At 32.7% G+C, this 57,671-nt stretch carries 51 protein-coding genes (2 of these 51 running past the window's edge); 18 read left to right on the top strand and 33 right to left on the bottom strand.

What is annotated here, in order from left to right; genetic code table 11:
• The 3 genes in view from BZARG_RS01445 to BZARG_RS01435 are tightly spaced (at most 1 nt apart) and all read left to right on the top strand, a layout consistent with a single transcriptional unit that may run on beyond the window.
• Positions 1 to 1,011, top strand: partial view of a YfhO family protein gene (locus BZARG_RS01445; RefSeq protein ID WP_008634545.1) — the 3' end only. 1,401 nt of this gene lie to the left of the window's left edge; only the last 1,011 of its 2,412 coding nucleotides appear in the window; its start codon lies beyond the left edge, outside the window; the stop codon is at positions 1,009 to 1,011.
• A gap of 1 nt (position 1,012) precedes the next feature.
• Positions 1,013 to 2,290 carry a glycosyltransferase family 4 protein gene (locus tag BZARG_RS01440; protein ID WP_008634264.1) on the top strand — a complete coding sequence of 426 codons (1,278 nt, stop codon included), beginning with the start codon at positions 1,013 to 1,015 and terminating at the stop codon, positions 2,288 to 2,290.
• Complete coding sequence (locus BZARG_RS01435; RefSeq protein WP_008634381.1) at positions 2,291 to 3,751, top strand: lipopolysaccharide biosynthesis protein; 1,461 nt, start codon at positions 2,291 to 2,293, stop codon at positions 3,749 to 3,751.
• Positions 3,752 to 3,817: 66 nt separating this feature from the next.
• Here BZARG_RS01435 and BZARG_RS01430 read toward each other — a convergent pair whose 3' ends face one another.
• Positions 3,818 to 4,960 carry a hypothetical protein gene (locus BZARG_RS01430; protein WP_008634228.1) on the bottom strand — a complete coding sequence of 381 codons (1,143 nt, stop codon included), beginning with the start codon at positions 4,958 to 4,960 and terminating at the stop codon, positions 3,818 to 3,820.
• A 600-nt stretch (positions 4,961 to 5,560) separates the two neighbouring features.
• On the opposite strand from BZARG_RS01430, the gene BZARG_RS01425 reads away from it, so the two are divergent.
• Positions 5,561 to 6,634: a DUF3667 domain-containing protein gene (locus tag BZARG_RS01425; protein WP_008634246.1), complete on the top strand. Its 1,074-nt coding sequence runs from the start codon at positions 5,561 to 5,563 to the stop codon at positions 6,632 to 6,634.
• Here BZARG_RS01425 and uvrA read toward each other — a convergent pair.
• A complete protein-coding gene (gene uvrA / locus BZARG_RS01420; protein ID WP_008634432.1) occupies positions 6,631 to 9,417 on the bottom strand; it encodes an excinuclease ABC subunit UvrA in 2,787 nt (928 codons plus the stop codon). The two genes, BZARG_RS01425 and uvrA, sit on opposite strands and share 4 nt — an antisense overlap.
• A 240-nt stretch (positions 9,418 to 9,657) precedes the next feature.
• On the opposite strand from uvrA, the gene BZARG_RS01415 reads away from it, so the two are divergent.
• Both BZARG_RS01415 and BZARG_RS15835 read left to right on the top strand, forming a co-directional pair.
• Positions 9,658 to 10,242: an RNA polymerase sigma factor gene (locus tag BZARG_RS01415; protein WP_008634462.1), complete on the top strand. Its 585-nt coding sequence runs from the start codon at positions 9,658 to 9,660 to the stop codon at positions 10,240 to 10,242.
• A 57-nt stretch (positions 10,243 to 10,299) separates the two neighbouring features.
• The gene (locus BZARG_RS15835) at positions 10,300 to 10,446 is read left to right on the top strand and encodes a hypothetical protein (RefSeq protein ID WP_008634224.1); all 147 of its coding nucleotides are present in this window, start codon (positions 10,300 to 10,302) and stop codon (positions 10,444 to 10,446) included.
• Positions 10,447 to 11,383: 937 nt separating this feature from the next.
• On the opposite strand, the gene BZARG_RS01410 is transcribed toward BZARG_RS15835, so the two are convergent.
• Entirely contained in the window at positions 11,384 to 12,040 is a 657-nt protein-coding gene (locus BZARG_RS01410; RefSeq protein WP_008634250.1) for an endonuclease III domain-containing protein, read from the bottom strand.
• A 41-nt stretch (positions 12,041 to 12,081) separates the two neighbouring features.
• Between BZARG_RS01410 and bcp the strand changes: the two genes are divergently transcribed.
• A complete protein-coding gene (bcp, locus tag BZARG_RS01405) occupies positions 12,082 to 12,534 on the top strand; it encodes a thioredoxin-dependent thiol peroxidase (protein ID WP_008634563.1) in 453 nt (150 codons plus the stop codon).
• A gap of 42 nt (positions 12,535 to 12,576) precedes the next feature.
• Here the strand turns inward: bcp and BZARG_RS01400 are convergent, their stop codons facing one another.
• The 5 genes from BZARG_RS01400 to BZARG_RS01380 form a co-directional block, all read right to left on the bottom strand.
• Positions 12,577 to 15,219: a peptidase associated domain and porin domain-containing protein gene (locus BZARG_RS01400; RefSeq protein WP_008634727.1), complete on the bottom strand. Its 2,643-nt coding sequence runs from the start codon at positions 15,217 to 15,219 to the stop codon at positions 12,577 to 12,579.
• 21 nt (positions 15,220 to 15,240) lie between these two features.
• On the bottom strand, positions 15,241 to 15,942 hold the full coding sequence (locus tag BZARG_RS15145; protein ID WP_008634354.1) for a GLPGLI family protein: 702 nt from the start codon (positions 15,940 to 15,942) through the stop codon (positions 15,241 to 15,243).
• Between the two features lie 464 nt (positions 15,943 to 16,406).
• Positions 16,407 to 17,108, bottom strand: a complete 702-nt coding sequence (locus BZARG_RS01390; protein ID WP_123766846.1) for a hypothetical protein — start codon at positions 17,106 to 17,108, stop codon at positions 16,407 to 16,409.
• 79 nt (positions 17,109 to 17,187) lie between these two features.
• Positions 17,188 to 17,769 carry a thioredoxin family protein gene (locus tag BZARG_RS01385; RefSeq protein WP_008634537.1) on the bottom strand — a complete coding sequence of 194 codons (582 nt, stop codon included), beginning with the start codon at positions 17,767 to 17,769 and terminating at the stop codon, positions 17,188 to 17,190.
• Positions 17,770 to 17,782: 13 nt separating this feature from the next.
• A complete protein-coding gene (locus BZARG_RS01380) occupies positions 17,783 to 19,240 on the bottom strand; it encodes a hypothetical protein (RefSeq protein ID WP_008634158.1) in 1,458 nt (485 codons plus the stop codon).
• Positions 19,241 to 19,331: 91 nt separating this feature from the next.
• Here BZARG_RS01380 and BZARG_RS01375 point away from each other — a divergent pair, with 91 nt between their 5' ends.
• Together BZARG_RS01375 and BZARG_RS01370 are read left to right on the top strand one after the other, a co-directional pair.
• Positions 19,332 to 20,093, top strand: a complete 762-nt coding sequence (locus BZARG_RS01375; protein WP_008634785.1) for an MBL fold metallo-hydrolase — start codon at positions 19,332 to 19,334, stop codon at positions 20,091 to 20,093.
• Positions 20,093 to 20,608 (top strand): hypothetical protein, encoded by a 516-nt coding sequence (locus BZARG_RS01370; protein WP_040287877.1) that lies wholly within the window; start codon positions 20,093 to 20,095, stop codon positions 20,606 to 20,608. Before BZARG_RS01375 ends, BZARG_RS01370 begins: the two co-directional genes overlap by 1 nt.
• On the opposite strand, the gene BZARG_RS01365 is transcribed toward BZARG_RS01370, so the two are convergent.
• From BZARG_RS01365 to BZARG_RS01345, 5 genes are all read right to left on the bottom strand, one after another.
• The gene (locus BZARG_RS01365; RefSeq protein ID WP_008634419.1) at positions 20,591 to 21,241 is read right to left on the bottom strand and encodes an alpha/beta hydrolase; all 651 of its coding nucleotides are present in this window, start codon (positions 21,239 to 21,241) and stop codon (positions 20,591 to 20,593) included. The genes BZARG_RS01370 and BZARG_RS01365 overlap by 18 nt on opposite strands.
• Before the next feature lie 2 nt (positions 21,242 to 21,243).
• Entirely contained in the window at positions 21,244 to 21,576 is a 333-nt protein-coding gene (locus BZARG_RS01360) for a DUF4870 domain-containing protein (protein WP_008634446.1), read from the bottom strand.
• Complete coding sequence (locus tag BZARG_RS01355; protein WP_008634248.1) at positions 21,576 to 22,829, bottom strand: dihydroorotase; 1,254 nt, start codon at positions 22,827 to 22,829, stop codon at positions 21,576 to 21,578. The genes BZARG_RS01360 and BZARG_RS01355 overlap by 1 nt, the downstream gene beginning before the upstream one ends.
• A complete protein-coding gene (locus tag BZARG_RS01350; protein ID WP_008634783.1) occupies positions 22,826 to 24,751 on the bottom strand; it encodes a vWA domain-containing protein in 1,926 nt (641 codons plus the stop codon). The genes BZARG_RS01355 and BZARG_RS01350 overlap by 4 nt, the downstream gene beginning before the upstream one ends.
• A 72-nt stretch (positions 24,752 to 24,823) precedes the next feature.
• Positions 24,824 to 25,831, bottom strand: coding sequence for a glycosyltransferase family 2 protein (locus tag BZARG_RS01345; RefSeq protein WP_040287876.1), 1,008 nt, complete (start codon positions 25,829 to 25,831; stop codon positions 24,824 to 24,826).
• A gap of 100 nt (positions 25,832 to 25,931) precedes the next feature.
• Here BZARG_RS01345 and BZARG_RS01340 point away from each other — a divergent pair, with 100 nt between their 5' ends.
• Positions 25,932 to 27,824 carry a M61 family metallopeptidase gene (locus tag BZARG_RS01340; protein WP_008634388.1) on the top strand — a complete coding sequence of 631 codons (1,893 nt, stop codon included), beginning with the start codon at positions 25,932 to 25,934 and terminating at the stop codon, positions 27,822 to 27,824.
• A gap of 104 nt (positions 27,825 to 27,928) precedes the next feature.
• Here the strand turns inward: BZARG_RS01340 and BZARG_RS01335 are convergent, their stop codons facing one another.
• From BZARG_RS01335 to BZARG_RS01310, 6 genes are all read right to left on the bottom strand, one after another.
• Complete coding sequence (locus BZARG_RS01335) at positions 27,929 to 29,413, bottom strand: S10 family peptidase (RefSeq protein WP_008634685.1); 1,485 nt, start codon at positions 29,411 to 29,413, stop codon at positions 27,929 to 27,931.
• 44 nt (positions 29,414 to 29,457) lie between these two features.
• A complete protein-coding gene (locus BZARG_RS01330) occupies positions 29,458 to 30,234 on the bottom strand; it encodes a TIGR02757 family protein (protein ID WP_008634772.1) in 777 nt (258 codons plus the stop codon).
• Positions 30,235 to 30,508: 274 nt separating this feature from the next.
• The gene (locus BZARG_RS01325; RefSeq protein WP_008634637.1) at positions 30,509 to 31,420 is read right to left on the bottom strand and encodes an EamA family transporter; all 912 of its coding nucleotides are present in this window, start codon (positions 31,418 to 31,420) and stop codon (positions 30,509 to 30,511) included.
• A gap of 139 nt (positions 31,421 to 31,559) precedes the next feature.
• Positions 31,560 to 32,231: a hypothetical protein gene (locus tag BZARG_RS01320; RefSeq protein WP_008634180.1), complete on the bottom strand. Its 672-nt coding sequence runs from the start codon at positions 32,229 to 32,231 to the stop codon at positions 31,560 to 31,562.
• A gap of 29 nt (positions 32,232 to 32,260) precedes the next feature.
• Complete coding sequence (locus tag BZARG_RS01315; RefSeq protein WP_008634186.1) at positions 32,261 to 32,680, bottom strand: thiol-disulfide oxidoreductase DCC family protein; 420 nt, start codon at positions 32,678 to 32,680, stop codon at positions 32,261 to 32,263.
• 65 nt (positions 32,681 to 32,745) lie between these two features.
• The gene (locus tag BZARG_RS01310; protein WP_008634804.1) at positions 32,746 to 34,917 is read right to left on the bottom strand and encodes an endonuclease MutS2; all 2,172 of its coding nucleotides are present in this window, start codon (positions 34,915 to 34,917) and stop codon (positions 32,746 to 32,748) included.
• 132 nt (positions 34,918 to 35,049) lie between these two features.
• Here BZARG_RS01310 and BZARG_RS01305 point away from each other — a divergent pair, with 132 nt between their 5' ends.
• Positions 35,050 to 36,015: an alpha/beta fold hydrolase gene (locus BZARG_RS01305; protein WP_008634621.1), complete on the top strand. Its 966-nt coding sequence runs from the start codon at positions 35,050 to 35,052 to the stop codon at positions 36,013 to 36,015.
• On the opposite strand, the gene BZARG_RS01300 is transcribed toward BZARG_RS01305, so the two are convergent.
• Positions 36,016 to 37,509, bottom strand: a complete 1,494-nt coding sequence (locus BZARG_RS01300) for a YfcC family protein (RefSeq protein ID WP_008634632.1) — start codon at positions 37,507 to 37,509, stop codon at positions 36,016 to 36,018.
• Positions 37,510 to 37,574: 65 nt separating this feature from the next.
• On the opposite strand from BZARG_RS01300, the gene BZARG_RS01295 reads away from it, so the two are divergent.
• On the top strand, positions 37,575 to 38,240 hold the full coding sequence (locus tag BZARG_RS01295) for a uracil-DNA glycosylase (protein WP_008634640.1): 666 nt from the start codon (positions 37,575 to 37,577) through the stop codon (positions 38,238 to 38,240).
• Positions 38,241 to 38,931: 691 nt separating this feature from the next.
• Here BZARG_RS01295 and BZARG_RS01285 read toward each other — a convergent pair.
• From BZARG_RS01285 to BZARG_RS01260, 6 genes are all read right to left on the bottom strand, one after another.
• Positions 38,932 to 39,120 (bottom strand): hypothetical protein, encoded by a 189-nt coding sequence (locus BZARG_RS01285; protein ID WP_008634806.1) that lies wholly within the window; start codon positions 39,118 to 39,120, stop codon positions 38,932 to 38,934.
• A gap of 61 nt (positions 39,121 to 39,181) precedes the next feature.
• A complete protein-coding gene (locus tag BZARG_RS01280; RefSeq protein ID WP_008634808.1) occupies positions 39,182 to 40,036 on the bottom strand; it encodes a substrate-binding domain-containing protein in 855 nt (284 codons plus the stop codon).
• A complete protein-coding gene (locus tag BZARG_RS01275; protein ID WP_008634410.1) occupies positions 40,033 to 40,905 on the bottom strand; it encodes a nucleoside phosphorylase in 873 nt (290 codons plus the stop codon). Before BZARG_RS01275 ends, BZARG_RS01280 begins: the two co-directional genes overlap by 4 nt.
• 3 nt (positions 40,906 to 40,908) lie before the next feature.
• Entirely contained in the window at positions 40,909 to 41,835 is a 927-nt protein-coding gene (locus tag BZARG_RS01270) for a hypothetical protein (RefSeq protein WP_008634171.1), read from the bottom strand.
• Positions 41,835 to 42,164: a translation initiation factor gene (locus BZARG_RS01265; protein WP_008634625.1), complete on the bottom strand. Its 330-nt coding sequence runs from the start codon at positions 42,162 to 42,164 to the stop codon at positions 41,835 to 41,837. Before BZARG_RS01265 ends, BZARG_RS01270 begins: the two co-directional genes overlap by 1 nt.
• A 2-nt stretch (positions 42,165 to 42,166) precedes the next feature.
• Positions 42,167 to 43,117 (bottom strand): isopenicillin N synthase family dioxygenase, encoded by a 951-nt coding sequence (locus BZARG_RS01260; RefSeq protein WP_008634505.1) that lies wholly within the window; start codon positions 43,115 to 43,117, stop codon positions 42,167 to 42,169.
• Positions 43,118 to 43,243: 126 nt separating this feature from the next.
• Here BZARG_RS01260 and BZARG_RS01255 point away from each other — a divergent pair, with 126 nt between their 5' ends.
• Positions 43,244 to 45,250, top strand: coding sequence for an alpha-ketoacid dehydrogenase subunit alpha/beta (locus tag BZARG_RS01255; protein ID WP_008634510.1), 2,007 nt, complete (start codon positions 43,244 to 43,246; stop codon positions 45,248 to 45,250).
• An 89-nt stretch (positions 45,251 to 45,339) separates the two neighbouring features.
• Here BZARG_RS01255 and BZARG_RS01250 read toward each other — a convergent pair whose 3' ends face one another.
• Positions 45,340 to 46,680, bottom strand: coding sequence for a dipeptidase (locus BZARG_RS01250; RefSeq protein WP_008634801.1), 1,341 nt, complete (start codon positions 46,678 to 46,680; stop codon positions 45,340 to 45,342).
• Between the two features lie 96 nt (positions 46,681 to 46,776).
• On the opposite strand from BZARG_RS01250, the gene BZARG_RS01245 reads away from it, so the two are divergent.
• Both BZARG_RS01245 and BZARG_RS01240 read left to right on the top strand, forming a co-directional pair.
• Positions 46,777 to 47,202 (top strand): 3D domain-containing protein, encoded by a 426-nt coding sequence (locus tag BZARG_RS01245; protein WP_008634556.1) that lies wholly within the window; start codon positions 46,777 to 46,779, stop codon positions 47,200 to 47,202.
• Positions 47,203 to 47,395: 193 nt separating this feature from the next.
• The gene (locus tag BZARG_RS01240; protein ID WP_123766852.1) at positions 47,396 to 48,079 is read left to right on the top strand and encodes a hypothetical protein; all 684 of its coding nucleotides are present in this window, start codon (positions 47,396 to 47,398) and stop codon (positions 48,077 to 48,079) included.
• 2 nt (positions 48,080 to 48,081) lie between these two features.
• Here the strand turns inward: BZARG_RS01240 and BZARG_RS01235 are convergent, their stop codons facing one another.
• Complete coding sequence (locus BZARG_RS01235) at positions 48,082 to 48,663, bottom strand: pseudouridine synthase (protein WP_008634528.1); 582 nt, start codon at positions 48,661 to 48,663, stop codon at positions 48,082 to 48,084.
• A 139-nt stretch (positions 48,664 to 48,802) separates the two neighbouring features.
• On the opposite strand from BZARG_RS01235, the gene BZARG_RS01230 reads away from it, so the two are divergent.
• Positions 48,803 to 50,359 carry a DEAD/DEAH box helicase gene (locus BZARG_RS01230; protein ID WP_008634645.1) on the top strand — a complete coding sequence of 519 codons (1,557 nt, stop codon included), beginning with the start codon at positions 48,803 to 48,805 and terminating at the stop codon, positions 50,357 to 50,359.
• Between the two features lie 5 nt (positions 50,360 to 50,364).
• On the opposite strand, the gene BZARG_RS01225 is transcribed toward BZARG_RS01230, so the two are convergent.
• The 5 genes from BZARG_RS01225 to BZARG_RS01205 form a co-directional block, all read right to left on the bottom strand.
• Positions 50,365 to 51,177 (bottom strand): DUF1853 family protein, encoded by an 813-nt coding sequence (locus BZARG_RS01225; protein WP_008634494.1) that lies wholly within the window; start codon positions 51,175 to 51,177, stop codon positions 50,365 to 50,367.
• On the bottom strand, positions 51,177 to 51,620 hold the full coding sequence (locus BZARG_RS01220; RefSeq protein ID WP_008634789.1) for a GNAT family N-acetyltransferase: 444 nt from the start codon (positions 51,618 to 51,620) through the stop codon (positions 51,177 to 51,179). The genes BZARG_RS01225 and BZARG_RS01220 overlap by 1 nt, the downstream gene beginning before the upstream one ends.
• Before the next feature lie 115 nt (positions 51,621 to 51,735).
• Positions 51,736 to 52,569, bottom strand: coding sequence for an OmpA/MotB family protein (locus tag BZARG_RS01215; protein WP_040287902.1), 834 nt, complete (start codon positions 52,567 to 52,569; stop codon positions 51,736 to 51,738).
• A gap of 91 nt (positions 52,570 to 52,660) precedes the next feature.
• Positions 52,661 to 53,911 carry a mechanosensitive ion channel family protein gene (locus tag BZARG_RS01210; protein ID WP_008634787.1) on the bottom strand — a complete coding sequence of 417 codons (1,251 nt, stop codon included), beginning with the start codon at positions 53,909 to 53,911 and terminating at the stop codon, positions 52,661 to 52,663.
• The gene (locus BZARG_RS01205) at positions 53,911 to 54,195 is read right to left on the bottom strand and encodes a DUF3817 domain-containing protein (protein ID WP_008634655.1); all 285 of its coding nucleotides are present in this window, start codon (positions 54,193 to 54,195) and stop codon (positions 53,911 to 53,913) included. Before BZARG_RS01205 ends, BZARG_RS01210 begins: the two co-directional genes overlap by 1 nt.
• A 205-nt stretch (positions 54,196 to 54,400) precedes the next feature.
• Here BZARG_RS01205 and BZARG_RS01200 point away from each other — a divergent pair, with 205 nt between their 5' ends.
• Both BZARG_RS01200 and BZARG_RS01195 read left to right on the top strand, forming a co-directional pair.
• Positions 54,401 to 55,756 carry a T9SS type A sorting domain-containing protein gene (locus tag BZARG_RS01200; RefSeq protein ID WP_008634781.1) on the top strand — a complete coding sequence of 452 codons (1,356 nt, stop codon included), beginning with the start codon at positions 54,401 to 54,403 and terminating at the stop codon, positions 55,754 to 55,756.
• Between the two features lie 114 nt (positions 55,757 to 55,870).
• Positions 55,871 to 57,671, top strand: partial view of a M16 family metallopeptidase gene (locus tag BZARG_RS01195; RefSeq protein WP_040287874.1) — the 5' portion only. 1,031 nt of this gene lie beyond the right edge of the window; the window shows 1,801 of its 2,832 coding nt (coding positions 1–1,801); the start codon lies at positions 55,871 to 55,873; its stop codon lies off the right edge, out of view.

The following is a 57,671-nucleotide window of genomic DNA, read 5'->3' as shown; positions in this document are numbered from 1 at the left end:
GTGGGTGTAAATGATGGTTATTACCGTCAAAATTACGGCCCACCATTTATTGATGCTGTCATTAAAGATAGAAAGGCATTTTTCACGCAAGATACCTTACGAACATTGATTTTAGTAGTGCTTTCTGCTGGAACTATATTTATGTTCCTTAAAGAGAAACTATCCGAAAAATTGGTGATTATCATTTTTGCTGGTTTAATAGTTTTCGATTTAGTGGGCGTAGACAGACGTTATGTGAATAATGATAATTTCGTATCGTCTATTGAAGTTAATAAGCCATACAAGGCCAATTCAGCCGATTTGGAAATTCAGAAGGACAAAGGTCACTTCCGTGTATTCGATTTAGCTTCTGGTGGTGCCCGCGCATCGTACTTTCACAATTCTATTTCTGGTTATCATGCAGCCAAGTTGAAGCGTTTTAATGAATTATTTGATTTTCATATTTCGCAAAATAACATCAACGTATTGAATATGTTGAACACCAAATACATAATCGCTCAAGAAGAGGATGGTACCATTTTCCCTTATACCAATACTGATGCGAATGGCAATGCTTGGTTTATTAGTAGTTTAGAGCAGGTGAATGATGCAAATAATGAAATACTAAAACTCGATAGTTTAAACACCAAACAAAATGCTATAACATCCATGAAAGGTGTGAATAGTAAAAAATTTCCAAAAGATTCAACAGCAAGTATTAACGTTGAAGTGTATAAGCCAAATTATCTAAAATACCAATCGGAATCTTCTGTTGATGGTTTTGCAGTATTCTCTGAAATATATTATAGCAAGGGTTGGAATGCTTATATAGATGGAGAATTAACACCGCATACACGTGTAAATTATGTGTTGCGAGCCATGAATATTCCAGCAGGAAAACATACCATTGAATTTAAGTTTGAACCGCAAGTCATTCAAAAAGGCGGGAATATTGCGTTGGCGAGTTCCGTTATTTTTGGATTACTATGTTTAGGAGGTTTGTATTTTGTATTTAAACGTAAAACTGACTAGTGTGCGTAAAAAGGTACTTATTGTTTCGTATTACTGGCCACCAGCGGGTGGGCCTGGTGTTCAACGTTGGTTGAAATTTATAAAATATTTACCTGATTTTAATATAGAACCTATTGTTTATATTCCTGAAAATCCGAATTATCCCATTGTTGACGAGAGTTTACTTTCCGAAGTATCGGAATCATTAACCATTATTAAACAACCCATTTCAGAACCTTATAAATTAGCAGGTTTGTTTTCGAAAAAGAAAACCGACACTATTAGTAAAGGCATTATTACAAGTGACGAAAAACAGTCGGCTTTAGAGAAGTCACTGCTTTTTATTCGCGGTAATTTTTTTATTCCTGATGCGCGTAAAAGTTGGGTGAAACCTTCTGTAGTTTTTTTGGAAAATTATATTAAAAATGAAGGTATAGATACGGTTATAACTACAGGGCCGCCTCATAGTTTGCATTTAATTGGCTTACAACTTAAAAAGAAACTTAATGTAAATTGGTTAGCAGATTTTAGAGACCCCTGGACAACTATTGGGTACCACAAACAATTAAAGCTCACGAAAAGTGCTAAAAATAAGCATCTGCAATTAGAACGCGATGTCCTGAATACAGCGGATAGAATATTAGTAACTAGTCATGTTACGAAAGCGGAATTTAAAACGAAAACAGATAAACCTATTTCTGTTATTACCAATGGTTATGATGTAAATCATATAGCTAAACCAGCATTAGATTCATCTTTTACTTTAGCACATATAGGTTCCTTATTGTCTAAACGTAATCCAGTAATATTATGGCAAGTTTTAAGTGATTTGATTGCTGAAAACATGGACTTTGCAAAAGATTTTAAACTCAATTTAATAGGTTTTGTGAGTGAAGATATTCTGAAATCTATTGAGAAATATAATTTAAGTAATTATTTAAATAAAATAGGTTATGTGTCACATGAAGAGGCTATTATATTTCAAAAAAAATCACAAGTGTTATTGTTAATTGAAATAAATTCACCAGATACACGCTGTATTATTCCTGGGAAGTTATTTGAATATATGGTTTCTGAAAGACCAATTATAGCGCTCGGCCCTGACGGGTCGGATGTGGCTGAAATTTTAAAAGAAACAAACACAGGTACTTACTTTAAATATGCCGATTACGATGCTCTAAAACTTCAGATACAAGCACATTTTGATGCTTATAAAAAAGGGGCTTTAGAATCTCACGGGATAGGACTGCAAAAATACAGTCGGAAAGCATTAACTAAAACACTAGCGGAATTATTATAAATGGGAGTCGTTGCCAACCAATCCATAAAAAACACGATTATCACCTATCTAGGTTTCGGATTGGGTGCGATAAATGTATTATTTTTATTTACTGAATTTATTAGTGACGAATACTTCGGATTGATAACTTATATTTTTTCTACTGCTAATGTTATGATGCCTATTCTGGCATTTGGTGTTCATAATACAATTATCAAATTCTATTCAACTTATAAAACACGTCAATCACAAAACAGCTTTTTAATATTGATGCTATTTTTACCTTTAGCAATTATTATTCCCGCAACTATAATTGGCTATTTTGCTTTTGATTTAATTAGTTCGTGGCTGGTTGGTAATAATCCCATTGTAGAAGATTATGTGTGGCTCATATTTATTTCAGCGGTGTCATTCTCATATTTCGAAGTGTTTTATGCTTGGTCACGCGTACAAATGCAGAGTGTTTTTGGCAATTTCATGAAAGAGGTTTTCCACAGAGTTGGAACCATGATTCTGTTATTTTTTCTGTATTTAGATTATATTGATGTACAGCAGCTAATTTATGGATTGACTGGTGTTTACGTTGTTCGAATGGTTATCATGAAATTATACGCTTACAGCTTGCGATTTCCGTCTTTTAATACAACTAAAATCACCAATCTTTCATCAGTTTTAAAATATACATCATTAATTATAATAGCGGGATCGGTTGCCAATGTAATTTTAGAAGTCGACAAAATTATGTTGAATCGTTACTTGACTATGGAATATGTGGCTTATTATGGTGTGGCTATTTATATTGCGTCTGTTATTGGTGTTCCTAGTCGCTCTATGCATCAAATTATTAGTCCACTAACAGCTAAATTACTAAACGAAAAGGATAGAATAGGCTTGAAAGATCTTTATAAGAAAAGTTCTTTAAATTTATTCATTATCAGCGGTTTTATTTTTCTGATGATTATTTTGAATATCAATGAATTGTACGAAGTTATCAATGAGAATTATGCCGATGGACTTGTCGTGGTTTTTATAATTAGTTTATCTAAACTTACCGATAGTTTATTGGGGAATAATAATGCTATTTTATTTAATAGTGATTATTACCGAATGGTGTTAGTTTTAGGTGTGCTTCTGGCGGTAACAACCATCGTTTTAAATATGGTATTTATTCCGCTATATGGTATAAATGGCGCTGCTTTTGCTACTTTTTTAGCTATTTCTACTTACAATATAGCTAAATTATGGTTTGTAAAAACCAAATTAAAAATGCAGCCATTTACATCTACAACCGTTAAGGTTTTACTACTTATTTTAGTTAGTTTAGGAGCGTTTTATTTTTGGGACTTCCCTTGGCATCCAATTATAAATATTGGACTAAAAGCTTTACTAGTTGCCATTTTTTATGGGACAGTGGTATATGTATTAGATTTTTCTGAAGACATATCGCATCTTATCAATAAGATTCTAAAACATTTAAAATGAGAAAATCCCACGGTGTAGCTTTTAGGCATACAATTCATGGGACTTTCTAACTAACCAACCAAAATTTTAATTTCTTCTTCTACCAGAGTTATTCTCTCTAGAATTACTGGTAGTATTTCTTTCTTTGCTATATGTACGAGAATTAACCACATTTGGATTTCTATTTCTCAAATTATTTTGAATTCTTTTTTCAGAGGGCTTTCTTACTGAACTACTTCGTGTGTTTTTTCTTTCCTTATTGCGCGTTGATACTTCTCTTTTAGAGTTTCTAGAACCTATCGTATTCTCAATTCGCTTTGGTCTTGACTCTTGTGTAGCGGTTGAAGATCTAGGCGTCGTATTTCTTGTTACACTGTTGGTTCTATTTCGCGTTTGTGGTGCTCTAGAAGCATTACTATTTCTATTAGAACGTGGTGTTTGCGTCGTATTTGCACGTTTAGATGTTGTGTTTCTACTTACATTATCCATTGAATTTCTTCTAGAAGTTTGCTGGGATACACCTTTCCCTCGTCTGTTTGGAGTACGCGTTGCCAACTCTTGGTTTCTTGAAACGGTGTTTCCTCTGCGATTTGCCACGGCTGTTGAACGTCTGTTATTATTCGTATACGCATTGGTATATCTATGTCTAACAGGTGCATAATGTTGTCTGTATGGTGTTGTGTAAACCACACGGTATTTATGCACAGGAACAACATAATACTGGTGCCATGGTCTGTAAACATATCCGCGGTTATACGGGTTTATGTATCCAGTATAATGACTAAAATGGTTATGACGGTTATAGTGTACATATAATCCACCAATACGGGTTAAATAACCAAAGTTATTATAACTGATGCGTACATCCCCAACACGCACTACGCGACCGTAATAATCGTAATAAACAGGTACATGCTCAATTTGAACAATGGCACCAAATTCATCATATTGAACATAAGCATTGTAATCATATCCAGTGTTAAAACTAATATTCACGTTAGATCTGTTTACCGATATGTTCATATTATTCGTGTAATTGGCCATATGAAAATCAAACTGACCATCTGGGAATACGGAAAATTCAATTCCACCTTCAACAAAAATAAAATTATTACCATAACCTCTATAATTGTTTGCATGGGATTCCGCACTAGGTGTTTCACTTGTGCTTGCCATGACTGCTGTACTCGATAAAAATAGTACCGAAAGAAAATATGCTAACTGTTTCATAATTGTAGTGTATTAAATTAAACTCATTTGTTATAAACAAACAACGTGCCAAAAACAGACAGAGACATCTAATGTGTTGACAGTCAGTTTTAAATAATTATATCTCAAAAGAAAATTGCGGAAAATCTAATTTTATTATTTACGATTTTGAACAAAGCTAATAAGATTTAAAAATTTAAACTTTACTTCTTAAACCTTATTAAGGCGTTGATTTGCACTTTTTTAGTCTCATTTAATTTGTCGGAATAAAAGTCTTCTGAATTATTAATATTATGGTGATTTCCTGATATATGATGTATACAAAAGCAAAGTGTATCACAAATTTGACACATATTATCAAACGGTTTAACTAAATCTTTTTAACTGATAATTTGGTTTACAGTTATAGTTTTCAATCCTATTTACCATTTTTTAAATAAAGGCACGTGTTTTCTATCTTATTAGGGTTTATATTTTACTTATTCATGAACATATCGGCTTACGCTTTGATGTTTGATTTAATAAATTGTTTAGTCGAAAACATAAATCATTGATTTTGAATACTTAATAGTTCTGATAAAACGGTTTCTTTTTTATAGATTTAGAAATCAATAAAACCTCATGACGAATAGTAAGTATACTTGTAAAAATTGTGAAGTAAATTTCAATAAATCATTTGCTTTTTGTCCGCATTGTGGTCAGAAACGAAATGATAAGCTTACAATTAAGGTTTTATTTTACAATACAATAAGTAATTATTTTTCTTTTGATGCGCGCTTTTTTAAAAGTTTTTTTCCGCTCATATTTAGGCCGGGATTTCTAGCCATAAAATTCATAGAAGGTAAGCGCTTGTTGTGTTTACATCCTGCACAAATGTATCTTTTTGTCTCCTTGGTCTTTTTCTTTTTGTTCTCTTTTGTGGAGCAGGACCAAGCGGAACGATTAGATGCTAATTTAATTGAAGCGTTTCAAAAAAACCATTCAGAAAATTCGACCAAACGACCATCTCAAATTGTGGAAGTTTTTAAAGACTCCTTAAATAAAGGTGAACTACGAGAGTCTAATAATAGAAAACAAATTAGATCTAATCTAAAGCGTATTGAAACAGATTCTAGTTTAGCTAATGCGGAATTGGAGAATTTTGACATTAACAACTTTTTATCATTAGAACGTAAACTTGACTCTTTAATTGAAATCGACGCGCCAAATGAACTAATATATAAAAAAATGGGAATGACCGATGCAGATGGTTATTTTACAAAACGCGCTTATGCACAATCGTTGAAGTTTTATAAATCTAAAAAAGCTTCTAGTATTTTGATGTCATTTTATAGTATGATACCAATAGTTATGTTTTTTCTTCTGCCTATTTTCGCCCTTATTTTGAAAATCTTACACTTAAAGCGTGGAACTTATACGCATCATCTTGTGTTTAGCTTTTATTACTTTTCGTTTTTATTCACATTACTAAGCGCCGTAATTGGAATTAGCTTTATTTGGAGAATCCCTAACTGGATAGATTGGCTTCTGGTATTATGTTCAGTGTTGTATCTATTATTCGCCCTGAAAAATTTTTATGAACAAGGCTGGGGCAAAAGCATTCTGAAATGGGGAATTACCATATTTGTATTTTTAGCTTTTATTATACCTGTAACTATGAGCTTTTTAATGATATATTCATTTTTATATCATTAAAGTTTTTCCTTCAAGTATTTACCTGTAATAGATTTTTTATTCTTGACAAGTTCTTCTGGCGTACCTTCGGCAATTAGGTAACCACCGCGTTCGCCACCTTCAGGTCCTAAATCTATTATATAATCGGCACACTTTATCAGTTCTAGATTATGTTCAATCACAATTATAGAATGTCCTTTTTCAATTAAAGCGTAAAAGGATTTTAATAACTTCTGAATATCATGAAAATGTAATCCAGTTGTAGGTTCATCAAATATGAATAAAGCCTGATCACTTTTACTACCTTTTCCTAAAAAAGTAGCCAGTTTAATACGTTGTGCTTCACCACCAGAAAGGGTAGAGGAGCTTTGGCCTAAAGTAACATAGCCAAGCCCAACATCTTGTAAAGGTTGTAGTTTAATTTGAATTTTTTTCTGTTCGTGTTGGGTGAAAAATGCAATAGCGTCATCAATGGTTAGATTTAAAACATCGTCGATAGATTTTCCTTCAAAAGTAACTTCTAATACCTCTTTTTTAAATCGTTTACCATTACAGGTTTCGCAGGTTAAATGCACATCGGCCATAAATTGCATTTCAATAGTCACTTCACCTTCACCTTTACAGGTTTCACAGCGACCACCATCCACATTAAAACTAAAATGCTTCGGTTGAAAATTTCGAATTTTACTTAATTTCTGACCTGCAAAAAGTGCGCGAATATCATCATAAGCTTTAATATAAGTAACGGGATTGGAACGTGAAGATCGTCCAATAGGATTTTGATCTACAAACTCAATATGTTTCACGTTGCTAAAATTTCCTTTCAATTCAGAAAACTGTCCTGGTTTATCACCTAAATCTGTTATTTTCTTTTGTAAGGCAGGATAGACAATCTTTTTAATTAAGGTACTTTTTCCACTTCCAGAAACTCCAGTAACCACGGTTAACATGCCTAGCGGCAAGGTAACATCAATGTTTTTTAAATTATTTTCTTTAGCACCGATAATTTCAACAGCATATTTGGACGTGCGTCTTTTTTCAGGAACTTTAATTTCTAAATCGCCATTTAAATATTTAGCAGTCAAAGATGATGATTTCAAAATATCTTGAAACGTACCTGTTGCTACTACGTGTCCACCAAGTGTTCCAGCTTCAGGTCCAATATCTATGATTTCGTCGGCCGCCATCATAATATCTTCATCATGTTCGACCACAATCACCGTGTTTCCAAGATCACGTAAAGCTTTTAAAACGTCAATTAATCTTTCGGTATCTTTTGGGTGTAAACCAATACTAGGTTCATCTAAAATATACATAGAACCAACTAAACTACTCCCTAAAGAAGTTGCTAAATTTATTCGCTGACTTTCACCACCTGAAAGGGTATTGGACTTTCTGTTAAGCGTTAAATAACTTAATCCTACATTATCTAAAAAGCTTAAACGGTTGTTTATTTCTTTTAATAAACGTTTAGCAATTTGATTGTCGTGTTCGTTTAATTCAAGGTTTTTAAAGAATTCTGCCAGTTTATCCAATGGCATATCCACCAAATCGGTGATAGTGGCATCCGTGATTTTTATGTAGTCTGCTTCTGGACGTAAACGTTTCCCGTTACAGGTTTTACACTTGGTTTTTCCACGATATCTAGAAAGCATTACACGATTCTGAATCTTATATGCTTTCGATTCTAGTTCGGCAAAAAAGCTATTCAATCCTTCAAAATATTGGTTACCGTCCCAAACTAATTGTTTTTGAGCAACCGTTAAATCATAAAAAGGTTTATGTATTGGAAAGTCAAATTTATGAGAATTATTAACCAGCTGATCACGAAACCAGCTCATACTATCGCCACGCCAAGCAAAAACGGCATTTTCATAAATGGATAATCCGGTATTTGGAATCACTAAATCTTCATCAATTCCAATAACGTCACCGTATCCTTCACAAGTTGGACAGGCGCCATACGGATTATTAAAACTAAATAAATGAACGTTTGGTTCTAAAAAATCGATACCATCCAATTCAAATTTATTACTAAAATGTTCTTGTTTATTATCGGAGAGCGATTCGATATAGCAATTGCCTTTTCCTTCAAAAAAAGCGGTTTCAATGGCATCTGCTAATCGGTTATAAAAATCTTCTTCATCTTTTGTAATTACGCGATCGACAACCAAAAAGATATTCTCTGGTTTTTCGTCAATGTCCATGGCATCATCAATTCTAACAACGGAGTCTTTTACTTTAATTCTGGCATAACCTTGCTGATTTAAAACCTTTAGTTTGTCTTCTAACGTTCTGCCTTCTTCTAAAAAAATAGGAGCGAGGAGAAGGAGTTTTTCACCTTCAGGAAAAGCTTTTACCGATTTTAGTACATCGGCAACGGTGTCTTTTTTAACCTCTTTACCTGATTTTGGTGAATAGGTTTTACCAATTCTAGCAAATAGTAATTTTAGGTAATCGTAAATCTCGGTAGTAGTTCCAACGGTAGATCGTGGGTTTGTAGAGTTTACTTTCTGCTCTATGGCAATGGCAGGTGCGATACCCTTTATATAGTCGACTTTTGGTTTATTCAATCTGCCTAAAAATTGTCGGGCATAACTAGATAAGCTTTCTACATAACGTCTCTGACCTTCAGCATAAAGCGTATCAAAAGCTAAACTTGACTTACCAGAACCCGATAACCCTGTAATAACAACGAGTTTATTCCTAGGAATAACAACATCTATATTTTTTAAATTGTGCAATTTCGCACCTTTTATAATGATGTTTTCTTTCGGATTGACTTCAGAAATATTAGTGTACATAAGCTATTAGCAGAATTAATCTTGCAAAGATACTACAACTAAATTCCATTAAAAAATAGAATGGTTTACAAATTATTCAACTTAAAAGTAATAATAGTTTGTTTTTATGAGGGTTTTGTTGTTATCTTTGAATTCTATAAACCTAAAAACCATTGGAGTAGCCTATACGTTTAACATTACTTTATAAATTATACCCTATTTAACCCAATCCAGACATAGTCTGGTATAAAAGTAATGATTATGCAGGACGATCTTATCACAGACGCTACCTTGGTCACCAAATATATTCACGGAAACGAGCAAGCTATTGAATCTTTAATCAATAGACACAAGCAACGTATATTTAGTTTTATTTATTCAAAAGTTTATGATCGGGATGTTGCCGATGATATTTTTCAAGACACCTTTATTAAGGTTATTCGGACTTTAAAAGCCGGGAAATACAACGAAGAAGGTAAATTTTTACCTTGGACTATGCGTATTGCCCATAATTTGGTTATAGATCATTTCCGAAGAAACAACCGTATGCCTAAATTCAGTAATACGGGCGATTTTAATATTTTTTCTGTTTTGAGCGATAGTACTTTAGATGCCGAAAGACGCCTTATTAAAGATCAAGTAGAGCATGATGTTCGTCGCGTTATTGAAGAGTTACCTGAAGATCAAAAAGAAGTTCTCATGATGCGTATGTACAACGACATGAGTTTTAAGGAAATATCGGAAAAAACAGGCGTTAGTATTAATACAGCTTTAGGTAGAATGCGCTATGCTTTAATTAATATGAGAAAGATTATAGATAGACACAATATTGTTTTAACTAATTGATACAATATAATTTAACTTGTTGCGTTAAGTAAGTATAACCATAAAATTTGAAAATAAATGGCAAAACTTTACTCTCAAAAAACAAACCAACGACAAGTTGATTTAAACCCAAAAGAGGAAACCATAAAATTTCTTCTTGATTACTCGAAGGCTTTAAGTGTTATAAATTGTAATAAGATGAAGTTTGAAGCACTTCTCAACTAAACTTTGAAAAAGTCCTGATTTATTAGTCTCAGGACTTTTTTTTATTCCTGTATAGACAGGAATCTCATTTATATTGTCGCTTAATACAAAATTTATATGGTTATATTGAAGCGAGAAGAATTATCCCATTCACTAATGTTTATTTCCCGCTGAATTCGTAGATTTTCGCTGATCAAGTCTATATTCTAAATTCTAAAATTTTCGATAGCATTGTTGCAACGGTTTATCCTCTTTAATACCTACTTCTTCTTTTTAGCATAATAATCATTCAACACAATTCCTGCGAAGGCAGGAATCTCATAAATGAAGTTCTTTATTACAACGATACTGATAAATTACAACGAAGCGTATTTCCTCATTCGCTAATGTTTATTTCCCGCTGATTACGCAGATGTTCGCAGATGTTCGCAGATTAAGTATTAATTATATATTCTTAAAGTTCCGATAGCTTTCGAACGATCTATTCCTTTTAAATACTCACTTCTTTTTAGCATAATAATCATTCAACACAATTCCTGCGAAGGCAGGAATCTCATAAATGAAGTTCTTTATTACAACGATACTGATAAATTACAACGAAGCGTATTTCCCCATTCGCTAATGTTTATTTCCCGCTGATTACGCAGATGTTCGCAGATCAAGTATTAAATATATATTCTTAAAGTTCCGATAGCTTTCGAACGATCTATACCTCTTAAATACTTACTTCTTTTTAGCATAATAATCATTCAACACAATTCCTGCGTAGGCAGGAATCTCATAAATGAAGTTCTTTATTACAACGATACTGATAAATTACAACGAAGCGTATTTCCCCATTCGCTAATGTTTATTTCCCGCTGATTACGCAGATGTTCGCAGATGTTCGCAGATCAAGTATTAATTATATATTCTTAAAGTTCCGATAGCTTTCGAACGATCTATTCCTTTTAAATACTCACTTCTTTTTAGCATAATAATCATTCAACACTGTTTTGCGACCAATAGTTCTAGTAATAATGTCCTTTTCCATATCCCAACCACGCGCTGGCGAATATTGACGGGCATACCAGATTATTTGTAAATGTAAGTCGTTCCAGATGTCTTCCGGAAATAGTCGTTTAGCATCTTTCTCTGTTTGAACCACATTTTTACCATTTGTAAATCCCCAACGATACATTAATCTATGGATATGCGTATCTACTGGGAAAGCAGGTATTCCAAAGGCTTGCGATAAAACTACAGCTGCTGTTTTATGTCCAACAGCTGGTAACGCTTCTAAATCTTCATAAGTTTTAGGAACTTGACCGTCGTGTTTATCAATAAGTATATGTGATAAACCATGAATACCTTTACTTTTCATCGGTGATAATCCAACAGGTCTAATAATATCTCGTATTTCATCAACCGTTAGTTTTATCATATCATAAGGATTGTCGGCCTTTGCAAAGAGTAGCGGCGTTATTTTATTTACGCGAACATCGGTGCTTTGAGCGGACATTAAAACGGCAATTAGTAAGGTGTATGGATCTTTATGATCTAAAGGCACGGGAATAGTTGGATATATTTCCTTTAACGTTTTTATAACGAATTCTACCTTTTCTTGCTTGGTCATAATTTGTATGTTTACAGAAATTGAATTTAAACAAAGATACTATGACAAATTTGAAACCAGGAGATAAAGCACCAGATTTTACGGCTAAAGACCAAGATGGAAATGCTATTTCTTTAAGCGATTATAAAGGAAAAAAATTAGTGTTGTTTTTTTATCCTAAAGCCAGTACGCCAGGGTGTACGGCTGAAGCTTGTAATTTAAGTGATAATTACAGCCGTTTTCAAAAAGAAGGTTATGATATTTTAGGTGTCAGTGCTGATAGTGAAAAAAGACAAAGTAATTTTAGAAATAAATACGATTTTCCATATCCACTTTTAGCCGATGAAGATAAAGCAGTTATTGAGGCCTATGGTATTTGGGGACCGAAAAAATTTATGGGCAAGGAATACGATGGGATTCACAGAACTAGCTTTGTTATTGATGAAAATGGATTGATTGAAGAGGTTATTTCAAAAGTAAAAACCAAAGCGCATACGGATCAGATCTTGGATTAAAATCAAGCTTTAGATTACTATTGGTATTATATTTAAACAGTTTTATAATCTGTAGCTAATACCAAACAAAATGTAACGCGGAAACAAAACAGTAGCCTGTTCATTTACTGTGGTAATATCATAGTTAGTAATGACTCTAGTCTTACTATCTAGTAGGTTGTTTGCTTTAAGTAAAAAAGTCCAAGCACTTTCTGCTTTATTATAAGTTATTTCAGCGTTTAATGAATTATAACTAGAACTTGTTTTCGTTATGTTTTTGTTTTTAAAAAATGTTTGATCAAAACTGGTGTTTATTTTCCAATTTTCTGGCTCATAGCGCAGGCCAAAGTACATATCAGTGGTTACACTAGTATTATTAAAGCTATCGAATTTGTTTTTATCTAGTCGATGTTTGAAAGCGATATCATAATTTAAAGGATGGTTAAAATAACTTTCAAAACTTAAATCGATTCCGTAACTATCTCGTTTATTTTCAACTTCTATGTTGTTTATAATCGAGTGGAAACTGGCGATTTCGAAAGTAGGTGTCAATCTAATTCTATAGTATTTATGACTGTACGCTGTTCTAAAATTTAGAAGATAATTATCATTCGGATTTATACCATTTAGGGGCTTTGTTTCAGAATAAATACTATTAAGAGAGCGGTTATAAATTAGGGGATTATTTGTTTTTTTATAATAAAAAGAAGGAAAGTAGCTAATACCATAAGATTTAAAGTTTCTATAATTTATAGAAAATCGATTGGAAACGCTCAAAGTTAAGTCTGAATTTCCATAAAAAATAGAATTGAATGATTTTATCTGGTTTCTCAGTAAAATGTTGTCAAAATCAAAAAACCGGCTAGTACTTTTATAAGATACTTTGAGATCCTTTTTAGTATCAAACTCCCACGTAGCATTTATTTCAGGTAACCAATAAGTTTCAGAGTTTTTGGCTTTACTATCTATTTGAGTGCTTTTCCAGTTATGACTTTCTAGGTTTAGTTTGGCTTCTATCAATATATCGCCAAGATAGCTGCGAACTTCTAAATAGGCGTTTGATTTTAAGTATTTGTTTTCTGTATCATTACTAAAATTTGAAAAGCTATTAATACTGTTGTCGGATAAATTCTGATAATTATTGAATTTTATATCGCTACTTTGATAATCTAGTTCTAAAAAAGTATTTAAATGAAGCAGATTATTTACAATCCAATATAATTTTACATTATTAGTAAGGAGATTTTTATCGACATCAATAATTTTATTTATGTTATAATTTTCGTCTATATCTAAAGGAATAGAGCTATTAAATAAATTAGTAGGACTTATCCATTGTGTTAATCCTGAATTATCCTGGTAATTATATTTAGAGAAAAATGTTAAGGTATGCTTTTTTGATAGCTTGGACTTTAAAGAAGCTGAAACAAGAACTTCAGTGTTTTTTGATTTTAAATAGCTGTTATATGTCGTGTTGGTGGTGTCAAATTTTACGGCATTAAACATATCAGAATTTAAATCGGATCTATTTAATTTACTAATAATCTTGATTTCTGTGTTTGAATTGGGCTGATATTTATAATGCGTCTTGGCTAATAAACCTTTTAAATCATTGTTTGTGATGTTGGTTTTATTCTCGGTAATGTTTTCTGTTTGGTAGAACTTGGCGTTTCTAGTTTCATAATTAGAAACATCGTCAAATGCAATTGCAAAAACTCTAAACTCATTTTTTGTGTTTGGATTAAATTGCATGTTTAAAGCGTTAAATAAATGTTGATTATTGTAATATTCCGAATTTCTTAAAAATCTATTCAAATCAGAATTTAAGATGTCTGAAATATTATTATCAGACAAACCACCTTCAAAATCAATATAATCTTTAAGTGTGAAAGATTTTTCAGCCGTATTATTTAAATCACCAATATAATTATAGGTTGCTTTTTCACCGTATTTAAAAATAGTAGGATTAACTTTATATTTGTTTTCTATACCAGCATTACCCTCCAAGTCCCCAAAAATAAAATTCTTTTTGTCCTCTTTAAGGTTTATATTCATAGCAACTTCCTCACTGGTTTCTAGACCTTTCATAAAAGCCGTTTCATGATAGTCATCAATAATTTCAATTTCTAATACGGCATCTGCTGGAATATTATTTACTGCCAATTTAGATTTTCCATTAAAAAAGGGTTTGTTTTCCACCAAAACGTTAGTTACCTTTTTCCCTTGAGATGTAACATTGCCATCGCGATCCACAGTTAGACCTGGCAGTTTTTTTAATATTTCACGCAATTTACGCTCATTTCCATCTGTAAACGCGTCCACTTGGTAAGTTGTTGTGTCTTTTTTTACGGTAATAGGTGGTGTATAATTTAAAACAACTTCTGTTAAGATGTTTTTATCAAGTTGCAAAATAAAATTTTTGGGAATAGAATTAGATTGAACTAATAATGTATCATTTAAGGTTATATAACCTATATGACTTAAAGTTAACTTATAAGTCATATTTTTCTTTAGTTCAAGGGAAAATTCACCCTTTTCACTACTTGTTGCATAACTCATGCTCACGTCCTTATCTTGCGGAAAAGCCAAGATGTTTACCTGTTCTAAAAGTGTACTATCCGATCCGTTTATAACGCCGTGCAAGTTCACCTGTGCACAAATACCAGAAGTAAATAACACTAATAAGAGTAAGATTCTGTAGGTCATTAACTATAAATTAAAGTCTAATTAATCATCGGTTTCTGTACGGTTTTTACGCATTAGTATAACCTTTTCTCTTGGAGAAATTTCAGGACCATCTTTTAATTTTGGAAGTTCAAGGTTTTCTTGCTCATTTAGTGAGATTTTAGAAACGTAATAGACAAAACCTTTTCTAATTTCAATTTCTAAAATTAATCCTGGCAAGCCACCATAGCCGGCAGGGCCATATGGAACTGGAATATCGGGAGCATACCAAGCCTCTCTTAAATAATTAGTTTGATTTCTTTCATTAAACTCATTTTTAGATGCTTTATAACATGTAAATCCTTCAATATTTTTGGTTTCATTGGAAAGCGTCCAGGAATTCATTTTAGTACTATCCACAACAATATATTCTTTATTCCCTATTTTATAATTGTAATAAATATTTTTAGATTCTAAATTTTGGAAATATGAGCTTTTACTTAATGTTATTATGGCTGCCATAGTTGCCAAATATTTATTTTGAGGCACATTTCTTTTCTTTTCAAAAAAAGAACCTTTTTCATTAAATATCAATGAGAAACTCATTAACGTTGTTTCATTGTTTACTTGTTTCATTTCATCATCTGTATCATCATGCTCCTCTGGATGGGTTATTTTATATGTTATTTCCCCAGTTTGTCCATAAACTGAAAAGTTAAATAAAAGTAATAGTACTATTAATTTGTAAATGTTGTTAATTGTCATATTGTAAAAAATAAAATAACTGGTAACTACAAAGTAATAACCAATTGTTAGTAAAATTATCCAACGTAATCGCATACTAAACAGAGATTCACGGTCATATTTCTATAGTATAATTTTTAGAAAAACAAAGCTCTTGCATTAGATTAGTATTTATGTTAAATACATGATTTTGAAGACTGTAAATAAACAAAAGATGATTTGATAATTCGAATGTATACATATATATGACAAAAAAGAAAGTTTTTTTAGACAAATATGTACCGTTTAACGAAAAACGAAAATACCGTTACGGTTTTACCGTAAAACGACCTAGTTTGAGCACTTTGACAAAATGTCTGATTTTAATTTTGTTGGTTTTTTAGAGAATTTTGATAGGATTGTTCAAATTCCTATTTATACCAAAAAGCGTATAAAAGAATTACATACCTGTTGTTTTTTGCTTAAAAACTGTCTATGTTATTTAGCTATAATTCAGAACAAGGCACACATTTTAGTTTGCAAGGCCCTTCACTAACCAAACAAAAGTCTGGTTTGTTGGCGCAGTTTTCAGCCACTAATTTATTTTGTTGTTCACAAAGCTCTTTATTACTTCCTCTGGAATCACCAACAACAGTTGTTGCAAAAATAGTGATTACTACCACGCATACGGGACATGATTTATTATTTAACTTCTCCTTTATAATATCATCATTTAACCGAAAACCAGACTCCAGGGTATCATAAAAATCAGATTTAGTAATGTTTTCTGACACTATAATTGTGTTCTCTTTAAGTAAAATGTCATCCTTATATTCATCAAACCTAATGGTTTTATCATCAAAGTTTATATTACGAATATCCATTTTATAATCAGTACCATAAAAGGCATTAAGACGATTATTTTTGGCATCTGGAACGAAAGTAACTTCCTTGGTGAATTCAAAAAATATGTGAGTTTTTCCGTAGCTAGTGGTTAGAAAAACAGCTAAAGTATCTGTATCATAACTGAAGTCGTATTTCTTATTATCTATTTCTACATAAATGTGTTTAAAAGTCTTTGTATCTACCGCTTTACTAACTTCAATGTCAGGCTGAACTTGGTTAGAAACAGATTCTCTTTTTTCTTTACAATTAAAAAACATGACAGTACATAATACAATACTTGTAATATAAAGTGTTTTATTCATGACTAAAATATTAGAATTTAGAAGCGCCATTATGATAAATAAAAGAAAAAGAATAAACACAGAAATTTAAATGCTATTACTAATCTGCATAAACATTTTTATAGTCGTTTGTAGTTAGAATAGTAGCCAAGTCCTCTTCTAAAGTGCGAACCGACATCTCTACAATTCGGTTAAGTTCCACACCGTTTTTGTAAACTATAAAGGTTGGTACTTGAATAATATTATACGTGTTTTCTATACCTTCTGGAGATAGTTTATTAACATCTAGAGCGTAATATTCTATAACATTTTCTTGGATATTTATAGCATCCAAAATTTTCGTAAACCTTGGAACATCACGATGACTATCACTACACCAAGTTCCCAATATTATTTTGAAGCTTATATTTTCTGTCGATACACTTTTTAAAGTCTCCATAGCTAGAGCATTAAATTGATAGGCTTCATAATTAGTGGAAAACCATTGGTTAAAAGTTGAATTATTAACTAATTCTGCTCTCGAAATTTCACCTATTAAATCACAGCTAGCACATTCAGCTATTTCCGTTTCAATAAATTCAGCTTCAGATTCTTCTGTGTTTACGACTTTATTGCCAGCGGTTTTACAAGATTGTATTAAAACAAAGTAAAACAGTACTACAAATGCTAATTTATAATTCATGATAATTTAATTTTTAAAAATTTCTAGGACGCATCATTTCTTCGGCTTCATAACCAAATAAGCTTTTCTCTTTAATTAATTTAGAAACGCCTTCTGGTAACATAGTTTCCCAACTATTATCGCCATCTGCTATTTTTTTAAGAACATCTCTAGAAAAAACGTCTAAAATAGTGTTGTCATAGTCTGTAATGTCAACTACTTTCCCATTGTATTTAAAAAACTTATAAAGTTCTTTCATACGTGGATGAACTTTTAAATTTTCACTCGTAATTACCTCACCATCCTCATCATGCATCGGGTAAAGGTACACGCGTAAATCTTTAAAGAATAATTTACCAAAAGCCTCTAGAATACCACCACTTAAATGTCTGTAATATTTCTCATCAAAAATATCTACTAGATTATTAACACCCATGGCAAGTCCCATACGACTTTTTGTATATTGTGATAAATACTCCACCAGCTTATAATACTCCTGAAAATTCGAAATTAAGACGGTATGCCCAAGTGAACAGAGCAGTTTGGCACGATCCATAAAATCTTGTTCGTCAATTTCGCCTTCTGCGCGTAAATTAGATAAGGTAATTTCAAAAACTACTTGGGTTTTATTTTTATCAACCTTATTTTCTTTAAGAAACATTTCGTGCGATTTCTCAAACATATCTATATTCACTTTAGTAACCGGACGGAAACTTCCTCTTAAAGCTAGAATGTTCTTTTTATAAAGCACACGAGCCGGAAGTACGTTATTACCATCTGGCGCAAACATAACGGCATCTGTCATACCATTCTTAACCAATTGCAAACTCATTAATCGGTTATCAACGTCTTTAAAAGCAGGTCCAGAAAAGTTAATCGTGTCTATTTCTAATTGATCTTTATCTAAATGATCGTATAAATAGCGTAGTAATTTTTTTGGTTGGTTATATTTATAGAAAGCACCGTAAATAAGGTTAGTACCTAAAACACCTAACGTTTCTTGTTGTAAACGCGCATCATTTTCCTTAAAACGTAAGTGTAAAGAAATTTCATTATAAGGCTGACCGGCTTCAATTTGATAGCGTAATCCAACCCAACCGTGACCTTTATACTGTTTTGCAAAGTCAATTGTTGTTACCGTGTTGGCATAAGAAAAGAATAATTTATTAGGGTGTTTATCTCTGGTTAAACGTCTTTCCATGATATCAATCTCATGGTTTAGCATTTTTAACAAACGGGTTTCCGTAACATACCGGCCATCTGCTTCAATGCCGTAAATAGCATCACTAAAATCCTTATCGTAAGCAGACATAGCTTTAGCAATGGTCCCAGAAGCGCCACCAGCTCTAAAAAACTGCCGAACGGTTTCTTGTCCTGCACCAATTTCGGAAAATGTTCCGTAAATATTTTCGTTTAAATTAATACGAAGTGCTTTAGTGTTTAATGATGGAATTTCATCAAACTCTTTATCACCTTTTAAGCTAATTTCCATTGTAAACTCCGATTATTTCTAATGAACAAAGGTATCAAATCGGGTGGTCAAACAAAAAAATAACCTTATTTTTGTTTCAAAATTAATACCATTGAAAATTACATTTTTAGGCACAGGTACATCGCAAGGAATTCCCGTTATTGGTAGTAAGCATCCCGTGTGTTTAAGCCCGAACCCAAAGGACAAAAGACTGCGTGTTTCCGTACTTGTAGAATGGGATCAATATACGTATGTAATTGATTGCGGACCTGATTTTAGACAGCAAATGTTGCGTGCCAATTGCACGAAAATAGATGCTGTTATTTTTACCCACGAACATGCCGATCATACGGCTGGATTGGATGACATCCGACCTTACTTTTTTAACCAAGGCCCAATTCCTGTTTATGCGCACAAACGTGTTTTAGGTGAATTGTCGCGGCGTTTTGATTATATTTTTACAACCGAAAACAAATATCCAGGTGCGCCAAGTGTGGTGCAGCATGAAGTTAAAAATGAACCATTTCCTTTGGCTGATATTCATGTAGTACCTATAGATGGCATGCATTACAACATTCAAGTTTTTGGTTATCGCTTTAAAAACTTCGCCTATTTAACAGACATGAAAACCATTAAAGATGTTGAATTACAGAAATTAAAAGGCTTAGATGTTTTAGTTATTAATGCGTTGCGTGAAAGCGAACACCCATCACATTTAAATTTAGAACAAGCGTTAGAAATTATTGCAATAGTTAAGCCTAAACGTGCTTATTTAACGCATATTAGCCATTTACTAGGGTTTCATGATGTTGTTCAAGAAACCTTACCAGAAAACGTTTTTTTAGCTTACGATAACTTACAAATTACCATATAATGAAGAGTAGAATATTTATGTACCTGTTTATTTTTTCCATGCTTTTAGTAGTATTTCAATACGTAAACTCAAAACGTATTTTAGAATCTTACGAAGAGAAAATTGTAAAGAAAGAAGCGCATAGGGTACGCGATGGCGTAAAATTTACCGATTCAATCTCTGATATGCGTGATGAAATTTCAAAATTATCGGAATTTTCTGTTATGAACACAGAATCGGCGTTAAGCTATTTTGAAGAAAAAGGCTATAGTGTAAGTGAGTTAATACCATTTATAAAAGACCAACTTTACGAACTGAATTTAGTAAAAGGGGATGAGCACCCATTAATTCCTTTTCCAGCACTAAACGGAGGGAAAATGATGATTGATCAAATTCGTGTTTTAAATCATAAATGGATTATAACCAATTTTACTGATGGAAAATATTGGGGTGAAATGTTTCTTAGTTATGAATTAAGTGAAGACAAGAAATTAACTTTTAAGGTTGAAAAGTCTTTCTTATATCCGTTCAATTAACCACTTATTGAAATCATAAAAGTTTTGTGGCGCTACACCATGACCAACAGGGAATTCCGCATATTGGTTTTTAATATTCAGGCTGTCTAAAAATTTAGGCGCCTGTCTAGCCCAATCCACTGGAATAACTTGATCCACACTTCCATGAGAGCAGTAAAAATCTAAATTAGAATAATCTTTTTCCGAAGGATTCTCTGGAATAATATTCGGGTTAATATAACCACTTAAAGCGATAACATTCTTAACTTTTTCCGGGTAGGTTAGTGCTACAGCATAGCTTAAAATCGTGCCTTGACTAAACCCTAATAAGTTTACATTATTACTATTTACTGGATACGTACTACAAGCATAATCTATAAACTGCGCTATTTGGTCGCGAGAATCTTTAGCTTGTTCATCATCGCTCCATTTGCCTTTTTCATTATCAAAATTTATAGCGTACCAAGCATTTCCGTAGGGCTGCATAGCTTGCGGTGCGCGAAGTGAAATTATAAATAATTCTTCAGGGAGCTCGGTAGCGAAAGAAAACAAATCGTTTTCATCACTGCCATATCCATGACATAAAATAAGTAATGGTGCGTTTTCTTTTAATGTTGAAGGACGCGTTATATAATGTAAGTTTTGTGTAGTCATAGTTATGCGATAGTTGAAAATAATTTTTGATAAAGTGGGCCTAAAAGCGGGACTTCTTTGCAAGTTGTAGTAATTGCGGAGTAAATTCCATACATGAAAAGTACGCCCATTGCTATCCAAAAACCTATTGAAATTGAAAAATTGTCAAATGAGCTAACAAAATAGCCTACAATCATATAAGTTAGGTTTAACCCGAGTCCTTGCTTGGCATGAAATGCCGTAAATGGATTCTTTTTATCGCTATTCATAATAATAGCGATAACACTACCGATAATAGTGAAATAGGCAATTAACGCCATTGTTTTTCCATCTTGAATGGTTTCTTCTGTCATCATTATTTCAATATAACTTTATTGTTTGCAATTACACCATAAACTTTTCCTTTTAGTTCAGAACCTTCAAAAATAGCATTTTTAGAAGTCGATGTTATATGCGTTTTGTTAAATGTATACGTTTCGTTTGGATTAAATAAACTCAAGTTTGCTTTTTCGCCAACGGAAATGGTATTGGGTTCTATTCCAAAACGTTGCTTTCCTTTGGTTAATATATCCACCGTTTTCTTGGTGGTGAATAACGTTTGCAAGGCACCGAAAGCTGATTCTAATCCAATAGTGCCATATTTAGCATGATCAAATTCTACTTTTTTATGTTCAATATCAATCGGGTTATGGTCGGATGTTACCATATCGATCGTGCCATCTTTAAGTCCGTTTATTAATTCATTAACATCCGATTCTGTTCTAATTGCCGGTAAAACCTTAAAGTTTGTGTTGAAGGTTGAAAGTGCATCATCTGTAAAGTATAAATTATGAATGGCAACGCTACAGGTTACATTGAGCTTCTTCTTTTTGGCTTCGCGAATTAGGCTAACCGATTTCTCTGTTGAAATGGTTGGTATGTGTAGTTTTCCACCTGTATATTCTAGCAGAAATAAATCGCGGGCTATTTGTAATTCTTCGGCTAAAGCTGGATTTCCTTTCAAACCTAATCGGGTGCTAGATATATGTTCGTTCATAACGCCAGATCTAGAAATTCGTGATTCCTGCGGAAAAGCCATAATTAAACCCTCAAAATTACTTGCATATTGCAAAGCAATTTTCATGAGGTTAGGGTTTTCAATTGGTTTCTGGTAATCGTAAAAAGCAACTGCGCCAGCTTGACTCATATCAAACAATTCAGCCATGTTTTCACCTAAACCACCTTTTGTTAAGGCGCCAATAGGGTATAATGAAACGGCATGGTTTTGAGATTTTGCTTTTACCAACGAAATATCAGCAAAACTATCAATAACTGGATTGGAGTTAGCGTTTAAAATCACAGCGGTAAAACCTGAAAAAGCAGCTGTTTTAAGTCCGTTAGCAATGGTTTCACGTTCCTCATAACCTGGTTCCCCAAAACTTACGCTACTATCAAACCAACCTTGAGAAACATGGAGATTATCTAAAGTGATTTCTTTGTAATCGTTTGGGTTTTTTATAGTCGGAGCTATGTTGGCAATAATTCCTTTTTCAATTAAAATATCGACTGACTGATTATGAAAATCGCTTTTGGAATCAATTATTGTGGCGGATTTTATGAGTACGTTCATTTAAAATATTTTAAGATGAGCATTTCAATAATTATAAAAGCTAGTGCAAAAATAACAAACCATTTCCATAGCGCATTGATTTTTGTATCACTTTTTATGGTTTCAAAAATAGCGCTAACCGAATCACTAACTTCAACGTTGGTTAATAGGCTCAAATCTTGATAACTTAAGTCACTTTCCATACGGTTGTAGTTATAACTTACATTGGCAATAGCTGCTGTTTTGTTTTCAATGCGGTAAACACCAGCAATATCTGGAATGTCGGTGGTTGTAATGCTGACTTTATCATTAAAGTATTGCTGCATAGGAATCATGTTCACGGATTCGTTTGCCAATTTTAATACACCATCTTGCTTCAAGTTTACTTGAATGTCAAACTTGTTTTCCTTGCCAATGGTATAGTAGAGTTGTGGTGTTTGCAAACTTTGTCGTGCCAAATTGTAAAAGGTTGGCACAATTAAATCATATTCACTGAAATTAGAATTATCCGCATTTAAAGCCGCCGTAAAAACAGCTAGTTGTTTATGTGTTAACAAAAAAGGTTTTCCATCTTCAAAAGATAATACGCTAGAACTATTAGTAGCGGTTGTCGGAAAATAGCTGTTAACTTTAGGGTATTGAAAATTAGATTCCTGCTTTTCAAATACATTTTTATAAACTGGATGCGCGTAATTGATTGCTGTGACTCGTTTTTCGGCAATTATCACCTCCTTTGTATTAATTTCATAAACGCCTAATAAGTCATTATAGGTATTTATTTGAGAAGAAGTTGCTGGAATAACAATTACATAGCCTCCTTGTTTCATAAATGCTTTTAATGAATTGTTTAGGGAATTCGGAAGCGACTCCAATTCATTTAAAACAATTAATTGCTGGTTTTCAACAACACTATAATTCAGTTGGTTTAAGCTTGTATTTGTCAACTGAAACTCATCAGAAGCAAATAAGCGTTCTAAATAATTGCTAGAAGTTTTCTCATGAATAGTTAAAACATTGATTTGTGATGGTTCATCAATATTAAAGAACAGTTCGTTATCAAATTGTAAACCAATATCATCAATTATAATTCTGCCGTTTACAATGCTTTTTTCAGTCAGCGTAAATTCGGCAACCACTTGATCTGTAATAACGGCTGTTGTTTTAGCTAATAATTTTTCGCCATCATATAGTGAAATCGGAATGGCGTTATTTTTACTTCCTGTCGCTTTTAAATGCACCTGCAATGCAGTATTGCTAGCTGTGGTACTGGAAATGCTCAAACTATCAATCGACACATTTTGAATATTTACGGGATTCAATTTTACGGCATGAAGTTTATAAAGTGAATCGTTTGATGCTTTGAAATCTTTATCTTGTTCTTGAAAATCGGAAATAAACACCAAATTACGATTCAAATTTGATGTTTGGCTGAATAATTTCGAACTCTTCGACAAAGCCGCATCATAAGGCAACTGATTTGGTGCATAGTCCAACTGCAACAAATCATTTTGAATGCTTTTTAGAGTCGTGTTTTTGTAAACCGCTGTGTTGGTTACTAGTGATATTTGATCGTCAGGATTTAAACTTTCAACCAATTCTTGTGCGGCACGTTTTAGTAATTCACCTTGATCACCTTTGGCTTGCATGCTGAAACTGTTATCTAAATAAATAACGGTTTCAGGAGTCGTATTAAAGGTGTTACTTTTAGAAGTAAAAGGTTGGGCAAAGGCAATAATTAAACACGCCAATAATAACATCCGCGTAAGTAATATCAACCATTTCTTTATTTGTGAGCTTTTACGTGTTTGAAGTGTTACTTTTTTTAAGAACGCTACATTGGTAAACGACTCCTTTTGAAATTTACGCAATTGGAATAAATGAACAATAATCGGGATGAGAAGCAAAAATAGAGCGTAAAGTATTTCCGGGTGTTTAAACTGCATTCCTAATTAGTGTTTCCTACAAAAATAGTGTTTACGTTGAAATAGAAAACCTTTTAACAACAAATTAAACGATTAACAATAAAAGAAGTAGTCGACAGCAGATTTCAAAGCTAAATCCGATAGATATTTTTTTATATTCTTTTGTTCCTTTTTATTAGCAACTGTGATTATACAGTGCGGATTACGTAGGGTTTCTAGGTAATTAGTCGCCTGCAAAGTATTATCATAAATATCCTTTCCTATTTTTTTCGGATTATCGCAAATCCAATAAAACGGAATATTTTGCGTCTGTAATAATCTAGCCACCGTTTTACCTTTTTTTCCAGCGCCCCAAAGCACTAATGGTTTGGAAGCGTTATAATCTAATTCTAAAAAATAGTTGACTTTAAGTTCTAAAAAGTGGTTTTCCGCATAATTTTGGTGAGTTCTGGATGTTCGTGTGCTATAATCACGCCATAAATGAAGCGTTTCATTACAAGGAATACATTTTATATTGTATTTGTAAAACCGAAAAGCTAAATCATAATCTTCAGGATAGGTATTTGGATTAAACCCGTCACAGGCTATAAAATCGTCACGATGTACCATCCAACAAGGTGATGGAATAACACATTCTTTATAGATTTCAGAATAATTAGATCCTTTAGCAGTTAAATTATTCAACCATATTTCGTATTTGGCATAACCATCGCTGATTCCATCTTTTCTAAAGTATTTTACTTGTCCGACAGTTAAATGACCTTTTCCATATTCTTTTAGGCTAGAAATCATTACTTTTAATCTATTAGGTGTCATAATATCATCGCTATCCATTCTGGTGATATAATTTCCAGAACTTTTTAAAAAAGCAAATTGCAAAGCGTCAATAATGCCTGAACCTGGATTTTCATACAATTTTATGCGTTTGTCTTTTGCTGCAAACTCGGAAACTATTTTAAAACTATTATCATCAGATCCATCATCTACAATTACCAACTCCCAATTTGTGTGGGTTTGGTTAACAATAGACCGCAAGCATTCCGAAATAAAACTCTCTGTATTTTTAAAAGGAGTGACTATACTTATTTGGGTTTCGCACATGTTGCGAATATAGTTAAACTTCATTTTAACAAAAAGTTATAGTTAAAATGTGTAACGCATTGTATTTTTGAACGTCAAGTAAAAAACTTAATTTATTAAAATGAAAAAAACTTTAGCCATTATTGGTTTTTCCACATTGCTTGTTGCTTGTGGATCCTCTACGAAAACAAGTAGTGACGATTTAGCCACTAGCAACCCCATTGAAACGGTAATTGATATTACCAAAGTAACCGATGATAAAGTACCTGTAAATATTAACCCAGGACGTTTTACGGTTGAAACGGTAACATACAGACTTCCAAAAGTAGTTCAAGGAACATATTCTGTAAGTGATTTTGGAAAATACGTTGACACTTTTGAAGCATATGATTATAACGGAAATAAATTAGAAACAAACAAAATCGATACTAACTCTTGGACTATCGGTAATGCCAAGGAATTAGATTACATTACATATTATGTAAATGATACATTTGATCAAGAAAAAGTTGGTGGAATTGGTGGAGAAGTACCATTTTCTCCTGCAGGAACGAACATCGAGCCAAATAATTACTTATTAAACTTACATGGTTTTATTGGCTATTTTGATTCTTTAAAAAACAGTCAATATAAATTGGATGTTATTGCACCTTCAGATTTGGTAAGAACATCTTCTTTACAATTAGCAGACACCAAAACAAGTGCTGACGGTAATGTAGTAACGTCTTCTTATTTTGCACCACGTTATTTTGATATTACAGATAACCCAATGATGTACGGGAAATTGGACGTTGAAGAATTTCAAGTAGGTGATATAAAGGTTATGTTGAGTGTTTATTCGCCAAACGGAATCCATACAGCTAAATCGATGAAAGATGCGATGCAGAAAATGATGGAAGCTCAAAAAACATATTTAGGTGATATTAATAGTACACCTCGTTATGATATTTATGTTTATTTATCAGATGGGGAGGAAGGTTCTCCTAAAGGTTTTGGCGCATTAGAGCACCATACGTCAACAACTGTAGTTATGCCAGAATCTATGCCGAGTGAAGCTTTAGATGCAAGTATGATTGATATTGTATCGCACGAGTTTTTTCATATTGTTACGCCTTTAAGTGTGCATTCTGATGATGTACATTATTTTGATTATCACACACCAACATTTTCAAAGCATTTATGGATGTATGAAGGTGTAACGGAATATTTTGCAACACTTTTTCAAGTTGATCAAGATTTAATTCCTGAAGATGAGTTTTATGGAAAAATAATGGAGAAAATTAGTAGCTCTTTGACTATGAATGACTCTATGAGTTTTACTAAAATGAGTGAAAATGTATTAGATGAGCCATATGCAAATCAATATTATAACGTTTACCAAAAAGGAGCATTAATAGGTATGTGTATTGATATTTTAATCCGTGAAGGAAGTGATGGCAACCGTGGTATTTTATCTATGATGAAAGAACTATCTATGAAATATGGTCAGAATAAACCTTTTGATGATGATAAAATCATGGATGAAATGGTAGCAATGACCTATCCAACTTTACGTGGCTTTTTTGATAATCACGTGATTGGCGAAACGCCGATTGATTACGATGCCTTTTTTGAAAAAGTAGGTCTTGAAATAGGTGAGGGGCCTATTAGAACAAATTATATCCAAGGAAATGGTGCTTTGATTGTAACTGGAAGCCAAGAGGCAGGAACTGTTTTCTTTACTGATAATGTATTAGCTAATAGTTTTTGGAAAGATAATGGTGTATTGCCAAACGATATAATCAAATCTGTAGATGGAACAGTTGTTACTTTACAAAATGCTAATACCGTACTTCAAGAAATGTTTTCTTGGGAAGAAAATCAAGAAGTTAATGTAGTTTTAAGCAGAAACGGTAAAGATATGGTTATTAAAAAAGCATTGACGCCTACTTATACAACAGGAAAAAGTTTACGTGCTAAATCAAACGCTACAGCGACTCAAAAAGAGTTGCGTAACGCATGGTTAAAAGGTTAATAAAGTAATTTGAAATTGATAAACACAATTTTAAAGATAAAAAAACACCTGATGATTTGTTTCATCAGGTGTTTTTTGTTTTATGGAATTAGACTTTATAAAGTCTAATATTTCGCAGACTTACCATTAGTCAGCGAGTTTTTAATAAACTCACGAATATCATCATTCGCCGTTTTTAAATCCTCTTTACGTAAATACATCATATGGCCACTTCGGTAACCTTTAAAGGTGAATCGATCATTCATCGTTCCGGCTGGATCCAATTGTCCAACCGTATATTTAGCAGCGAAATAAGTGGTTGCGCCGTCATAATAACCAGATTGTACTAATACTTTTAAATACGGGTTTTGTGCCATTGCTTGACGCAAACGATCTCTAGTATTATCATTTTGTCTATCCCAAGGATGCACATCTCCAAACATATTATATTTCATATCAGTTTTGAAGTCTAAATGCTCTCTTAAGTAATAATTAATTGCTGGCGTAAAGGAATGTAACCACGAAGAAATTTCCGCATTGTAATCAGGTGAATTTCCTGCAGTCATTTTATCAATTCCTAAATAACGAGAATCTAATCTACCCATAGTAAAACCACGGTCGCGTAATAGTTCTTTCCAGAAAAAATTGGTTGGTACATTTAAATTATGATCTAAAATAGACTTTTTATCCAAACCAGAATACAAACTGAATTTTTGTGCAACTTGTTCTCTTTCTTCCGAAGAAATAAAGCCTCCTTTTGCAATTGCGGGCATAAGTTTATCAATAGCGTAAGCTTCCACTTCTGGCAATATTTCTAATAAATCTTTTTGTTGAAGAGAAGGATCTAAAGCTTTTTGATACCAAGCAGTTGCTGCAAAATAAGGTAAATTTAAAGCCGAATAAATAGGTTGATCTGTAGAATATACTTTATAGTCTGCAGGCGACACTAAAATTACGCCATTTAAATACATCCATTGGCTGTTTTGTAACTCTTGTGCCAGACCCATTACTCGCGGTCCACCATAACTTTCACCAATTAAATATTTTGGAGATTCCCAACGATTATTTCTAGACATGAACGTGTTAATCCATTCTCCTAAATAACGAATGTCAGAATTGATACCAAAAAATTGACTTCTGTCTGGTAGTTTCCCTTCTTTATCTTCAATCATTCGGGAATAACCTGTATTTACAGGGTTTACAAAAACAATATCTGCGACATCTAAAATAGAGTAAGGATTACTTTTTACACCATAAGGTTGTACTGGATACCCTTCGTCATCAATATTTAAAATTTGCGGACCTGTATACGCAATATGCATCCAAGCCGATGCCGAACCTGGTCCGCCATTAAAAGAAATGATTAATGGACGGTTAGCTTGATCCTTAACATTACTGCGTTTATAATACGTGTAAAATAATGTGGCAATAGGGTCTCCCGCTTTGTCCCAAACAGGCTGCGTTCCAGTAGTTGCAGAATAAGCGATGTTTGCACCATTAATAGTTGTTTTATGGTTGGTAACAATCGCAGTATCAGCAGGTATTTTTCGCCCTTGTGCATGCGCATTAAAAAGTGACAAAACACTTAAAGTAAATAGTAGTTTTTTCATGAAAGTAAAATATGTAAATTGATTGATAAAGATACTGAATTAAGTTAGAAATTTTCAAAAACGCCCAATCCAAAAAGGGCGAAATCATATTTCACGGGGTCGTTTGCGTCTAGTTTCCGAAGATTAGTATCGAGTTCTAATAGTGCTTTAGCATCGTTTTGTTTTCGAGTTAGTAAACCTAATTTGCGAGCTACATTTCCGGAGTGCACATCTAATGGGCAAGATAACTGTTTGGTATGTAGTGATTTCCATATACCAAAATCGACTCCTGTATTTTCTGGTCTTACCATCCATCGTAAAAACATGTTAATGCGTTTGGCTGCAGAATTTTTTAATGGATCGGAAATATGTTTTTGGGTGCGTTGCAAGTGTTCTATTTCAAAAAATGCTTTCTTAAAGTGATGAATAGCAGGTTGTAAGCTATTTGTTTCTGAATTCTTCGCAAAAACAGCTTCAAGTCCATTATGATTTTGGTAAATATGCTGTAAGCCAGAAATAAATGTTATAAAATCCATCCCGTTAAAAGTCCGATGCACAAAAGGTTCTAGCGCTTTTAAATCGGATTTTTCATGGTTCATTATAAAATTATAAGGTTCCTGATCTAGCATTTGCATCATTCGCTGTGCGTTGTTAATAATGCTTTTCCTATTTCCCCAAGCTATTGTTGCTGTTAAAAAAGCGGAAATTTCTATATCTTTCTTTTCAGAAAACGAATGTGGTATTTTAATAGGATCGGTATCTAAAAAGTCAGACGTATTATATTGAGAAACTTTCTCATCTAAAAACTCTTTGAGCTCGGATGTTTTTAACTTTTCTGTCACGTTAGGGTTTTGTTTTTTAGTGTTTTATTGAAAATAGTAAATTGATTTATAGACACCCAATTTATTATCCAAAAAAAATATAATTCATAAAGAGTTTACCAAAAACGTTTAATTCAACAATTTTATAACCGTTTTGTCGATTGTTTTTAACTAACTACTATAAAATTAGTATATTTAATCAGTTAAAGTAGTGGTAATAATTACATTAGATGAGTTTTTTAGTTTGTTTAGTTAGTTTTAAAGAAAGGTCTCAAAGTGCTCCTGAGGCCTTTTTTTATTGAATATGGGCTGCTCTTCTTCTATTAATTCTATGTTTTAATGCGGGAATATTGAAGATAATAATCGATATAATTATTAAACCATAACTTAAAGCTTGCAATAGGGTGAAGGATTCTTTAAAATAGAAGACCGCTAGAAAAAAGTTGATTAATGGATTTAAATAAATAAAAACGCCAACAACGGAGGAGTTCAAACCTCTTAAAGCATATATATTTAAAAACATAGGAATAATTGTAAAGCCAACGGCTATTAAAGCAATCATACTATAAAAGTAGTTTGTTTTTGGTGTTTCAAAATCATAAGTCAAGAAAAATGGACTTAAGATAATTACCGCAAAAACAATCTGAACTGTTAATATTAAAAACCTATCCATCTCTTTATTTCGACGCTGCAATACTAAATAAATAGCATAGGTAAATGCTATAACCATACTATAAAGGAAATCTGACAAATTACCTAAAGACAACAATATACAAGCCGTTAAACTTAAAAATACTGAAAACCATTGTAGCTTAAAGAGTTTTTCTTTTAGGACCATATAAGCTAAAACCATGGTGAGTATCGGACATATTAAATACGCTAATGCGGTTGCACCAACGCTCACATTGTTCATTACATAAATAAAAATGTACCAATTTAATGCAAGAAAAAAACCACTAAACGCATTAATAAAAAATATGCGAATACGTTCTTTTTTTTCAAGCGACTTAAAAAGTGCTAAATTCCTTTTTAATACTTTTGGTCTGAAGAATAATGTTACAACCAACATAATTGCAGCGGCTACGATAGATCTATAACTTAAAATATCAAAAGCAGTAAAATCGGATAAAGGCCTTAAAACCAAACTAAAAAAGCCCCAAATAGTGAAAGCTAACGTTACGGCTACATAGTGTTTTGTGGTATTCATATGCGCAAATAATTAATCTGCAAATTTAGTTTTATTCTGACTAGAGTAGTTGTTAAATTCCTGTTATATTTTATTGAAATTTAAGCATAAAAAAGCCTTGAAAATCTTCAAGGCTTTACTTAATCAATACATTTGATGACTATTTTTTAGTAAGCGCTTTAATTATTTTACGGCTATATTCTTCTGCGTTTTTTGTTACGTTTTTAGGGTCGTCAATTTTTGCAGTAACAACTGCTGATAGTTGTTTGCCTTCTTCTTTAGTTAAATCGTATGCAACCGTTTCCAAAATAAATGTTTTAATTACATATGTGGAAGTAGTTGCGGGTACATAGTCGCCAAAAGTAGAGTAAGACAGAGGGTTTGAATAGTAATCAAAAAAGCCTCCATAATAATGAGCATAAAAAGGTTTTGCATGATTTGCACCCGCATAATATCCACCGCTTTCGGTAGTTTCAGTTTGCTCCTGATAATCTTTTAAAATGGTTAAAACAACAGCATTATAGCCTTCGTTCTTTAAAAACTCTTTAAAGTTTTCTAATTGTTTCTCTGAAACTTTTTCTTCATGACTAAAACTCGGCATATCTTTAAAGCTTTCAGTAGCTTTCACGCCTTTATCGCGTAGTTGTTTAGCAATTTCTTGCTCGAATTCAGTACGCACTTGTTTATTTTCCGTTCGGGCAATAACCAATACGTTACCATCTTCTAATTTATTAGTGGTTTCAGACTTCCAAGCGTCCAAAACTTTAATGCTAGAACAACTATTATTAAATACCAGAATTAAAATGGCTATTAGTTTAAAAGTATTTTTCATAATTTATTTAAAATATTTAAATGTATATGCTAATCCAGGAACTTCGCCTTCAATTCCTTTGTTGGTATAATGCAAGCTTCTTTTTTGCCATACCATTTATAACGATTTCTTGCAATAAAGTCGTAAACCCAGTTTCTTATAAAAGTTGGGATAATAAAAAAAACTACCATCAGATTTAATGGAAAGCCCAATTTTGAAGCTATTTTTAAAGCAGCTGTCGATTTATGGAATAATCCGTTTTCAAAAGAATACAGTAAAATGGAATCAATTTTTTGGGTATCAATATTATATTCATTTATTAATTGCTTACCTATTTCACTCTGTAAAGGCGCAAACATAAAGACATTATTTTTGTCGTGTTTAATCACATAATTAATGGCGTCATTACATAAATTACATACACCATCAAAAAGAACTAACTGCTTATGTTTTGGTAAACCATTTTTCATATATCAAAAATACGTAAGAAATTATTAGTAGTCCACATAAAGGTTTAGAACCTCCGTTTGTTAGGCTATTTTTTTACAGATTCTACCAATTCCAATTGATCTAAACTGACATTCGTTGTAAACATACCATAATTGACAAAGGCTTTATTTTTTTCAATAGTATCAATACTTCCAACCGCACGTCCATCTTGCAGACGTACACGATCGCCAACTTTTAAAGTTGGTCGTGGTACTTTTGGTTTATCCTTTTCTTTTTGTTTAGCTTCTTTTTTCTTTTCACGAATAACAACGACTTCTTTTTCGACCTCTTGCTTAACTTTTTGAATTTTAGTTTTTTCTACTTTTTGCGTTTTAGCCGAGATTTTTTTGCGTTTGGAATTTTCAATTTGAACTAATTTGAATAATTCATCCATCAACACGCCTTTTTGCTTGTTGTTAAAGAATTTTTCAGATAAATCATCTATTTTCTGACCTAAATAAATCAGACGTTGATTGCTGTCATACAATTCTTGATAACTCTCCAGCTTTTTCTGAATTTTACTATTTGTTTCTTCTAATTTACCAGCTTCAGCTTCTGTTTTACGTTCGTTAACCTTTAAGGATTGTTCAGTTTTTTCAAGTTTAGAACGTTCCTTTTGAAGCTTGGCAATGGTTCTATCAAAACGGATTTTACCTTTCTCTATTTTCTTTTTAGCTCGGTTAATTAAACCGTATGGAATGCCATTTTTTTGGGCAACTTCAAAAGTAAAAGAACTTCCGGCCTGTCCTAATGCTAATTTATAAATAGGTTCTAGTGTTTTTTCATCGAACATCATATTCGCATTTTGCATATGCGGTAATTCGTTAGCCAGAATTTTAAGGTTGGAGTAGTGGGTTGTTATAATGCCATAAGCCTCACGATGGTAAAATTCTTCTAAAAAAGTTTCCGCTAAAGCACCTCCTAGTTCCGGATCCGATCCTGTTCCAAATTCATCAATAAGGAATAATGTGTTTTTGTTACATTTTTTTAGAAAATAATTCATCTGTTTTAAGCGGTAACTGTATGTGCTTAAATGGTTTTCAATAGATTGATTATCGCCAATATCTGTGATGATTCTATCAAATAAAAATACGGTACTGCGTTCATGGACAGGAATTAAAAAACCAGACTGTAGCATAATTTGAAGTAATCCAACCGTTTTTAAAGTGATACTTTTTCCACCAGCATTGGGACCAGAAATTACTATTATTCGGTTCTCTTCTGTTAAATGAATAGACTGTGGATAAGTTTTTTGCTCTTTCTTCTTATTACTTAAATATAGCAAGGGATGATAAGCGTCGCGCAGATATAATTCACGATCCTCATTAACTCTAGGCAAAATAGCGTCTATAGATTGGGCGTACTTTGCCTTTGCTGAAATAACATCTATCTCCGTTAAAAAATCTTGATATTCCTTCAATAACGGCAAAAACGGACGAATAAAATCAGTTAAAGACTTTAAAATCCTTACTACTTCTTCGTTTTCTTCGTATTCTAGATTATTTAGTTCTCGGGTATAGCGCAGTGTAGTTTCGGGCTCAATATAAACAATGCTTCCTGTTTTACTGCCACCCATAATAGAGCCTTTAACTTTTCTTCTATACATAGCTTTAACAGCTAATACACGTTTGTTATCGACAACTGATTCACGAATATCATCTAGATATTCTAACTGATGGTAACTGTTTAATGCCGACGCGAAACTCTGATTAATCTTGCCTTTAAGATTATTAATTTCTAGTCGTATACCTTTTAAAGCGGGTGAAGCATTATCTTTCACATCGCCAAAACGATCAATAACAATATCAATTTCTTCAATTAGTTTTTTTGTGATTTCAATTTCGGAAGCAAACTCATATAAGTTAGAGTAATATTCTTGGAACTTCTTAAGAAATAATATGATTTCATTTGCTGTAATGGAAATGGATACAATTTTTTTAAGACTAGGCGCCTCTAAATAGGTGTTTTCAATTTTTAAAAGCTTTAACTCTTTGGCTATCGTTTCAAAACCATGATTGGGAATGCGATTGTCATTAATAAGCGATGCCACATATTCATTGGTTAAAGCCAATGCTTTTAAAGCCGATTCCTTATTTTTTAAAGGAGATACTTGCAAAACAGCTTCATGACCTAAACCAGTAACACATAAATTACTGACTTGCTGTAAAACTGTTGAGAATTCTAGATCTTGAAGTGTTTTTTCCTGAATATGTATCATAATTTTCCTTGAAGTAAGGGTCGCTATTTTTTGGTTAGCAAAAATACGTATTATGTTTTAAAACTAATCCATGGATAAAATTATAACTTCATTTTATATTTATGTAAATTTGAAAATTAAGACCTCTTGTTTATGAAATTTTTTAATTTAGCGTGTATTATTGCACTTGTTTTAATGACATTTTCTTGCCAAAAAGAGTATATGAAATATAGCGATAAGCCTGATTATGTAACCAATCCGCAGGCGCAATACAAATCGTATTTTGAGTCTTATGACGCAGCCTTACAACTTTGGGGAGTTCCTTTTGAAGAGTTATATATTCCAACCAGTGTAGGTATAGCTCATGTAATTGTTAGTGGTCCTAAAAATGGAGAACCATTGGTTTTATTGCATGGTATGAATGCTACTTCTACTATGTGGTATCCAAATGCAAAAGCATTTTCTAAAGATTATAGGTTATTTGCAATCGATTTTATTCTAGAGCCTGGAAAGTCTTTAAACACAGCAACCTTTGATAATGTTGATGAAATTGCTTCTTGGTATTATGAGATTTTTGATAAGTTAGAATTAGAGCAGTTTAGCCTTATTGGTGCTTCAAAAGGTGGGTGGTTATCTGTTAAAATCGCTTTGTATAATCAAGAGCGAATCAAAAAAATGGTATTATTGAGTCCAGCTCAAACCTTTATTTGGATTAGACCAAGCATGGATTTATTAAAGAATATTATTACCATGTTTTCATCTGATGATAAGAAAACTGAACAAACTTTAAAATCCATGTCTAGTAATGTAGACAATATTAATAAAATCTATTTAGAGCAATTTTATCAATCACACACCATCGACTCTATCAGCAAATTCACGATGGCTATGCAGCCTTTTTCCAAACGTGATTTACAATCTCTTAAAATGCCTGTATTAGTTTTAATTGGTGATGATGACGCTATTAATAATAGTAAAACTGTGAAAATGGCCAAAGAAATATTACCATATGGCCAAGGCGAAATTATTAAAAATGCAGGTCATTTTTTAAGTATTGATCAGGCTGATGTGGTTAATCAAAAAACAATTCAATTTCTAAACATTAAAAACAAAAAGTAATTATAGATATACTTGAAGTGTAATTACAATCATTGTAAAAATAGTTAAAATCAATAATAACGGTAAAACAAACTTTAACCATTTATTGTAACCAACCTTTACAATGGCTAATGAGGCTAGAATTAATCCTGTTGGATTTATAAAAGCAAATAAGCCTAATCCATATTGGTAGCAGTTAACAATAACTTCTCGGCCAAAACCAACCGTATCGGCTAGAGGTGCCATTATTGGCATCGTTAAAACTGCCATTCCTGAGGAACTTGGAATAAAAAACGATAGTCCACTATATATAAATAACATGGCGTTTGCAAAAAGACCTTTATTCATGCCTTCTGTTACCGTGCTAGCATGATATAACATGGTGTCACTAATTAAGCCATCATTCATTAAAACCGATACACCTCGAGCAATACCTATAATTAAGGCCACTCCTAATAAATCGGAAGCCCCTTTTACAAAGGTTTCCACAAAAGTTGTTTCTTGAATTTTTCCAATGATTCCGATAAGTATAGAACCGACTAAAAATACCGTTGTCATTTCTACAAACCACCATTCTAACTGAGATACACCGTAAATCATGACCACAAAACACAGCGTAAAAATAAGCAGTATTAAGCGCATACGCGTGGTTAATTTTAAATCGGTTGAGCTTTTTGTTCCAAAATGGGCCTCTATTTCTTCTCTTTGATCGTATATAATAGATTTTGTCGGATCCTTTTTGACTTTATTAGCATAGCGTAAAATGTAAACGATACAAATACTTAAGCCAATAATTAAGGTGATAATTCGTCCTGTTAATCCTGTTGTCCAGTTAATTCCCGCAGCATCCGATGCAATAATAGTACTAAACGGGTTTACTGTAGATACCATAGTTCCAATGGCAGAACCTAAATATATGGCCGCCAATGGTACCATAGCATCATATTTTGCCGCTAAAAACATAGGGATTAAAATAGGGTAGAAGGCAATCGTTTCTTCAGCCAATCCAAAAGTTGTACCGCCTAAAGCAATTAATGTAGTAACTAAAATAATTAGAATATATTCATGTCCCTTTAGTGCTATGGCTAACCAAACAATACCAGCATCAAAAGCACCAGTGAAATTCATAATACCAATTAATCCACCAATTATAAGCACTAGAAAAATAATATCTGAAGCCTCAATAATACCCTTGATAGGCGATTGAAAAAACTCAACGACACTTTGAGGTTTTGCTTTAACTTCTTGATAGGTATTTGGTATAGAGATAGGTTTCCAAATATCTCCATTGGTAAATTTATCGATGGGAATATTAATATCTAAAGCTTGTAAGGTAGCTTGAGTGGCAGGAAGCGATTCGGTTGTTTCTAAATGTGTTCGCGTGAAATTATTACCTGCTTTATCATAAGCCAACGTATCGTATTTTCCCGCGGGAATAATCCACGTTAACAATGCAACCATTGCTGCAATTATTAATAAAATAGTTTGAGCTGTAGGAAATTTTATTTTTTTCAAGAGAAATTATTTTAAGAGGATAAAGATAGTACTAATTTAGTGCTGTCATAAAAAAGTTATAAAAAATGGACCTAAATATTCACGAAAGTTGGAAACCCTATTTAAAAGATGAGTTTAATAAGCCATATTTTGAAAATTTAATGACTTTTGTGAAATCTGAATATCAACATCAGACGTGCTACCCGCCATCCTCTGAAGTTTTTCAAGCTTTTAATGCCTGTCATTTTAATAATATTAAAGTCGTAATAATTGGTCAGGATCCATATCATGGCGTTGGGCAAGCTAACGGTTTATGTTTTAGTGTTCAAGATGGCATAGCGCATCCACCGTCGTTAAAAAATATATTTAAAGAATTAGAAACCGATATAAATAAAGCGACTCCAGAGAGTGGAAATCTAATATCTTGGGCTGAACAAGGTGTTTTACTATTGAATGCAACCTTAACGGTTAGGGCTCATGAGGCTGGAAGTCATCAAAAACAAGGTTGGGAAACTTTTACAGATTCGGTGATAAAGATAATTAGTGAAAAACAAAACGATGTGGTTTTCCTACTTTGGGGTGGATTCGCTAAAAAGAAATCGAAGTTAATTGATTCCACAAAACATACGATTTTAACCAGTGGTCATCCATCGCCATTGAGCGCTAATCGCGGATATTGGTTTGGCAATAAACATTTCAGTAAAGCAAATCAGATTTTGGAGCGTAAAGGTTTTAGAGCAATAAACTGGTGATTAATTACTATAGTTGTAATATATAAGTTGGCAATAAATTAAAGAAAGTTAGTATTCATTTTAAATTCAATAATTGCGTTATTATTTATAATACTTTCCATTAATCAAAAGTATTCTTATCAGTTACCGAATTGATGATGATAACGATATGCGGCAATTAAGAAAGCTTGGTATTTAATTTTAACTGTATATAGATATGAAGATTCTGTATTAAAATAAATTAACTCCCTGTTGCTGCAAGTTGAACGGTCGCGGTAGGAATTACGTTGTTTTTGGTAACCGCAAATATATGCTTGTTTTCCAAACTTTTTTTGGTACGGTTTGCTGTTTTGTTGCAACTAAAAACTAGTAATATAAAGTTAACTGCAACCAAAAAAGACAGTAATATGGTAATGATTAATAGCATAAGCAATTTTTATGATTGAACACAATACCGCAAATGTAAGTTAAATTACTTAAGATTTAGATAATTAATAATACTTATCGACGTAATGAACGTTTTTTAACTATATGATTACTAGTTGTTTTTAGTGAAGTATGCTAGAGAAGTATTAAAAGTGAATTCAATAATTTGATTTATTAACGTGATAAATTTAAAAGATATTTGACATAAACTATTTTCTCTCAGTATGTCGTTTTGTAAAATAATAAGCGGTTTTAATGTATTCTTAATTAGCCTGAAAAATTCAGGCTAATAAGTATAAGATGCTATTGATACTAATTCTTTATTAAAAAAACCAAAATAATCAAATAAAATAGACAAGGTAAACAACGATCTAATATTAGGAATAGGTAATTGCTTTTCATAAAAAGATTGTATTTGATTGGTATCTAATTCGGGTGAATATTCTACACTATCAACCGATTCGCGACTTACCAATGAAACATTTCTTAATAAAGTGGGGTGTTAAAAAACTTAATTTAAAAAAGAATTATCGTATTTATAAATTATGCACTAAAGTATTATAAGGAACTGATTTCGGAATAATATTCAATGCTAATAACTGTTCCTGAACATTATCTATAGTGGTTTCTGACATACTGCTTTGTGACCATTCCGTTAATGATAACCATTCTTGGACATCTTCCAGTTTCTGATCGTAGCGTTTGGCAATAACCTGATCTATATTTGGAATAGATTTAAATTCTGTGGTTGCTTTATTAATAATTTTTAAAATGGTTTGTAATGTATCTGCATCATTTTCAAGAAAAGTATCTCTCACAGCTATTACAAAGCATGGCCAAGGTGTTGGACAACTCCCTAAACGTCTAAAAACACCCTTATCTACCAATGGTTTGGTCATAAATTTTTCCCACATAAAATAGTCGGCTTTCCCATTTGTAAGTCCATCAACGGCGCCATTTAAATCTTGGACAACTTCAAATTGCAATTCTTTTTTAATATCCCAATGATTGTTTTGAGCATTGATATAAGCCATGAGGTGTGAGCCAGAACCATAGCGACTAATTGCTGCTTTACTACCTTTTAGGTCTTCAAGTGATTGGTAGGTGGAGTTTGCACCCACATGAATTCCCCAAATTAATGGTGTTTCCACAAAGGTTTGTACAATTTTAGAAGGGTTTCCTTCAATAATATCTTTAATTATACCTTCAGTTAAAATAACTGCAATATCAATTTCTCCCTTACGGAGTGCTTCATTCATTTCACCGGTTCCGCCGGGATAATCATGCCAACGTAAATTGATGTTTTCATTTTTATAATCGCCATTTTTAAGTGTTAAATACCAAGCGAGATTAAAATGTTCAGGAACGCCACCTATATTTACAGTTTTCATAAGCTTGTTATTTTATTCAATACGTACACAATTAATTCTTCAACTACTTTTTTCGGGTCTTGACTAAATGTGCCGTTTGCCCGGTTTGCAATAATAGCATTTATAGATATAGCGTGATGCCCTAATAGTTTTGACAAGCCATAAATAGCAGATGTTTCCATCTCTAAATTGGTAATACGGTGATTTTTATAAGCAAAGGAATCCATTTTAGAGTTTAAATCCGGATCCTGAACCGGCAAACGTAAAACGCGACCTTGAGGTCCATAAAAACCGATAGCAGTTGCAGTAATTCCGTTATGTGTTTTTTTAGAAGTAAAATGCTTTTCTAAAAATGGACTGTTGCCAATTAAAATGGGCTTGGATTTATTACTATACCAATCGGTATGTTTTATAAACGCATCTTCAATTTCGGGATTTGAAAATTTTTCAATTTGATAAAAATGTAATAAACCATTTAAATCTAATCCATGAGATCCTATTACAAAACTATTAACAGGGATATCATTTTGCAGGGAACCAGAAGTTCCTATTCGTACAATATTTAAAGACTTCAAACTCTTTTTGGGCTGCCGTGTTTTTAAATCAATATTTACTAATGCGTCCAATTCATTAACTACAATGTCAATATTATCAGGGCCAATTCCGGTTGAAATTACCGTTAACCGTTTTCCCTTATAAACACCTGTTTGTGTTTTAAATTCACGCTTTTGAGTAGAAAACTCTATAGAATCAAAATGCTTGGTTATTTTCTCAACACGATCCTGATCTCCTACAAAAATAATGGTGTCAGCCATATTTTCTGGCTTTAGATTTAAATGGTAAACACTACCATCCGAATTTAGTATTAATTCAGACTCCTTTATAGGCATAATTTATTTTTTTATAAGTTCGTTGCGCTCGCTACTAAAGTAAAAGTCCAAGCATTTAACACCACCATAGGTCATGTTATTATTTACTAAAGAAGCAAAGTTTTGGGTTCCCATTAAAGCTTCATGCCCCTTGCGATTAAGCTCAATTTGGCTTCCTGAATCTTCATAAAAAAGAGATAATATGTTTATTTTCCGTCTCATTTGAATAGCATTATAACCATAATAACCTTGGAAATTTAAGGCATAACCCAATAAATGATCTTTTGTTTTAACATTTTTATCATGAATTATGGATAGTATGTTTTCTTCTAAAACGCTTAAACCATTTTTTTGATTAGGGAAACGTGTTAAATGTGCTTTTAAGCAACTATTTAAGTATATAAATGATGATTTTTTAATAATGTAAGGTTTTAACAAATTATGATCTTTTCCACAGTAAATATGCCAAAGAGTTCTTGCTAAATCTTTATCAGAATCTAATAGGCGTATTTTATTCTTGTAATGGTCTAATAATTGACTTCGGGTGAGTTCCGTAAGTCTTTTTAAATTTTTTTCATCTTCAACACGACCACTACATACCAAATATAAGGGCAGCTTCACTTGTTTTTCTGAGAGTAGTTTTATGACACTCAACATATTTATATGGCAAAACAAATCGAAGTCAAACCACAAAACAACTTCAGAAAACACTTTTGGCTCATTCAAAATGCTTAATTCCTGTTTCACCAAGTCTTCATCTACTTCAATCTCATAAAAATCTTGTAAAAATTTTTTCCGAATATCTAAAAAAATTCGAGAATCCATTTGTTCTAGAGTAGGCCCTTCACATAGCATTTCTTGCCATGTTAAAAAAGTTCCATCAACATCTAAACTTTTTAAGTAGATTGTTAATTTTTGGCCATTCGTTATATGAAGGGTTTTACTGTTCATTAACCTCCAACACGTTTAACTGAAAACCCTTTATCTTTAAGGATTGTCATAATTTTATCACGGAAATCCCCTTGAATAATAATTTTATCATCTTTAAAACTACCACCAACACTTAAGGTTGTTTTTAGTTCTTTGGCTAATAATTTAAAGTCTTCGGTTGCGCCAGTATAACCGTCAATAATAGTAATAGGCTTGCCTTTTCGCTTTTCATATTTACACATAATTGGATCGTCCTGAATCCACAAACTATCATTATTGTCAGATGTTTCTTCTGGTTCTTCCTTAATGTGCTCTGGAAAAAGATTTTTTAATTGATCTTGTATATCCATGTTTATTTTTTAATTAATCCTAATTCAATCAGACGTTCTGTTAAAAATTCGCCTGCCGTAATATCTTCAAATTGCTTTGGATTATTTTCATCAATACAGCTGTCTAAAACATCCAACTTCATATCACTTACAGGATGCATAAAAAATGGCATAGAATAGCGCGATGTTCCCCAAAGTTCTCTTGGTGGGTTGATAACACGATGGATTGTCGATTTTAGTTTATTATTGGTATGACGCGATAACATATCGCCCACATTTATCATCAATTCATCTGGTTCTGCAATGGCGTCCAACCATTCACCGGCATGATTTTGTACTTGTAAGCCGCGACCTTGGGCGCCCATTAGTAAGGTAATTAAATTAATATCGCCGTGAGCTGCCGCACGAACTGCATCTTTTGGTTCATCAATAATTGGAGGGTAATGTATGGGGCGTAAAATACTGTTACCATTCTGAATAAATTTGTCAAAATAGGTTTCTTCTAATTCCAAATGAAGCGCTAAAGCACGCAAAACATATTTAGCTGTTTTTTCCAACATACGGTAAGTTTCTTTACCTGCTTTATTAAATGCTGGTAATTCTGTAACCTGTACGTTTCTAGGATATTCTGCTTCAAGTTTCGGATTGTTTTCAACATATTGGCCAAAGTGCCAGAACTCTTTTAAATCACCTTCCTTTTTGCCTTTTGCGCTTTCTTTTCCAAAAGAAATGTAACCACGTTGACCTGCAATACCTTCAATTTCATATTTCCGTTTGGTTTCTAGTGGTAAAGCAAAGAAATTTTTGACTTCACCATAAAGATTATCGACCAATTTGTCATCTAAAAAGTGTCCTTTTAAAGCCACAAAGCCAATATCTTCGTAAGCTTTTCCAATAGCGTTTACAAATTGCTGTTTGCGCTTTGGATCTCCCGATGTGAAATCTTTTAAATTAACACTTGGTATGATATTCATATTGTTTCGAGTTTTATAAGTAAGTGTTACAAATGTACGAAAACATAATAAAGATTGAAATAGTATTTATTATTCGATTACTTTTTGAAATTATCAATTTCATAGTATATTTGACAAACAGCTTTTATGAATCAGACAGCAACAACTTTTAGTAATATAGCGTATAGTAAATTAGATCTTAGTAGCGATGAATTATTAAACCTCTACAAGCGCATGCTTAAACCGCGCTTAATAGAGGAGAAGATGTTAATTCTATTGCGTCAAGGTAAAGTTTCTAAATGGTTTTCTGGAATAGGCCAAGAGGCCATTTCAGTAGGTGTAACTATGGCTTTGAATTCAGAAGAATATATTTTACCAATGCACCGAAATTTAGGTGTTTTTACTACGCGTGACATTCCATTGTACCGTTTATTTAGCCAATGGCAAGGAAAAGCAAATGGCTTTACGAAAGGACGTGATCGATCGTTTCACTTTGGAACACAAGAATTTAAAATAGTCGGCATGATTTCTCATTTAGGACCACAATTAGGGGTTGCAGATGGGATTGCACTGGCAAGTAAATTGAAAAACAAAAAACAAGTTACTGCTGTTTTTACTGGTGAAGGCGGAACAAGTGAAGGTGATTTTCACGAAGCTTTAAACGTGGCTTCCGTTTGGCAATTGCCGGTTTTATTCTGTGTAGAAAATAACGGTTATGGACTATCCACGCCAACAAACGAACAATATAACTGCGAACATATTGCTGATCGTGCTGTAGGTTACGGTATGGAATCGCATATTATAGACGGTAATAATATCATAGAAGTTTATACGAAGATGCGTGAGTTGGCTGAAAGTGCTCGCCAAAACCCACGTCCTATTCTCATTGAATTTAAAACCTTCAGAATGCGTGGGCATGAAGAGGCAAGTGGTACTAAATATGTCCCGCAAGACTTGTTAGACATGTGGGCTAAAAAAGATCCGTTAGAAAATTTTCAAGCTTTCTTAATGTCTGAAAATATTCTAACAGATACGCAAGATTCAGAATGGCGAGCTAAAATAATTGACGAAATAAACACGAATTTACATACCGCTTTTCTAGAAGACGATGTCGTTGCAGATGAATCTACTGAATTAAGTGATGTTTATAAATCATATTCGTATCAGGATATTAAACCGAATTCAGAAACAGCAGAAATCCGATTAATTGATGCTATTTCAGAAGGTTTAAAACAATCTATGGAGCGCCATGATGATTTAATAATCATGGGTCAGGATGTGGCTGAATATGGTGGTGTTTTTAAAATAACCGATGGTTTTGTCGATCAATTTGGAAAAGATCGCGTTAGAAATACACCTATTTGCGAATCGGCAATTGTAGAGGTAGGAATGGGGCTTAGTATTTCTGGAATGAAATCAGTTGTAGAAATGCAATTTGCTGATTTTGTAACGTCTGGATTTAACCCGATTGTAAATTATTTAGCAAAATCTCATTATCGTTGGAATCAACATGCAGATGTGGTGGTAAGAATGCCTTGTGGAGCAGGTGTTGCTGCAGGACCATTCCACTCACAAACCAACGAAGCCTGGTTTACTAAAACGCCAGGTTTAAAAGTGGTTTACCCAGCTTTTCCTTATGATGCCAAAGGTTTATTGGCAACGGCTATTAATGACCCAAACCCAGTATTGTTTTTTGAACATAAAGCTTTATATAGAAGCATTCGTCAGGATGTCCCAACCGATTACTTTACCATTCCATTCGGAAAGGCCGCACTTTTACGAGAAGGTGAAGATGTAACCATTATTTCCTACGGAGCAGCTGTGCATTGGGCTTTAGAAACCTTGGACAACAATTCAGATATTAAGGCGGATTTAATAGACTTGAGAACTTTGCAACCTTTAGATACCGCAGCTATTTTTGAATCAGTTAGAAAAACGGGTCGTGTAATTATTTTGCAAGAAGATTCACTTTTTGGCGGAATAGCATCCGATATATCAGCTATGATAATGGAAAATTGTTTTAAAGATTTAGATGCACCTGTAAAACGTGTTGCGAGTATGGAAACACCAATTCCTTTTATCAATCAACTAGAAGCACAATATTTAGGAAAAGGTAAGTTTGAAAAGGCTTTAAAAGAATTATTGGCTTACTAACTAAAATATTTTTATTGATTTAATACTATAAAAAAACCGCATTGAAAAAATGAACTTTCAATGCGGTTTTTGCTTATATACTTTTCTAATTAACTATCCTTTCCATTTTGCAAATCTTTGGCAATAGCTTGAACCTTATCTAAAACACGTAACAAGTTTTCGCTCCATAGTTTGCTGATTTCGGCCTCCGTATAACCACGACGAACCAGCTCTAGAGTAACATTAAAAGTTTCAGAAGCATCTGACCAACCTTCAATACCACCTCCGCCATCAAAATCACTACTAATACCAACGTATTCAATACCTATTTTATCAACTATATAGTCAATATGGTCTACAAAATCTGCAACATTAACAGCAGGAGGGAAGTCTGCAATGTTTTTAGCCTTGTCATTAGCTAAGCGTGTAACATCTGCATAATACTCATAAAATGCTTCTTTTTTATCATCGCTTAATGCCATAACTTCCTCACGAGAATTATACCACTTAACGCCCATTGAATCGGCAACTTTTATTTGTATACTTTTTAAAGCTTCTTTTCGTGCTTCAACTTTCTCCGTGTTTAAATACGCATCAAAAGCAACAGTTTGTACGACACCACCATTATCCTTTAACCATTGTAATTGCTCATCATCTAAATTACGACTGTGGTCACAAAGCGCACGAGCTGAAGAGTGCGATGCAATAATAGGTGCTTTACTAATTTCTATCATCTGACGCATAGCCTCTTTTGATGGATGAGAAACATCAATCATCATTCCTAAACGATTCATTTCTACAACAACTTCTTTTCCTAATGGACTTAAACCATTGTGAAGCCATACATCGTCTTCTTCACCTGTATTACTATCACTTAGTTGGCTATGACCATTATGAGAAAGGGACATGTAGCGACCTCCTAAATCGTAAAATTTACCGACATTTTTAATATCCATTCCAATTGGATAACCATTTTCAATACCAATCATAGCAATTTTTTTACCAGAAGCATGGATTCGTCGCACATCATCTGAACTTACTGCCAGTTCAATTTCTTCTGGAGCAATGTCAGTAACCAAGCGGTGAATGGCATTAAATTTATCCATAGCTTTCTCATGGGCTTTTGTATAACCTTCATTAGATAAGGTGTCTTGACCTGTATAAACAATAAACCAGGCTACATCTAATCCACCGGCCTTCATTTTTGGAAGTGTGACTTGCGAATTTAAATTTTGTGTATAATTTATGGAATCTGTAAAATTATTCACATTAAAATCATCGTGAGTATCCAAGGTAATAACACGTTCATGAATACCTTTAGCACGCTCAATCATTTCTGGTGTTACGGCTACTTGTTCGGGTTCGGAATTGATAACTTCGGTTTGTTTAGCTTCATTTTTACAACTGAATAACATAAAAAATAAAGCACTAGCAACATAAATTGATTTCATCTGTAATTTGGTTTTTTGGGTAAGATGTGAAGTTACAAAAAACTTGGACGTATGAAAGTTTCTTTATAAAATACTATCTTTAAAGTTTCAGGCAATATGAAAAGACACCAAACATTATTCATAGTAGTAATTTTGATTATTAGTTGTAAGGCTGATAAGCCCAATGATTATACATGGAACAAATTAACAGTTACAGCGACAGCTTTTAATTCATTAGCTTATCAAACTAATTCCAATCCGCAGATTACTGCATTTGGGGATAGCCTAAAACCAGGGCTTAAGTATATTGCCGTTTCTCGCGATTTACTGAAGCTAGGTTTAGAACATAATACACCAGTTGCTATTGAAGGCTTAAATGGATTGTATATTGTTAAAGACAAAATGCATTGGCGCTGGAAGAAACGAATAGATATTTATATGGGATTGGATGTTAAAGCTGCAAAAAAATGGGGTAGAAAAAAGGTGTCAATTGCTTATGGTATAAAAAACGAACCTATTTTAAAACTAGAAGATGAAGATTAGACCTTCTAATTTCTACTTAAATATTATGGGGTGATTTCATTTGGAAGCCATACTATTATTAATGTTCTCTTAAATTAAATAGGAAGTTTAACTAAACCATAATTTTTACTATATATTTATCCGGAATAATTTTTTTAGGTATAGTTTTTGAACTGTCCAGCTTAAAATCACTTTGATTAACGTCTCTATGAACATGAAGGCTTATTTATTATGTACCCTAATTTTACTTTTTGTTGCTTCTCCAGCAATAGCACAAGTGGATGACAATCCAAATGCATTTACACCCATACCTGCGGTAAAATCGGATTCTGGGGATAGTGAATTTAAAATAAGTCCTATAGAAAACAATGATTACTTTAAACCTAATACTGGTAAAATTAATGGTTTATCCGTTCCTAATAATTCTGGTTTAAATACCGATGATAAACCTTTTTCCATGTATGGTGAAAAGTTTGGAAATCCAGGTGAATTGTATGAGAAACAAGTTAAGAAACTTTCTAAATACTCCGAAAGAGAAGGTCGAGGTGCTCAAGGTGGTAGTACAGAAACGCAATATTTAGGCGATTTTACAACAACAGCAAACCAAGTTAACGTTATTTATAGAGATCATATGTCTCCAGATGGTGACCGGGTTCGGATATATGTAAATGATGTTATTGTAAAACACAATGTCTTACTAGAAAGTTCTTTTAAAGGATTTATCCTACCTTTAGAAAAAGGTTTTAATAAAATAGATTTTCAAGCCTTAAACCAAGGTGATTCTGGTCCTAATACTGCGGAATTACAAATTCGGGATGAGGACGGTAAAACCATTGTTGGAAGCCAGTGGAATTTAGCCACAGGTGTAAAAGCAACACTTATTGTAGTAAAAGAATAGCCTTATTGAATTGTTTCTAACGGTTCTACATGTCCCATTTCTAAATCACCTAAAATAATTGTTCCCACTCGAACACGAACTAATCGAAGGGTTGGAAAGCCAACAGCCGACGTCATTTTTCTAACTTGTCTATATTTCCCTTCCTTTATAGTTATTGAAATCCACGTGGTTGGTCCATGTCGCGCATCTCTAATTTTTTTACCACGCTCTGGAAAATCAGGAGTGGCATCTAAAACATAAGCTTTTCCTGGCTTTGTAAGATACGGTTTGGCGTTTACGGTTATGCTCACTCCGGTTTGAAGCGTAGTTATAGCTTCAGCGGTTATAGTGCCATCCACTTGAACATAATACTCCTTTTCTATTTTGCCACCCGTAACATATGTGCTTGTTTTGCCATCTGTTGTTAGCAGTAGCAAACCTTCTGAATTTTCATCTAATCTTCCAATAGCCATAGTATTTTCAGGAAAATTGAATAATTCACCTAATAAACGTTTATTTCTTTTTTGTTTCCCATTAATAATAAACTGACTAATAAAGCCATAAGGTTTAAAGAGTTTAAAATGAAAAATGGGTTGTTTGGTCACGCTTTTAAAAATATAAAATTGCTATTAAGGAACAAAATTAAGTTTAAAACCGACATTGTTTAAAAAGTATCGATAATTATTTTAAAAAAGTTCTTGATAAACCTTGAAAAGTACGTATTTTTGCACATTGCAAAAACCTATGAGCACGAGTATTTCATTATCAGAATTAGAGGATAGAAAAGAAGGTAAAAATCTTTATAGTTACCAAAAGGGAGCAATTAACAAAATTTTTAAAAGTTTTGAAGAAGCCCCAGAAGACTATCATTTGTTGTATCAATTGCCAACAGGTGGTGGTAAGACCGTTATTTTCTCCGAAATTGTAAGACAGTATTTAAAACACCATAAAAAGAAAGTGTTGGTTATGACTCACCGTATTGAGTTATGCCGACAAACTTCTGGTATGCTTACCGAATTTGGTGTAGAGAATAAAGTCGTTAATAGTAAGGCTAATTTGGACGATCAAGCGCAGTATAGTTGCTTTGTTGCCATGGTTGAAACCTTAAATAACCGTTTAAATGAAGATAAACTAGATATTTCTGATATCGGTTTAGTCATTATTGACGAAGCGCACTATAACTCTTTCACCAAACTTTTTAAGTTTTTTGAAAAAGCGTTTATTTTAGGCGTGACTGCAACACCATTAAGTTCCAACATTAAATTACCAATGAAGGACAATTACGATGAATTAATCGTGGGTGAAAGTATCGAGTCGCTTATAAATAATGAGTTTTTAGCAAAAGCGGAAGTGTATTCATACAATGTAGGATTAACATCTTTAATTGTTGGTGCCAATGGTGATTACACCGTAAAATCTTCTGAAGATTTATACACCAATAATGATATGCTTTCCAAATTACTTCAAGCTTATGAAGAACGTTGTAAAGGCAAAAAGACCTTGATTTTTAACAATGGTATTAACACGTCTTTGCACGTTTATGACACCTTTAGAATGGCTGGTTATCCAGTAGCTCACTTGGATAATACTAATACCAAAAAGGAGCGAAAAAAAATATTAAAATGGTTTAAAGAAACGCCAGATGCTATTTTAACGTCTGTTAGTATTTTAACAACTGGTTTTGATGAACCAACAGTGGAATCAATTGTTTTAAACCGTGCTACCAAATCATTAACTTTATACTACCAAATGATTGGTAGAGGGTCTCGTATTCTGAAGAATAAAAGTACGTTTACCGTTTTAGATTTAGGAAACAATTTACATCGTTTTGGTCCTTGGGGAGCAGATTTAGATTGGCATCGTATTTTTAGATCACCAAACTTCTATTTAGATGGTATTTTAGCCGATGAAGAAATTGAAGAAAATTTCCGTTATGAAATGCCTGACGATTTGCGTGAGTCATTTGCAAATTCGGAAGATGTTTATTTCAATATCAAGAAAACATATATAGCTGCTGTAACAGCAGGCGAATCGTCTAAAGTAGTTTTAGAGCGCTCCATTGAACATCACGCTAAAATATGTGTAGAAAATAGCGAGGATTTATGGGATGCTTTAGATTTAGCTAAAAAACTGGGTGATGATATTGATTACCGTATTCACCGCTACACAAAATGTATTAGTAAGAGTACATTTAATTTTGTTGAATGGCTGAAAGATGATTATCGTAAAAAATTACGCGCTTATTTACGTAGTAATTTTGATGAAGTATTTTTGGAAGTGCATGGCAGAGAAGCAGAATAACGAGTTTACCACCAAACAATAAAGTATTTATCTATAGAATTATCGGGACGTTTTATCCAACAACAAGCGGCATGTTTTTCGTTATGTATTTGGGTAAAATCGCCATGTGATGATGCGTAATCTTTCCAAGTTACCGCATCGTGAGGTTGTTGTAACCAATTTGGTTTGGATGGGAAATAAAAACTAGAAGTTTTAAAATTAAGTAAATCTTCTGCTTTTAAATAATAACCAACCACACATTTTTGGTTGACTACCTTTAAATCAACGTTTTTATTATAAGGCAAAAATAACTGCGCCTTAAAGCAGACTTTTTGCGCAATGGTTTTTACATCTAATTTTAAATCATGCAGCAAAGTTTCCGTTTGATGTTTGTAGAGCAGTGGAAGCTGTTTGATTGTAAGCTTGGTTAACTTTTCCACTAAACTATCTTTTCGGTTAGGGCCAATAAAATGATCTAATTCTGAAGTCCCAATAGATTCATCATATACATAAAATTTATAAACGATTTCTAGATGAATGGGTTTATCTTGATAGGTGAAAATAGCATCCATTTCCCCAATAGTTTGCTTCTGATCTTGTATCTGAATGTTTTCGACTAAAATTGAAATCGATTTACCGTGTTCCAATTCATTATAAACAAATTGCTCTACACGTTTACCCAAACGCAGATTATCAGGCAAGGTTCTTTTAAAAGTTTCTTTGTATTTTTCGACTAATAAGAATTGCGAAATTCCAAACACAGCATCGCCTGCCCATAAATTGGGTGTTTGTTTATAGCCTTGGTATTGGCGTTGTATGTTTTCTGATTCAGATTGCATTACTTTTTGTTTGTCATTTCCATTTGATAAAGATGGAAATTTTTTGCCCAAAAATTAGGTTTAACTTTTACTAGCTTGAATCCCATTTTTTCATAAAATGTATAGACAAGTTGACTCGTTCGGACTGTTATTATATGAACATTTGGATTTTTATTTAAATGATTAATTCTAAATTGGGTTAATTCTTTTCCAATGCCTTTTCCTTGAGCTTGTGGATCTATAATATCCCAAGATATTTTGGCCATTTTTTCTTCTAGAAAGTAGTTTATTCCACCGGCACCAATTATTTTAGAATCTTCTAAAGAAACGAAATAATCCTCTATTTCAGAATCCCAATAGTTTTCAAAAGCACTTTCTTCGGAAATGTCAAAGTGTTTTGGCGTGTTTTGTTTTAACAGATCCATTACTTGTAATCTGTCCTGGTTGATGTAGGCTCTAATCATTTTAATTAATGTTTTAAAAGTACTGTATTAATTGGAGCAAAGTAACAAAATAAAAAGGACCGCCATCTGGCAGTCCTTTAAATTTGACTAATTCATATATATATGAATTTAATATTTATTTGTCTGATCCCATTAAGGCAAAAAACTTGTTGATGTTTGGTAAAATGATGATGCGCGTGCGTCTGTTTTTAGAACGATTGTCTGCAGAATCATTATCCGCTACTGGTAAATAAAAACTTCTACCAGAAGCAATTAATTTTTCAGGAGCAACTTTATAGTCTTTTTGTAGTTTTCTAACAACCGACGTTGCACGTAAAACACTCAAGTCCCAATTATCTTTTACAGCACCTGTATTAATACTTCTAGCATCTGTATGGCCTTCTACCATAACTTCAATACTCGGCTCTGAATTAATAACATCAGCTAATTTTTGTAAAATATTATTAGCTTTACTATTAACTCTATAACTAGCGGTATTAAATAATAACTTATCTGAAATAGAAATCATAACCACCGTTTCATCAATGTTAATAGAAATATCATCGTCTTCACTAAAGCTACTTGAACCCATAGATTTACGTAAATTGTAACCAATGGCTAAATTCATGGAATCTTTTAAAGTTTCTGCTTTAGCTAAAGCTGAAGGATCAACACTTTTAAGCGTTTCATTCATCTTTTTTCTAGTATCATTAGAAATTAGCATATCATCACCAACGGCAACAAATTTAGCGTCATTATCTTCTGTTAGCTCATTAAGCTTGGTGTTATACGTGTCTATTCGCGCTTGAATTTCTGCGAATTTATTTTCTAAATCTTCTTTAGCAACACGCGTTTTCTGAAGTTCACTTGTTATTTGACCATTTTCTTGCTCAAGAGCAACATATTTCTTTTTAGAAACACATGACATGACTACGACACTTGTAAAAACAAGAATTGAAATTTTTTTAATCATAATTATAGTAAGTTTTAGTTTAGTATAGTTACGATGCACTATCGCTTATAGACGTTTCAATTGTTATTTTTACATAAATTTAACATAATTAGTCGGTGTTTAAACTTCCAATTTGGGTAGGTAATTCGAAGATTTCTAAATCAAAATAAGGAACAGCAGCTAAAGAATGATCAAAGATATCAGAGATTATATATTCGTAATTAACCCAGCGTTTATCACTACTAAAGGCATAAATTTCTAGAGGTATACCTTGTGCTGTTGGTGCTAATTGACGAACCATAATTGTCATGTCTTTGTTGATGGCTGAATGTTTTTCAATATAGGTTTGCAAATATTTACGAAATACACCAAGATTAGTCAAATTTCGACCATTTATAAGAGTGGTTTTATCAATATTATTGGACGTATTATAATTTGAAATATCTCTTTGTCTCTGTTCTAAATAACTACTGATAAGCTCAATGTTTTTCAGTTTTTCAATTTGATCATCCATTAAATAATGAATACTTGAAGATTTGATAAGAATAGCACGTTTAATGCGTCTTCCACCCGAAGCCGCCATACCACGCCAGTTTGTAAAGGAATCTGAATTTAATGCGTAAGTAGGAATATGTGTAATGGTTTTATCGAAATTCTGCACTTTAACAGTGGACAGGTTTATTTCAATAACATCACCATCTGCACCATATTTTGTCATGGTAATCCAGTCGCCAATGCGCACAGAATCGTTTATAGCCACTTGAATGCTAGCTACAAAACCCAATATAGTGTCTTTAAATATTAATAATAAAACAGCAGAAGCAGCTCCAAGAGTACCAAAGAATTTTCCGAAAGATAAATTAATAACAACGGCTAAAATTGATGCTATTCCAATAACCCATATAAAGAGCATACCAACTTGTATGTAGCTATCAATAGGTTTATCTTTTAATTTAGGAAGTGTTTTAAAATAGGATTCAAAAGTTTTTAGAACACTTCTTATGATCCAGATCAATAGTACAGTTCCGTAAACTTTAAGAAGAATAAAAACACCACTCTCAAAGCCTGGATAATCAACAAATACAAGTGGAAATAATTTTAGAGTAAAGACTAAAGGCACTATATGTGCTAAATTTTTTGGTGCTTTGTGTGAAACTAATAAATCGTCAAAATTTGTTTTAGATCTTGATGCAAATCGATTGAAAATATTCAATAATACTTTTCGTGATATAAAATCAGTAATAACTATAACGAAAAGCAAAGCCATTAACAAGCCAAGCATATTTATAAACTTTGCAAGCGATTCAGATAAACCCGCATCTAAACAGTAGTCATAAACAAAATATTGTAAATCTATCATTAAGACGGGTTCTGTTTCAAGTATTTATATTCTACATAAAATGTTCCAAAAGGTAGAATAGAAGCTAATAAAACTTTGGCTAGAGTGCCGTTGCTCCATTGCATTCTTTTACTTATTACAATTGCCAAAACAACATAAGCTATAAACAGAATCCCATGAGGCATTCCTAACATTTTAACATATTGAGCGTCTCCAGTAAATGCTTTTATGGGCGAGGCAATAAACAATAACAGGATGTAACTAATCCCTTCTAAAAATGCAATAAGGCGAAATAATTGTAACATAATTCAATTCTTAAATTAAGTGCAAAAATACAATTACTAAAAGGATCTTCTCTGCTTTTAACAATAAATTATCGGCCGTAATTATCGCTTAAAATGCAACTCACAAGTAGATTACCGATTATAATGATTAGCACATCGATTATAATAGTTACCCTTTTAGTTAAATAATACATTTAATAATAAATTGTCTTAAAATGATAAGATTTTGACATTAACAATTTCCTTTTTACAACTTTTACGCATTATATTTTTTTATTTTGTGGTGTTATTTAGCGGAATCATTTATTCTCAAAATACCACAACCATCTCTGATGATAATTTTGAAATTGCGTTAATAAATCAGGGAATTGACACCAATGGCCTGACTGGTGATATTTTAAATAGCGATGCAGAAATTGTTACGACCTTAAATATATACAATAAAAGCATTCATGATTTAACGGGTATTGAGGCTTTTTCAAATCTTAAAAACCTATATGTTTACAATAATAATATTTCTCATTTAGATTTATCTAAAAATATAGCATTGAGAATTCTAGATATTGAGAATAATAGTTTAGAAACATTGGATATTTCTCAAAATTTAGATTTAGTAGAGATTTATGTTAGTAATAATTTATTACATTCATTGAACGTCGAGCATTTGTTTGAGCTAGAGTTGTTATCATCTAACTTGAATAACCTTTCTACCTTAAATCTCACCCAGAACCTAGCATTAGAAGTTTTATGGTGTTATTCCAATAATTTAACAAGTTTAGATGTAAGTAACAATTACGTATTAGAAACTCTTTTTTTAGATGATAATCACTTAAGTGCGTTAAATATTTCAAATAATTTCGAGTTACAAACCTTATCTATATCTAACAATAATTTAAGTACTATTTCATTTAGCCATTGCGCTGATATTTCTTATATAAATGTTAGCAATAATGAACTCAATCAACTGGACTTAATTTTTAATCCAGATGTTAAACGCTTGATGTGTGATAATAATAATATTACTGAATTAGAATTATTTAACGCACCAGATTTATTTTTGCTAAACGCCTCTAATAACAAAATTGATCACATTGATGTGTCTATGAGCATTAACTTGAGGTATATATTATTGCAAAACAACAGCCTTCAGTCCATGGATATTCGGAATAACTCAAACGATAATGTGGCTAATTTTAACACGGAAGGGAATCTTAATTTAACTTGTATTTTTGTTGATAATGTAAATGCGTCCTTTTTATCCGATTGGAATATTGATGAAGAATCAAATTTCGTTTCAAATGAAGAAGATTGCTCAAGATTTTTGACTATTGATGCTATTACTGCAAGAGAAACTATTTCTTTGGAACTATACCCAAATCCAATACACGATTTTTTGAATATTAAAAATTTAAAGGCAAATGATATTGTAACTATTTTTAATGTGAATGCGCAATTGGTAAAACATCATGTTGCCAAGTCTGGTTTAAATACTTTGGATATTACATCCTTAAGTTCAGGTGCTTATTTCGTTAAAGTGGCTTCTTTGAATAAATCAGTTGTTCAGAGAATTATTGTTAATTAAATGCTTTGATTTAGTAGTTTTACTTTAAAGCTATAAGTAGGCATAATTTATATAATCTATTAAATAGTTTTGGTGTTTGTTGAGTTTGATTATATTTAAACTCTAAACTAAAACATGATGCAACCAAAAATTTATACCTTATTAGCTATTCTCCTTCTATGTATGTCTTGTGAAGATAAACCCAAAGACCAAGCGCAAATTTTAGAAAACGATTTTGCTATCGATTACGAAAAATTCACTTTAGATAATGGACTCGAAGTCATTTTGCACCAAGATACCAGTGATCCTATTGTTGCCGTAGCAACTATTATGCATGTTGGGTCCAATCGTGAAAAACCAGGAAAAACAGGATTCGCTCATTTCTTCGAGCATATGAGTTTTAACGATTCTGAAAATGTGCCTGTTGGCGCCAATAGAAAAATGATTCCAGAATGGGGTGGAAGCCGTAATGGAGGAACATCCAACGATTATACCGTATATTATGAGGTGGTTCCAAAAGATGCTTTCGAGAAAATTTTATGGATTGATTCAGACCGTTTTGGCTATATGATTAATACCGTAACAGAATCGGCTTTAGAGCGTGAAAAACAAGTGGTTAAAAACGAAAAACGTCAACGTGTAGATAACGCCGCGTATGGTTATACCGATGAAATTATTCGTTCTAATCTTTATCCTGAAGGACATCCATATAACTGGACGGTTATAGGATCATTACCAGATTTACAAGCTGCAACTATTGAAGATGTTAAGGAGTTTTACAATCAGTTCTATGGCGCAAGCAATGCCACATTAGTTATTGCTGGTGATATAGATTTTGATGAAACTAAATCTTTAGTAAAAAAATGGTTTGGAGAAATTCCTAGTGGCCCTAAAGTAGAAGCTTTACAACCACAACCAGTAACATTAACCGAAACAAAATCTTTATATTTTGAAGATAATTTTGCTAAACTTCCAGAATTACGCATGGTTTTTCCGTCCGTTGAAGAATACCATAAAGATTCGTATGCACTTCAAATATTAGGACAACTATTAAGTGGTAGTAAAAACGCACCATTATATCAAGTGGTTGTTGAAGAGCAAAAATTAGCGCCTAATATTGGAACTTACCAATCTAATAGTGAATTAACTGGTGAGTTTAAATTTCGAGTGCGAGCAAATGCACAAATCGATTTAGATTTGGTTAAGAAAGCTATCGATTCTGGATTAACACGTTTTGAAGAAAATGGCGTTAATGATCGCGATTTAAAGCGAATAAAAGCTGAATTAGAAACTGGCTTATATCAAGGAGTTAGTACAGTTTTAAGCAAGGCTTTCCAATTGGGACAGGATAATGAATTTGGTGGTGATCCGAGTTATATTACCAAAACTGCAAAACTGACAGAAGCGGTAACTGCCGATGATGTTATGCGTGTTTATAACCAATACATTAAGAATAAAAACTATGTTATGACGAGCGTTGTTCCAAAGGGTCAATTAGATTTAGCGGTTGAAAACGCAAAAGAGGCTACTGTTTGGATCGAAGAAGTTAAACAAAACGTAGCCAGTGAAGAAGTAGGGCAAGGTGAAGAAGCAGATTACGAAAAAACGGTTAGTAAATATGATAGAAGCGAACCTGCTTTTGGGGAGTTACCTAAATTTAAAATGCCAACAATATGGACCGGTAATTTAGAAAATGGATTAAGCATATATGGTATTGAAAATAACGAAACACCTTTAGTTCAGTTCGATATTACTATTCCTGGTGGACAATTATTGGATCCTACAAATAAAGCAGGCGTTGCCAACTTTTTAAGTGATTTAATGATGGAAGGTACCGCAAATAAAACACCTGCAGAATTAGAGGAAGCTATTGGTTTATTAGGTGCTAGTATTTATATGTATTCTACAAATGAAGATTTTCACATTTCAGGCTCAT

The sequence above is a fragment of the Bizionia argentinensis JUB59 genome, assembly GCF_000224335.1.
Classification (GTDB): domain Bacteria; phylum Bacteroidota; class Bacteroidia; order Flavobacteriales; family Flavobacteriaceae; genus Algorimicrobium; species Algorimicrobium argentinense.
Note: the sequence above shows the minus strand (reverse complement) of the source record. Positions and strands in the feature narration are given on the sequence as shown.

Excerpts from the sequence above, each read along its gene's own strand:
- BZARG_RS01435 (WP_008634381.1), top strand. The coding sequence starts at position 2,291 with ATGGGAGTCGTTGCCAACCAATCCATAAAAAACACGATTATCACCTAT.
- BZARG_RS01430 (WP_008634228.1), bottom strand. The coding sequence starts at position 4,960 with ATGAAACAGTTAGCATATTTTCTTTCGGTACTATTTTTATCGAGTACA.
- BZARG_RS01425 (WP_008634246.1), top strand. The coding sequence starts at position 5,561 with ATGACGAATAGTAAGTATACTTGTAAAAATTGTGAAGTAAATTTCAAT.
- uvrA (WP_008634432.1), bottom strand. The coding sequence starts at position 9,417 with ATGTACACTAATATTTCTGAAGTCAATCCGAAAGAAAACATCATTATA.
- BZARG_RS01415 (WP_008634462.1), top strand. The coding sequence starts at position 9,658 with ATGCAGGACGATCTTATCACAGACGCTACCTTGGTCACCAAATATATT.
- BZARG_RS15835 (WP_008634224.1), top strand. The coding sequence starts at position 10,300 with ATGGCAAAACTTTACTCTCAAAAAACAAACCAACGACAAGTTGATTTA.
- BZARG_RS01410 (WP_008634250.1), bottom strand. The coding sequence starts at position 12,040 with ATGACCAAGCAAGAAAAGGTAGAATTCGTTATAAAAACGTTAAAGGAA.
- bcp (WP_008634563.1), top strand. The coding sequence starts at position 12,082 with ATGACAAATTTGAAACCAGGAGATAAAGCACCAGATTTTACGGCTAAA.
- BZARG_RS01400 (WP_008634727.1), bottom strand. The coding sequence starts at position 15,219 with ATGACCTACAGAATCTTACTCTTATTAGTGTTATTTACTTCTGGTATT.
- BZARG_RS15145 (WP_008634354.1), bottom strand. The coding sequence starts at position 15,942 with ATGACAATTAACAACATTTACAAATTAATAGTACTATTACTTTTATTT.
- BZARG_RS01390 (WP_123766846.1), bottom strand. The coding sequence starts at position 17,108 with ATGAATAAAACACTTTATATTACAAGTATTGTATTATGTACTGTCATG.
- BZARG_RS01385 (WP_008634537.1), bottom strand. The coding sequence starts at position 17,769 with ATGAATTATAAATTAGCATTTGTAGTACTGTTTTACTTTGTTTTAATA.
- BZARG_RS01380 (WP_008634158.1), bottom strand. The coding sequence starts at position 19,240 with ATGGAAATTAGCTTAAAAGGTGATAAAGAGTTTGATGAAATTCCATCA.
- BZARG_RS01370 (WP_040287877.1), top strand. The coding sequence starts at position 20,093 with ATGAAGAGTAGAATATTTATGTACCTGTTTATTTTTTCCATGCTTTTA.
- BZARG_RS01365 (WP_008634419.1), bottom strand. The coding sequence starts at position 21,241 with ATGACTACACAAAACTTACATTATATAACGCGTCCTTCAACATTAAAA.
- BZARG_RS01360 (WP_008634446.1), bottom strand. The coding sequence starts at position 21,576 with ATGATGACAGAAGAAACCATTCAAGATGGAAAAACAATGGCGTTAATT.
- BZARG_RS01355 (WP_008634248.1), bottom strand. The coding sequence starts at position 22,829 with ATGAACGTACTCATAAAATCCGCCACAATAATTGATTCCAAAAGCGAT.
- BZARG_RS01350 (WP_008634783.1), bottom strand. The coding sequence starts at position 24,751 with ATGCAGTTTAAACACCCGGAAATACTTTACGCTCTATTTTTGCTTCTC.
- BZARG_RS01345 (WP_040287876.1), bottom strand. The coding sequence starts at position 25,831 with ATGTGCGAAACCCAAATAAGTATAGTCACTCCTTTTAAAAATACAGAG.
- BZARG_RS01340 (WP_008634388.1), top strand. The coding sequence starts at position 25,932 with ATGAAAAAAACTTTAGCCATTATTGGTTTTTCCACATTGCTTGTTGCT.
- BZARG_RS01335 (WP_008634685.1), bottom strand. The coding sequence starts at position 29,413 with ATGAAAAAACTACTATTTACTTTAAGTGTTTTGTCACTTTTTAATGCG.
- BZARG_RS01325 (WP_008634637.1), bottom strand. The coding sequence starts at position 31,420 with ATGAATACCACAAAACACTATGTAGCCGTAACGTTAGCTTTCACTATT.
- BZARG_RS01320 (WP_008634180.1), bottom strand. The coding sequence starts at position 32,231 with ATGAAAAATACTTTTAAACTAATAGCCATTTTAATTCTGGTATTTAAT.
- BZARG_RS01315 (WP_008634186.1), bottom strand. The coding sequence starts at position 32,680 with ATGAAAAATGGTTTACCAAAACATAAGCAGTTAGTTCTTTTTGATGGT.
- BZARG_RS01310 (WP_008634804.1), bottom strand. The coding sequence starts at position 34,917 with ATGATACATATTCAGGAAAAAACACTTCAAGATCTAGAATTCTCAACA.
- BZARG_RS01305 (WP_008634621.1), top strand. The coding sequence starts at position 35,050 with ATGAAATTTTTTAATTTAGCGTGTATTATTGCACTTGTTTTAATGACA.
- BZARG_RS01295 (WP_008634640.1), top strand. The coding sequence starts at position 37,575 with ATGGACCTAAATATTCACGAAAGTTGGAAACCCTATTTAAAAGATGAG.
- BZARG_RS01280 (WP_008634808.1), bottom strand. The coding sequence starts at position 40,036 with ATGAAAACTGTAAATATAGGTGGCGTTCCTGAACATTTTAATCTCGCT.
- BZARG_RS01275 (WP_008634410.1), bottom strand. The coding sequence starts at position 40,905 with ATGCCTATAAAGGAGTCTGAATTAATACTAAATTCGGATGGTAGTGTT.
- BZARG_RS01270 (WP_008634171.1), bottom strand. The coding sequence starts at position 41,835 with ATGAACAGTAAAACCCTTCATATAACGAATGGCCAAAAATTAACAATC.
- BZARG_RS01265 (WP_008634625.1), bottom strand. The coding sequence starts at position 42,164 with ATGGATATACAAGATCAATTAAAAAATCTTTTTCCAGAGCACATTAAG.
- BZARG_RS01260 (WP_008634505.1), bottom strand. The coding sequence starts at position 43,117 with ATGAATATCATACCAAGTGTTAATTTAAAAGATTTCACATCGGGAGAT.
- BZARG_RS01255 (WP_008634510.1), top strand. The coding sequence starts at position 43,244 with ATGAATCAGACAGCAACAACTTTTAGTAATATAGCGTATAGTAAATTA.
- BZARG_RS01250 (WP_008634801.1), bottom strand. The coding sequence starts at position 46,680 with ATGAAATCAATTTATGTTGCTAGTGCTTTATTTTTTATGTTATTCAGT.
- BZARG_RS01245 (WP_008634556.1), top strand. The coding sequence starts at position 46,777 with ATGAAAAGACACCAAACATTATTCATAGTAGTAATTTTGATTATTAGT.
- BZARG_RS01240 (WP_123766852.1), top strand. The coding sequence starts at position 47,396 with ATGAAGGCTTATTTATTATGTACCCTAATTTTACTTTTTGTTGCTTCT.
- BZARG_RS01230 (WP_008634645.1), top strand. The coding sequence starts at position 48,803 with ATGAGCACGAGTATTTCATTATCAGAATTAGAGGATAGAAAAGAAGGT.
- BZARG_RS01225 (WP_008634494.1), bottom strand. The coding sequence starts at position 51,177 with ATGCAATCTGAATCAGAAAACATACAACGCCAATACCAAGGCTATAAA.
- BZARG_RS01220 (WP_008634789.1), bottom strand. The coding sequence starts at position 51,620 with ATGATTAGAGCCTACATCAACCAGGACAGATTACAAGTAATGGATCTG.
- BZARG_RS01210 (WP_008634787.1), bottom strand. The coding sequence starts at position 53,911 with ATGATAGATTTACAATATTTTGTTTATGACTACTGTTTAGATGCGGGT.
- BZARG_RS01205 (WP_008634655.1), bottom strand. The coding sequence starts at position 54,195 with ATGTTACAATTATTTCGCCTTATTGCATTTTTAGAAGGGATTAGTTAC.